The organism is Paenalcaligenes sp. DL 309, assembly GCF_057475285.1.
The window spans coordinates 1-56,855 of record NZ_JBYBKW010000006.1 but is presented as its reverse complement, the minus strand read 5'-3'; the positions used below and the strand labels follow the sequence as shown (position 1 = coordinate 56,855).

General features: G+C 44.6%; 60 protein-coding genes and 1 pseudogene (1 of these 61 running past the window's edge). 19 read left to right on the top strand and 42 right to left on the bottom strand.

All coding sequences use genetic code 11. The annotated features are described in order from the left end of the window. Both AC2UZJ_RS09160 and AC2UZJ_RS09155 read right to left on the bottom strand, forming a co-directional pair. Positions 1-1,009, bottom strand: the 5' portion of a protein-coding gene (locus tag AC2UZJ_RS09160; protein ID WP_486949851.1) for an ABCB family ABC transporter ATP-binding protein/permease. It extends 806 nt beyond the left edge of the window; the window shows 1,009 of its 1,815 coding nt (coding positions 1-1,009); its start codon is at positions 1,007-1,009; the stop codon falls past the left edge of the window. A 32-nt stretch (positions 1,010-1,041) separates the two neighbouring features. Then, a complete protein-coding gene (locus tag AC2UZJ_RS09155; protein ID WP_486949850.1) occupies positions 1,042-1,782 on the bottom strand; it encodes an RsiV family protein in 741 nt (246 codons plus the stop codon). 107 nt (positions 1,783-1,889) lie between these two features. Here AC2UZJ_RS09155 and arsC point away from each other — a divergent pair, with 107 nt between their 5' ends. After that, complete coding sequence (gene arsC / locus AC2UZJ_RS09150) at positions 1,890-2,228, top strand: arsenate reductase (glutaredoxin) (protein ID WP_486949849.1); 339 nt, start codon at positions 1,890-1,892, stop codon at positions 2,226-2,228. Positions 2,229-2,239: 11 nt separating this feature from the next. On the opposite strand, the gene AC2UZJ_RS09145 is transcribed toward arsC, so the two are convergent. The 3 genes from AC2UZJ_RS09145 to AC2UZJ_RS09135 are packed head-to-tail and all read right to left on the bottom strand — an operon-like array spanning position 2,240 to position 3,984. Continuing rightward, positions 2,240-2,824, bottom strand: a complete 585-nt coding sequence (locus AC2UZJ_RS09145; protein ID WP_486949848.1) for a YceI family protein — start codon at positions 2,822-2,824, stop codon at positions 2,240-2,242. 59 nt (positions 2,825-2,883) lie between these two features. Continuing rightward, a complete protein-coding gene (locus tag AC2UZJ_RS09140) occupies positions 2,884-3,435 on the bottom strand; it encodes a YceI family protein (RefSeq protein WP_486949847.1) in 552 nt (183 codons plus the stop codon). 27 nt (positions 3,436-3,462) lie between these two features. Continuing rightward, complete coding sequence (locus AC2UZJ_RS09135; RefSeq protein WP_486949846.1) at positions 3,463-3,984, bottom strand: cytochrome b; 522 nt, start codon at positions 3,982-3,984, stop codon at positions 3,463-3,465. A gap of 295 nt (positions 3,985-4,279) precedes the next feature. Between AC2UZJ_RS09135 and azu the strand changes: the two genes are divergently transcribed. After that, entirely contained in the window at positions 4,280-4,729 is a 450-nt protein-coding gene (gene azu, locus AC2UZJ_RS09130; protein ID WP_486949845.1) for an azurin, read from the top strand. Between the two features lie 93 nt (positions 4,730-4,822). On the opposite strand, the gene AC2UZJ_RS09125 is transcribed toward azu, so the two are convergent. After that, positions 4,823-5,806, bottom strand: coding sequence for a DNA-binding protein (locus tag AC2UZJ_RS09125; RefSeq protein WP_486949844.1), 984 nt, complete (start codon positions 5,804-5,806; stop codon positions 4,823-4,825). A 240-nt stretch (positions 5,807-6,046) separates the two neighbouring features. Between AC2UZJ_RS09125 and AC2UZJ_RS09120 the strand changes: the two genes are divergently transcribed. The 5 genes from AC2UZJ_RS09120 to modD all read left to right on the top strand — a co-directional run bounded on the left by AC2UZJ_RS09120 (position 6,047) and on the right by modD (position 9,218). Then, the gene (locus AC2UZJ_RS09120; RefSeq protein ID WP_486949843.1) at positions 6,047-7,225 is read left to right on the top strand and encodes a tyrosine-type recombinase/integrase; all 1,179 of its coding nucleotides are present in this window, start codon (positions 6,047-6,049) and stop codon (positions 7,223-7,225) included. Positions 7,226-7,343: 118 nt separating this feature from the next. After that, on the top strand, positions 7,344-7,550 hold the full coding sequence (locus AC2UZJ_RS09115; protein WP_486949842.1) for a hypothetical protein: 207 nt from the start codon (positions 7,344-7,346) through the stop codon (positions 7,548-7,550). A gap of 15 nt (positions 7,551-7,565) precedes the next feature. Next, positions 7,566-8,069, top strand: a complete 504-nt coding sequence (gene modA, locus AC2UZJ_RS09110) for a molybdate ABC transporter substrate-binding protein (RefSeq protein WP_486949841.1) — start codon at positions 7,566-7,568, stop codon at positions 8,067-8,069. Positions 8,070-8,100: 31 nt separating this feature from the next. Then, positions 8,101-8,367: a hypothetical protein gene (locus AC2UZJ_RS09105; RefSeq protein WP_486949840.1), complete on the top strand. Its 267-nt coding sequence runs from the start codon at positions 8,101-8,103 to the stop codon at positions 8,365-8,367. Then, positions 8,364-9,218 (top strand): ModD protein, encoded by an 855-nt coding sequence (gene modD, locus AC2UZJ_RS09100; protein WP_486949839.1) that lies wholly within the window; start codon positions 8,364-8,366, stop codon positions 9,216-9,218. The genes AC2UZJ_RS09105 and modD overlap by 4 nt, the downstream gene beginning before the upstream one ends. Positions 9,219-9,223: 5 nt before the next feature. Here modD and AC2UZJ_RS09095 read toward each other — a convergent pair whose 3' ends face one another. Beyond that, on the bottom strand, positions 9,224-9,559 hold the full coding sequence (locus AC2UZJ_RS09095) for a c-type cytochrome (RefSeq protein ID WP_486949838.1): 336 nt from the start codon (positions 9,557-9,559) through the stop codon (positions 9,224-9,226). A 78-nt stretch (positions 9,560-9,637) separates the two neighbouring features. On the opposite strand from AC2UZJ_RS09095, the gene AC2UZJ_RS09090 reads away from it, so the two are divergent. Continuing rightward, entirely contained in the window at positions 9,638-10,066 is a 429-nt protein-coding gene (locus AC2UZJ_RS09090; RefSeq protein ID WP_486949837.1) for a universal stress protein, read from the top strand. A 103-nt stretch (positions 10,067-10,169) separates the two neighbouring features. On the opposite strand, the gene fumC is transcribed toward AC2UZJ_RS09090, so the two are convergent. From fumC to AC2UZJ_RS09070, 4 genes are read right to left on the bottom strand one after another with little or no spacing between them, the layout of a single operon-like run. Further along, positions 10,170-11,573, bottom strand: a complete 1,404-nt coding sequence (gene fumC / locus AC2UZJ_RS09085; protein WP_486949836.1) for a class II fumarate hydratase — start codon at positions 11,571-11,573, stop codon at positions 10,170-10,172. 9 nt (positions 11,574-11,582) lie between these two features. Continuing rightward, positions 11,583-12,617: a type I glyceraldehyde-3-phosphate dehydrogenase gene (locus tag AC2UZJ_RS09080; protein ID WP_486949835.1), complete on the bottom strand. Its 1,035-nt coding sequence runs from the start codon at positions 12,615-12,617 to the stop codon at positions 11,583-11,585. Between the two features lie 35 nt (positions 12,618-12,652). Beyond that, positions 12,653-13,438 carry an SDR family oxidoreductase gene (locus AC2UZJ_RS09075; RefSeq protein WP_486949834.1) on the bottom strand — a complete coding sequence of 262 codons (786 nt, stop codon included), beginning with the start codon at positions 13,436-13,438 and terminating at the stop codon, positions 12,653-12,655. Then, entirely contained in the window at positions 13,435-14,385 is a 951-nt protein-coding gene (locus AC2UZJ_RS09070) for a D-2-hydroxyacid dehydrogenase (protein ID WP_486949833.1), read from the bottom strand. Before AC2UZJ_RS09070 ends, AC2UZJ_RS09075 begins: the two co-directional genes overlap by 4 nt. Before the next feature lie 96 nt (positions 14,386-14,481). Between AC2UZJ_RS09070 and AC2UZJ_RS09065 the strand changes: the two genes are divergently transcribed. Further along, on the top strand, positions 14,482-16,377 hold the full coding sequence (locus tag AC2UZJ_RS09065) for a S9 family peptidase (RefSeq protein WP_486949832.1): 1,896 nt from the start codon (positions 14,482-14,484) through the stop codon (positions 16,375-16,377). Next, positions 16,374-16,982 carry a glutathione S-transferase family protein gene (locus tag AC2UZJ_RS09060; protein ID WP_486949831.1) on the top strand — a complete coding sequence of 203 codons (609 nt, stop codon included), beginning with the start codon at positions 16,374-16,376 and terminating at the stop codon, positions 16,980-16,982. The genes AC2UZJ_RS09065 and AC2UZJ_RS09060 overlap by 4 nt, the downstream gene beginning before the upstream one ends. A gap of 16 nt (positions 16,983-16,998) precedes the next feature. Here AC2UZJ_RS09060 and AC2UZJ_RS09055 read toward each other — a convergent pair whose 3' ends face one another. The 6 genes and pseudogenes from AC2UZJ_RS09055 to proC all read right to left on the bottom strand — a co-directional run bounded on the left by AC2UZJ_RS09055 (position 16,999) and on the right by proC (position 22,093). Continuing rightward, positions 16,999-17,700: an ABC transporter ATP-binding protein gene (locus AC2UZJ_RS09055; protein ID WP_486949830.1), complete on the bottom strand. Its 702-nt coding sequence runs from the start codon at positions 17,698-17,700 to the stop codon at positions 16,999-17,001. Beyond that, entirely contained in the window at positions 17,701-18,468 is a 768-nt protein-coding gene (livG, locus tag AC2UZJ_RS09050; protein ID WP_486949829.1) for a high-affinity branched-chain amino acid ABC transporter ATP-binding protein LivG, read from the bottom strand. After that, complete coding sequence (gene livM, locus AC2UZJ_RS09045) at positions 18,465-19,691, bottom strand: high-affinity branched-chain amino acid ABC transporter permease LivM (RefSeq protein ID WP_486949828.1); 1,227 nt, start codon at positions 19,689-19,691, stop codon at positions 18,465-18,467. Before livM ends, livG begins: the two co-directional genes overlap by 4 nt. Continuing rightward, positions 19,691-20,619, bottom strand: a pseudogene (gene livH, locus AC2UZJ_RS09040) (high-affinity branched-chain amino acid ABC transporter permease LivH). Before livH ends, livM begins: the two are co-directional and overlap by 1 nt. Positions 20,620-20,684: 65 nt before the next feature. Next, on the bottom strand, positions 20,685-21,236 hold the full coding sequence (locus AC2UZJ_RS09035; protein WP_486949827.1) for a queuosine precursor transporter: 552 nt from the start codon (positions 21,234-21,236) through the stop codon (positions 20,685-20,687). Positions 21,237-21,247: 11 nt separating this feature from the next. Next, positions 21,248-22,093 (bottom strand): pyrroline-5-carboxylate reductase, encoded by an 846-nt coding sequence (proC, locus tag AC2UZJ_RS09030; RefSeq protein ID WP_486949826.1) that lies wholly within the window; start codon positions 22,091-22,093, stop codon positions 21,248-21,250. A gap of 74 nt (positions 22,094-22,167) precedes the next feature. Between proC and ugpB the strand changes: the two genes are divergently transcribed. The 4 genes from ugpB (at position 22,168) to AC2UZJ_RS09010 (ending at position 26,430) form a co-directional block, all read left to right on the top strand. Further along, a complete protein-coding gene (gene ugpB, locus AC2UZJ_RS09025) occupies positions 22,168-23,475 on the top strand; it encodes a sn-glycerol-3-phosphate ABC transporter substrate-binding protein UgpB (RefSeq protein ID WP_486949825.1) in 1,308 nt (435 codons plus the stop codon). A 102-nt stretch (positions 23,476-23,577) separates the two neighbouring features. Continuing rightward, entirely contained in the window at positions 23,578-24,459 is an 882-nt protein-coding gene (gene ugpA / locus AC2UZJ_RS09020; RefSeq protein WP_486949824.1) for a sn-glycerol-3-phosphate ABC transporter permease UgpA, read from the top strand. 12 nt (positions 24,460-24,471) lie between these two features. Continuing rightward, positions 24,472-25,317: a sn-glycerol-3-phosphate ABC transporter permease UgpE gene (ugpE, locus tag AC2UZJ_RS09015; RefSeq protein WP_486949823.1), complete on the top strand. Its 846-nt coding sequence runs from the start codon at positions 24,472-24,474 to the stop codon at positions 25,315-25,317. A 27-nt stretch (positions 25,318-25,344) separates the two neighbouring features. Beyond that, positions 25,345-26,430, top strand: a complete 1,086-nt coding sequence (locus AC2UZJ_RS09010) for a sn-glycerol-3-phosphate import ATP-binding protein UgpC (protein ID WP_486949822.1) — start codon at positions 25,345-25,347, stop codon at positions 26,428-26,430. A gap of 9 nt (positions 26,431-26,439) precedes the next feature. Here AC2UZJ_RS09010 and AC2UZJ_RS09005 read toward each other — a convergent pair whose 3' ends face one another. Genes AC2UZJ_RS09005 through mltG form a run of 5 tightly spaced genes read right to left on the bottom strand, consistent with a single transcriptional unit; the run spans position 26,440 to position 30,717 of the window. Continuing rightward, the gene (locus tag AC2UZJ_RS09005) at positions 26,440-27,258 is read right to left on the bottom strand and encodes an ankyrin repeat domain-containing protein (RefSeq protein ID WP_486949821.1); all 819 of its coding nucleotides are present in this window, start codon (positions 27,256-27,258) and stop codon (positions 26,440-26,442) included. Beyond that, positions 27,255-28,022 carry a TatD family hydrolase gene (locus AC2UZJ_RS09000; RefSeq protein WP_486949820.1) on the bottom strand — a complete coding sequence of 256 codons (768 nt, stop codon included), beginning with the start codon at positions 28,020-28,022 and terminating at the stop codon, positions 27,255-27,257. The genes AC2UZJ_RS09005 and AC2UZJ_RS09000 overlap by 4 nt, the downstream gene beginning before the upstream one ends. A 27-nt stretch (positions 28,023-28,049) precedes the next feature. Further along, entirely contained in the window at positions 28,050-29,081 is a 1,032-nt protein-coding gene (gene holB / locus AC2UZJ_RS08995; protein WP_486949819.1) for a DNA polymerase III subunit delta', read from the bottom strand. Beyond that, a complete protein-coding gene (tmk, locus tag AC2UZJ_RS08990; protein WP_486949818.1) occupies positions 29,066-29,704 on the bottom strand; it encodes a dTMP kinase in 639 nt (212 codons plus the stop codon). Before tmk ends, holB begins: the two co-directional genes overlap by 16 nt. Beyond that, positions 29,704-30,717, bottom strand: coding sequence for an endolytic transglycosylase MltG (gene mltG / locus AC2UZJ_RS08985; RefSeq protein WP_486949817.1), 1,014 nt, complete (start codon positions 30,715-30,717; stop codon positions 29,704-29,706). Before mltG ends, tmk begins: the two co-directional genes overlap by 1 nt. 80 nt (positions 30,718-30,797) lie before the next feature. Between mltG and ygfZ the strand changes: the two genes are divergently transcribed. After that, entirely contained in the window at positions 30,798-31,739 is a 942-nt protein-coding gene (ygfZ, locus tag AC2UZJ_RS08980) for a CAF17-like 4Fe-4S cluster assembly/insertion protein YgfZ (RefSeq protein ID WP_486949816.1), read from the top strand. A 5-nt stretch (positions 31,740-31,744) separates the two neighbouring features. Here the strand turns inward: ygfZ and AC2UZJ_RS08975 are convergent, their stop codons facing one another. Further along, complete coding sequence (locus tag AC2UZJ_RS08975) at positions 31,745-32,026, bottom strand: RnfH family protein (RefSeq protein ID WP_486949815.1); 282 nt, start codon at positions 32,024-32,026, stop codon at positions 31,745-31,747. A gap of 12 nt (positions 32,027-32,038) precedes the next feature. Beyond that, positions 32,039-32,476: a type II toxin-antitoxin system RatA family toxin gene (locus AC2UZJ_RS08970; protein ID WP_486949814.1), complete on the bottom strand. Its 438-nt coding sequence runs from the start codon at positions 32,474-32,476 to the stop codon at positions 32,039-32,041. A gap of 60 nt (positions 32,477-32,536) precedes the next feature. Here AC2UZJ_RS08970 and smpB point away from each other — a divergent pair, with 60 nt between their 5' ends. Next, complete coding sequence (smpB, locus tag AC2UZJ_RS08965; protein ID WP_486949813.1) at positions 32,537-33,001, top strand: SsrA-binding protein SmpB; 465 nt, start codon at positions 32,537-32,539, stop codon at positions 32,999-33,001. A gap of 16 nt (positions 33,002-33,017) precedes the next feature. Here the strand turns inward: smpB and AC2UZJ_RS08960 are convergent, their stop codons facing one another. Together AC2UZJ_RS08960 and ppsA are read right to left on the bottom strand one after the other, a co-directional pair. Continuing rightward, positions 33,018-34,325, bottom strand: a complete 1,308-nt coding sequence (locus AC2UZJ_RS08960) for an NAD(P)/FAD-dependent oxidoreductase (protein ID WP_486949812.1) — start codon at positions 34,323-34,325, stop codon at positions 33,018-33,020. 88 nt (positions 34,326-34,413) lie between these two features. Then, a complete protein-coding gene (gene ppsA, locus AC2UZJ_RS08955) occupies positions 34,414-36,783 on the bottom strand; it encodes a phosphoenolpyruvate synthase (RefSeq protein WP_486949811.1) in 2,370 nt (789 codons plus the stop codon). A 155-nt stretch (positions 36,784-36,938) separates the two neighbouring features. Here ppsA and ppsR point away from each other — a divergent pair, with 155 nt between their 5' ends. Further along, positions 36,939-37,772, top strand: a complete 834-nt coding sequence (gene ppsR, locus AC2UZJ_RS08950) for a posphoenolpyruvate synthetase regulatory kinase/phosphorylase PpsR (protein ID WP_486949810.1) — start codon at positions 36,939-36,941, stop codon at positions 37,770-37,772. Between the two features lie 9 nt (positions 37,773-37,781). Here the strand turns inward: ppsR and AC2UZJ_RS08945 are convergent, their stop codons facing one another. The 16 genes from AC2UZJ_RS08945 to rpsB form a co-directional block, all read right to left on the bottom strand. Further along, positions 37,782-38,570: a TrmH family RNA methyltransferase gene (locus AC2UZJ_RS08945; RefSeq protein ID WP_486949809.1), complete on the bottom strand. Its 789-nt coding sequence runs from the start codon at positions 38,568-38,570 to the stop codon at positions 37,782-37,784. Beyond that, positions 38,557-39,177 (bottom strand): ribonuclease HII, encoded by a 621-nt coding sequence (rnhB, locus tag AC2UZJ_RS08940; protein WP_486949808.1) that lies wholly within the window; start codon positions 39,175-39,177, stop codon positions 38,557-38,559. Before rnhB ends, AC2UZJ_RS08945 begins: the two co-directional genes overlap by 14 nt. Then, positions 39,171-40,340 carry a lipid-A-disaccharide synthase gene (gene lpxB, locus AC2UZJ_RS08935; protein WP_486949807.1) on the bottom strand — a complete coding sequence of 390 codons (1,170 nt, stop codon included), beginning with the start codon at positions 40,338-40,340 and terminating at the stop codon, positions 39,171-39,173. The genes rnhB and lpxB overlap by 7 nt, the downstream gene beginning before the upstream one ends. Next, positions 40,337-41,125 (bottom strand): acyl-ACP--UDP-N-acetylglucosamine O-acyltransferase, encoded by a 789-nt coding sequence (lpxA, locus tag AC2UZJ_RS08930; RefSeq protein WP_486949806.1) that lies wholly within the window; start codon positions 41,123-41,125, stop codon positions 40,337-40,339. The genes lpxB and lpxA overlap by 4 nt, the downstream gene beginning before the upstream one ends. Beyond that, positions 41,126-41,578: a 3-hydroxyacyl-ACP dehydratase FabZ gene (gene fabZ, locus AC2UZJ_RS08925; protein ID WP_486949805.1), complete on the bottom strand. Its 453-nt coding sequence runs from the start codon at positions 41,576-41,578 to the stop codon at positions 41,126-41,128. It lies immediately after the preceding gene. Positions 41,579-41,591: 13 nt separating this feature from the next. Next, positions 41,592-42,701, bottom strand: coding sequence for a UDP-3-O-(3-hydroxymyristoyl)glucosamine N-acyltransferase (gene lpxD, locus AC2UZJ_RS08920; RefSeq protein ID WP_486949804.1), 1,110 nt, complete (start codon positions 42,699-42,701; stop codon positions 41,592-41,594). A gap of 2 nt (positions 42,702-42,703) precedes the next feature. Further along, positions 42,704-43,255 carry an OmpH/Skp family outer membrane protein gene (locus AC2UZJ_RS08915; RefSeq protein WP_486949803.1) on the bottom strand — a complete coding sequence of 184 codons (552 nt, stop codon included), beginning with the start codon at positions 43,253-43,255 and terminating at the stop codon, positions 42,704-42,706. Between the two features lie 44 nt (positions 43,256-43,299). After that, on the bottom strand, positions 43,300-45,639 hold the full coding sequence (gene bamA / locus AC2UZJ_RS08910; protein ID WP_486949802.1) for an outer membrane protein assembly factor BamA: 2,340 nt from the start codon (positions 45,637-45,639) through the stop codon (positions 43,300-43,302). Between the two features lie 54 nt (positions 45,640-45,693). After that, positions 45,694-47,028 carry an RIP metalloprotease RseP gene (rseP, locus tag AC2UZJ_RS08905; protein ID WP_486949801.1) on the bottom strand — a complete coding sequence of 445 codons (1,335 nt, stop codon included), beginning with the start codon at positions 47,026-47,028 and terminating at the stop codon, positions 45,694-45,696. A gap of 15 nt (positions 47,029-47,043) precedes the next feature. Continuing rightward, positions 47,044-48,249 (bottom strand): 1-deoxy-D-xylulose-5-phosphate reductoisomerase, encoded by a 1,206-nt coding sequence (ispC, locus tag AC2UZJ_RS08900; RefSeq protein ID WP_486949800.1) that lies wholly within the window; start codon positions 48,247-48,249, stop codon positions 47,044-47,046. Next, positions 48,246-49,133, bottom strand: coding sequence for a phosphatidate cytidylyltransferase (locus tag AC2UZJ_RS08895; RefSeq protein ID WP_486949799.1), 888 nt, complete (start codon positions 49,131-49,133; stop codon positions 48,246-48,248). Before AC2UZJ_RS08895 ends, ispC begins: the two co-directional genes overlap by 4 nt. Before the next feature lie 11 nt (positions 49,134-49,144). Beyond that, positions 49,145-49,891, bottom strand: a complete 747-nt coding sequence (gene uppS / locus AC2UZJ_RS08890; RefSeq protein ID WP_486949798.1) for a polyprenyl diphosphate synthase — start codon at positions 49,889-49,891, stop codon at positions 49,145-49,147. 18 nt (positions 49,892-49,909) lie between these two features. Beyond that, positions 49,910-50,470 (bottom strand): ribosome recycling factor, encoded by a 561-nt coding sequence (gene frr, locus AC2UZJ_RS08885; protein ID WP_486949797.1) that lies wholly within the window; start codon positions 50,468-50,470, stop codon positions 49,910-49,912. Between the two features lie 15 nt (positions 50,471-50,485). After that, on the bottom strand, positions 50,486-51,202 hold the full coding sequence (gene pyrH / locus AC2UZJ_RS08880; protein WP_486949796.1) for a UMP kinase: 717 nt from the start codon (positions 51,200-51,202) through the stop codon (positions 50,486-50,488). A 105-nt stretch (positions 51,203-51,307) separates the two neighbouring features. Next, complete coding sequence (gene tsf, locus AC2UZJ_RS08875; protein ID WP_486949795.1) at positions 51,308-52,180, bottom strand: translation elongation factor Ts; 873 nt, start codon at positions 52,178-52,180, stop codon at positions 51,308-51,310. Between the two features lie 87 nt (positions 52,181-52,267). Then, entirely contained in the window at positions 52,268-53,059 is a 792-nt protein-coding gene (gene rpsB, locus AC2UZJ_RS08870; protein WP_486949794.1) for a 30S ribosomal protein S2, read from the bottom strand. A 230-nt stretch (positions 53,060-53,289) separates the two neighbouring features. Here rpsB and map point away from each other — a divergent pair, with 230 nt between their 5' ends. Further along, a complete protein-coding gene (gene map, locus AC2UZJ_RS08865; protein ID WP_486949793.1) occupies positions 53,290-54,102 on the top strand; it encodes a type I methionyl aminopeptidase in 813 nt (270 codons plus the stop codon). An 8-nt stretch (positions 54,103-54,110) separates the two neighbouring features. Further along, the gene (locus tag AC2UZJ_RS08860; protein ID WP_486949792.1) at positions 54,111-56,675 is read left to right on the top strand and encodes a [protein-PII] uridylyltransferase; all 2,565 of its coding nucleotides are present in this window, start codon (positions 54,111-54,113) and stop codon (positions 56,673-56,675) included. The last annotated feature ends 180 nt before the right edge of the window (positions 56,676-56,855 follow it).

Sequence of the window (56,855 nt, the reverse complement as noted above, 5' to 3'; positions counted from 1 at the left end):
TATCGTGTAATAGACCAAAAAGACGTTCAACATTTACTAATGATTGACGAATTTCTCTATAAACAAAGCCCAAGGCGTTCAAAGGCACAAATAGCTGAATAAGATAAGCGTTAATCATGGTGAAATCACCTAAAGTGATTTCACCAATTACGACTTCACGTACTGCCATACCCATGATGACAATAAGTGAAACACCAATAATAAATGCTTGACCTGTATTGAGTGCAGCCATAGAAAGCCGATTTTTAAGTCTAGCTTGCTCCCATAACGCTAAGCCTTCATCGTATTGATCTGCTTCAAAACGTTCATTGTTAAAGTATTTTACGGTTTCATAATTCAGTAAACTATCGAGAGCACGAGAGTTCGATTGATTATCATGCGCATTTGCTTCACGCACAAAAGCGGTACGCCATTCAGTAACACGTATAGAAAAAATCACATACACCACAATGGCTATCAAAATAGCCAGCATGTAACTAGCATTAAAAGCCACCAATAAAATAACCGATACCATGATTATTTCTAGCAAGGTGGGCACAATATTAAACAAGGTGAAACGCAACAGAAAACTAATACCTGTGGTACCTCGCTCTATGTCTCGTGCTAAGCCACCGGTTTTACGATCAAGGTGAAAAGCTAACTCACGCTTATGCAGATGTTGAAATACTCGCAATGACACACGTCGCATGGCTCGCTCAGCCACACGAGCAAAAATAGCATCACGCAACTCATTAAATAATGTGCTACCAAAGCGTAGCCCACCGTAAAGTAACACAAGTGCAAGAGGTATCCATAACACCATTTCTACACCACGCTGTTGATCTAGATAATCAATAATGTATTTGAGCGCAATGGGGGTGGATACTGTGGCAACTTTAGCAAAAATGAGCATGGTCACAGCTAAAATTACGCGACCACGATATTCAACCAAATAGGGCCACAAACCGGCAATAATTTTCCAATTATATTTATGCGAGCTTGAGTAATTATTGTCACGAAAATGACGCACAGAAGATTCCTTGATTAATTATTATGTATACTTTATTTTGGCAAAAACCGAAGCTCTAATACGTCTTGTAATTGTGGGTAAGGAATGAGCAGTTCAGGTTGTCCAGAGGAGTAGGGTGCAATTTCGTAAGAGTTATATTTCACCAATACGCCCGCATCAGTTAAACCTATATTTTCACTAGGTTGAAATGGCCAAACTCGTTGATATTGGTCTGGACTTTGTTCGCCTAGATCTTGTTTTTGTAACCATTGTTGGTAGGCTTGTTGTAAACGTTTATTAAAGGCTTGAGTTTGTCTTGATTTAATAATATCAGTGAAGTGCAACGGTTTTTTTTGTTTATTATCCCAATTAATAAGCTGAATTTGACTAGATCCGTGAGCGGCACCCGTGCTGTAGTGAAAAAAACCTAACTCTACTACTGTTAAATCTTTGTTTCTATAGCGTGGCTTAGCATAGATAATAGCTTCATCGCGTGGACCAGCAAGTTGCCAATAGTTTTTGGTAAAGTCTTCCACGTTTGCATAGCTTGATGAGTTCTCGTTATTAAGTTGAGCCATTTGAGCTAGTTGTTGATCCACATAATCAGTTAGTGGCTTATTACCTGGAAAAATTAATGAGTCCACCTGTAAAGTTGGGCACTCGCCTTTACAGCCCGGCTTTACTTTTTGTTCAGCTAAAGGCTGTGTAAATACGCCTTCTTTACGGGTAATATCAGCGGTTTTTGTAGGTATGATTGAAACTTGTTGAGAGGGACTAGCGCATGCTGTGAGCAATATTGCGCAGCTAACAATCAGGCTAAAACATGTTGTTGATGATTTTGGTGCATAATAGATGGACATTATTTTTTACCCTTATTGTTGTATTTGTATATATAGAAGCTATGACTAAAATTTATCATAACCCCCGTTGCAGTAAGTCACGTGCTGCCCTAGCGTTACTACAAGAGCGTAATTTAAATCCAGAAGTTATTGAATACCTTAAAACACCACTCACCGTCGAGCAACTCGAAACCTTGATTGCTAAGTCAGATTTATCGGTACGCGAATCCATGCGCACAAATGAGGCCATCTATAAAGAGCTAAACTTGGCTGAGGCCAACGATGATCAATTAATAGCAGCTATGGCAGCGCATCCTATCTTATTAAATAGACCTTTTGTAGAAACGGAAAAAGGGGCACGACTTGCGCGCCCCTTAGAAGCTATAGAAGATATTCTGTAGCTACTAGCTAATTAATCAGCAGCAATGCCTTCGAATGAAAGTGTTAAAGTAACTTCATCGCTAACAGCAGGTGCAAATTTATCCGCATTAAAATCTGAGCGTTTGATATCTACTTTAGCGTTAGCACCCATGGCTGGCTTTTTAAGCATAGGGTGGGGCATCGCATTAAAGTGAAGGATTTCTAAAGTGACAGGCTTGGTGATACCTTTAATCGTTAAATCCCCTTCTACTGCTGTAGGTGTGTTTTCTTCAAAGACCACTTTTGTGGATTTGAATGTGGCAGTAGGGAATTGAGCAGTATCTAGGAAATCCTCACCTTGAATATGTCCGTTAAACGCTTCATGACCTGTATTAACGGATGTAGTGTCTATAGTAATATCGACTTCACCTGTTTTGGCTTCTAAGTCTAATACAACTGTACCGCTTGCCTTTTCAAAGGTGTTGAGTTGCTGACTTAATCCCATGTGATTATATGAAAAATCAGCAAAAGTATGTGAGTCATCTACCGTGTAAGTAACGGGTTCGGCCATTAAAGGCGCGCTCATTAAAGCAGTTACAGCACTGGCTAAAGCTAAACGATGAAATGTTTTTTTCATAAAAAATCCTAATTCCTAATTGTTATTTAGTTTGATTAAATTTAAATTAATAAACGTAATTATTCGGTAGCAACGAGTGTAAAATCAACGCGAATATCATTCGCAACTATATCAAACGTAGACCATGCGCCTTCACCTATGGCGTAATCGCCTCGTAATAGTGAGAAGCTGCCGGTAAACGTGACCATGTCATCAGCTTCAATTACAGTAGCAGGAAATTGAATCTCTTGCTCATGTCCTTTTATACTTAAAAGACCTGTAACTTCAAAGCTATCATCTGATTTCTTTTCAATTTTTGTAGTGTTAAATGTGGCATCAGGGTACTCACTGGCGTTAAACCATTCTGCCTTTACTATTTCGCTATCGGCCTCTTCAGAACCTGTGTCTGCGCTTTCCATCTTAACATCAACGCTAGCTTGCGCTTTTTCTGGCTGTGCAGAGTCAAAGTTTATCTGACCATCAATGTCGGTAAACGCACCTGACATATTGACTCCCATTTGTTCGTAATGAAATTCAATTTGGCTTTTTTCATTGTCAATGGTGGTGTAAGTAGCGGCAGAAATGGCAAGTGGAAATGCGAATAAAGCGGCGGACAATGTGCGTAAAATCATAAGTTAATCCTAGTTTTTAATTTTGCGTTATTTTATGCGAGCAAGTAGATTATCTTTATCAATAAACTGGTGCTTAAGAGCAGCTAAAATATGCCCTATCACTGTAATAATAAAAGCTACATTTAAATAAGTATGTGTGGCTGCAAGCACATCTGCTACTGCTTTGTCTTTAGGTATAAGATCAGGCAAAGGAAACACACCAAACCAAACTGTTTGAAAGCCCATCGCTGAGCTCATCAACCAACCCGATAAGGGGACAGCAAACATAAAGATGTACAGTAAATAATGACCTAAATGCGCTAAGATAGTATCTATTTTTCTCATGGAAACCGGTAAAGCAGGTGGGCGATGCGTCAGGCGCCATAATAACCTAGCTACAGCGAAGAGAAATAAAGTCACTCCTGCCCATTTATGCCAAGAATAAACTTGCAGTTTAGTGGGGGAAAAAGGGAGACCTGTCATATAAAAGCCTAAAAAGAACATAGCAATAAAACCTACTGCCATGATCCAATGCAATCCAATTGCTGTACGTGTATAACGTATTGTCATATTTTTATGTATTTTCTTTATTTGTTTGAGACTAAGAGTATACTGTACTTCTTTTGTAGGAGCTGTAAAAGGGGCATTTAGGCAATTGACTGTTGCTTGTTTAGCAACAATATATTTGATAGGGTGATTCATGTCACCCAAACAGGAGTGCTCAATTAGCTATCAAAGCATCTAATCCATTAAGCTATGACTATGATAGAATCGTTTACAGAATTTCACATATAGCCCTATACAGTTTTGGTACTTTTTTTATGATAGTACTGAGCTTGTCTTTTTATTGATCAGGAGATCGTATATGTTAAAAAAACTCACTTTTGCAGCTGCTTTAGCTATTGCTAGTGTACCTGCCGCCATGGCAGCCGAGTGCACCTTCGAGTTAGAAGGTAACGATGCTATGCAATTCAATACTAAAGAAATTGTAGTAGATAAAAGCTGTGAAGAATTTACTATCAACCTACAGCACACAGGTTCCTTGCCTGTTGCTAGTATGGGTCATAACGTAGTTATCTCTAAAAAAGCAGATGAGCAAGCCGTTGCTAACGATGGTATTGCAGCTGGTTTAGATAACCAATACGTAAAACCCGATGATGAGCGTGTGGTAGCCTATTCAGATGTAGTGGGTGGCGGTGAAAGCACCTCGGTAACTTTTAACGTGGCTGACCTCGAAGATGGTGAAGATTACGCATTCTTTTGCTCCTTCCCTGGCCACCTTGCGCTCATGAAGGGTGATTTAAAAGTACAGTAATTTTTACTCGTTACTCGTTACTCGTTAAAAGCTAAGAGCTAAGAGTTAGAATTTAAAAGCTCTGAGCCATATAAAGCAGCAATAGATTCATTTCTATTGCTGCTTTTTTATGCGTATTTGAGATAAGCGGCTAGGTGTGCGTTTCTTTTTACGAGTAGGGACTTTCAGTTTCTGTAGTTGTTGCAAGAGAATACGTAATTCTTGGTTTTGCTGTTCTGTTTGTTTGTGCTGTAGAGCAGCATCTTCAAATTGTATCTCTAAATAACGTTGTTTTTGCTGCAGAGCGATATGATTTTGTTGCTCATCTTGCAACTGTTGTAGCAGCAGTTGGCTTTTTTGTTTTTGTTCATTAATTTTAGATTGTTGTTGCTTGTTTGTTTTAACGGCCTCCTGTCGCACACGTTCTATTTCCAAGCGAGCATATTTCTCCATATCTGCAGCGCGTTGTTCACTAAGCAGGATTTGCTCTTTTTGAGCGAGTAAAACGTTTTCATATTGCTGTTGCTGTGTTTCTTTTTGCTCGAGTAGATTTTGTGATTTCTGCTCTTGAGATACCACCTGCAGCTGTAAACGTTGCGCTGTTTTTTCTAAATCTTCGATTGTTTCATCTTGCTTTTGCAATTGTTGTTGTGCAGTGAGCAGGGCGTTTTGCAATTTTTTAGACTCTTCTAATGCCGTTTCCTGTGCTTTTTCCGCTAAAGCAATTTTCATGTAAATCGCTTGATTGTTTTTCTCAGTGACCTGCAGTGCTTGCGCTAAACCTTCTTCCCATAACTGCGCCATTAATGAACCTGCGCTTTGTTTGAGACTAGGCGGTATATCGGCTTGTTCCATACGAACTTGACTGCGTTCGCGTAGCTCTTGCCAAAATAAACGCAACGCTTCGGCTGGCGCACTCATGCTGCCTTTGCGTACCAGTTGATACATGCGATTAGTAGTGGGTGTGCTGTTGTATTGAAAAAATAATAAAGCCGCAACGGCTTTGTATAAATCTAAAGTGTTAGGGTGCTGGCTACGTAATTGTTCAACGGCCAGATGTAATTGTGATTCGGTTAAAGGGGTAGCAGATTGAGTCATGATAGAAATCCAAATGTACGTTATTCCACATAATACTGAATCAAAGCAATAAAGTCTATTTTATTACGTAATACGTAAAATAATTAAAGATCCACTTGTTTAGTTTGACATTATCACCATAATGTCAAGTTTATGTATAATGAACTTTTAATCAAAAAATGAAATTCAGTAAATAATAAATAAATTGTTATATCGTTATAATGACTAACAGCTACTACCATATTTTTTAGGTATCTCTTCATGACACAACTGGTTCCTGCCGCTTTAGAATTTTATGCGCCAATTTCTACTAATATAGACGGCTCTTTAGGTACTAATCGGGCCCATAAACCATCCACCCTATTGCAAGCTGATAATGATTTAGAAGCTATTAAGGCTTGGTTAGCCCAATACTTAGAAAGCCCTAATACCTTTAATAGCTATAGAAAAGAATCAGAACGATTATTACTCTGGGCAAACTTAGAAGCTGGTAAAGCTATTTCTTCCTTAACTCATGAAGATTTATTACGTTTTCAGCACTTCCTACAAAACCCACAACCTGCAGAGCGCTGGATTTTAAAAAATGGCTCTAAGGTTTCGCGCGCGCACGCTGATTGGCGGCCCTTTGTAGGCCCTTTATCTGCTAGTAGCACGCGCCAAGCTTTGACCGTATTAAATAGTCTATTTAATTGGCTGGTTTCAGCGGGTTATTTGGCCGCTAATCCTTTGGCTATATTACGCGGTACACGTGTAACAGCCCCCAAACGCATGCAACGTTACTTAGATATGGACCTATGGGAACAGGTTAAGACCTGTATTGCTCAACTTCCTCAAGAGTCAGACAGAGAGTTAGAGCATTACTACCGCTATAGATGGCTGTTTTCATTATTGTATTTATGTGGTTTGCGGGTATCAGAACTAAGCCAAAATCGCATGGGGTCTTTATTTGCGCGTAGAGATAAGCATGGCGTAATGCGCTGGTGGATGGATATTTTAGGTAAAGGGCAAAAAATGCGTACCGTGCCGGTAACATCTGAGCTTATGGAAGAACTGGCCACGTATCGCACCTTTAAAGGCTTAAGCCCTTATCCCACGGCCGATGATGACTTACCGCTTATATTGCCTATAGGTTCTATACAACCCAAACCTTTAACTCGTGCGGCTATTCATCTAATTGTAAAACGCATTTTTACTGATACCGCTGCCCGTCTACGTGCTCAAGGCCCCGAGTTTGAGACTGAAGCCCAGCATGTGGAGCAAGCTTCCACTCACTGGATGCGTCACACCGCTGGTACCCATATGTTAGAGCAAGACATAGACTTGCTGCATGTACGCGATACCTTAGGCCACGATTCCATTAATACCACTAACCGTTACTTACACACCGCCGATGATGCTCGTCATGATGCCACCGAGGATAAGCATAAAATAAAGTGGTAATTTTCTAGCTATTCATTGTAAAAATCGCTACACTTAGCTCTTATATCGCTATATATATACTTTAGTATATAACGATAGGCAACGAAACTATTAAAAATGAAAAAAGGGGGGAACCACGATGAAAAATAAATTACGTACATTGACTTTAACTGCACTATCCACCTTACTCATCTCTCCTGCGTTTGCAGCGGATATAACGGTAGCTACCGCCGCAGGTTACAGAAAGCCTATGAACGAAATTTATACCGCTTTTACTGAAGCCACAGGTATAAGAATAGAAAGTGCCTTTGGCAATATTAAACAAATTGAAGCCCAAGCCAGATAAAACCCCGATATTCAAATGCTCATTGGAGACTGGGACTTTATTAAACCCATGGGCTTTTCTGAAAGCCATCAACAATTAGGACAGGGAAAATTAATTTTAGTAGGGCCTAAAGGGAGCACGCTAACAAGCCTAGATAACTTAAAAGCCGAAAATATTCAACGAATTGCTATAGGCGATCGTAAAAGTACGATTTACGGCAAAGCGGCCATTGAATGCTTAACGGCTCATAAAATGCTAGAAAACCTTGATGCCAAACTTATGCAAGTTTCTACCCTGCCCCAAGTCAGCACCTATGTAATAACAAATGAGGTGGATGCGGGTTTTATAAATCTCAGCGAAGCCATGGCCCATGCGGATAAATTTTCAACACCTATTGAAATGCCGCAGTCCTGCTACCGCCCTATTGATTTAAGTATAGTTGCTATAGATGGTAGAGAAAGCGTGGAAGGTAAAGCACTACTTGCGTTTTTAGCGGCAGATAGCACGAAAGAAATATTGAAACGTCATGGTTTAAACTAATCAAAATCAACTAAGTAATCATTATAAATCAATGAGTTGCGGATACTCTCCTGTTATTCTCAGTGCAGAAATACTGTTTCCGCCTATCGTGTTTACCACTACAGGACTAACTATTGCGGCTTTTGTGGCAGGCTTACCCTTAATGGTGAAGCCAGTTCAAACTGCATTTGCGGAAGTACCTAAGCGCTTACACCAAGTGATGGATGGGCAGTTCGACTGCGCAAATGAGTTGTCCTTATTACTTGCTCTCTTTGCAGGGCTTTCTTTTTACGTATTACGACGGTATGGTGCCTTATGAATTCTGTTTTTTTTGATCACGCAACTATAGATGGCTGGATAAATGAAGATGCAGCTCTCTTAGATCTAACCAGCCACATGTTAGACATAGGCAGCCCTACTGCAACCATTAATTTTGTGATTCGACATGATGGCATAGCCGCTTGTACAGAAGAAGTACAACGTATCCTTGAACACTGCGGCGCACAAAGTGATTTGTGCATACCTTCAGGCTCAATAGTAAAAGCAGGAGACATTTTAGTTTCAGGCCAAGGCCCTGCACAGGTAATATTACGCGCTTGGAAAGTAGGTCAAAACCTTTTAGAGTATGCCTGTGGTGTAGCACGCCTTTGCGGAAAGATGAAAACAATTATCAGTCATTATAATCCAAAAATGGCGCTCTTAACCACTCGAAAGCACGCTCCAGGCTTACGTGGTATTGCCCTAAAAGCGACGCTTAGTGCGGGTGCACTGCCCCACCGTTTAGGCTTGAGCGAAACGATTCTTGTTTTTCCGCAGCATATCGCCCTTCTAGGTGGATGGGATAAGTTAAAAATTAAGCTTCAAGAAAAACAGTCAGGCTTTGTAGAGAAGAAGATAGTTATAGAAGTAGACACTTTAGAGCAAGCCTATTTAGCTATTGAGGCGGGCGCAGAGGTCTTACAGTTTGATAAAGTAGCACCAGAAAATCTGCAGCTGTGGGTGCCACAATTACGCAAAGACTGGCCGCAAGGCGTGTTTTTAGCTGCAGGCGGCATTAAGTTAAAGAATATTGAGCAGTATGCAAAAACACCGGTAGATGGCTTGGTAACAAGTGCCTTGCATTATGCAGCGCCGGCCGATATTGGCGTCAATATACAGCCAGCAAACTAAAACTATTAATTAGGCGCACCTGCCATTAACCAATCCACAACAATAGTAAGATCTTCGTCATTGATACCGCTATTAGGAGGCATAGGTATTGAACCCCATACACCACTGCTACCATTTTTAATATGGTTAGCGAGTAATTCAGCATTGGCTGGATCGTCTTTATATTTCTCTGCCACTTCTTTGTAGCTAGGTCCTACCACTTTATGATCTACCTGATGACAGGCCAAACAAGTATTTGATTGTAAAATGGGGCTAACCTCTTTATAGGTAGGGCTATCTGCTAGTGCTATGTTTGCACCAAAAATTAGCGGCAAACATAACGCTACGTATTTAACCTTCATATTATTCTCCAAAAATGACATACTGTATAGAACAGCGCCTTATATTATCGCATTTTAAAATTAAAAAGAGGTTAATTTATGCAAAACATTTTAGTACCTATTGATGGCTCTGATGCGGCTTTACGTGCTTTAAAAGAAGCCATCAAAATGGCTCAACAACAAAAAGAAACCTGCACATTGCATGTACTTAATGTGCAACCTCCCATTGTTTCTAATAATGCAGCCCGCTTTTTTACTGCTGATGTATTAAAAGCCTATTACGACGATGCAGGTAAAGAAGCTTTAACCAATGCTAAAACGCTATTAGCCACTCTAGATATACCCAATAAGATACATATTGAGGTTGGTCCAGTCATCGATACTATTACGGAATATGTAGATAAGTATAACTGTGACCATTTAGTAATGGGTACGCGCGGTTTAGGCGCAGTACCCGGTTTATTATTAGGATCCGTGGCGACTAAAGTATTGAATGCCGTAGCTATACCTGTAACCTTAATTAAATAAGCTCTTCATTCTCCATTTAAATTCTCCATCTAAAATCCTTTTTTTAATTGGAGATGAAAAAGCCCCAACGCCCTCGCAAGGGCGTTATTGATTGACTTCCTAATTAGGCTTTAGTGTTGTCTGTCATAGCAAGTGGATTAATCCACTCATCGTATTGTTCTGCAGTAACATAGCCTAACTCTACGGCTGCATCTTTAAGATTAAGCTGCTTTTTATGAGCTAATTTTGCAATGGCGGCGGCCTTATCGTAGCCAATATGACGGTTTAACGCCGTAACCAGCATTAAGTTTTGATTTAAGAAATAATCAATTTTCTCTTTATCTGGCGTAATACCTACAGCACAATGCTTATTAAACGCCTCACAAGCATCACCCAACAGCTGAATACTTTCTAAAACGTTGTGGACCATCACAGGTTTATACACGTTTAGCTGAAAATTCCCTTGATTACCTGCAAAGGCCACGGCTGTATCATTACCAAAGACCTGCACACACACCATAGTCAGCGCTTCGGCTTGGGTAGGATTTACTTTACCCGGCATAATTGATGATCCTGGCTCGTTTTCGGGGATATGTATCTCACCAATGCCACAACGCGGACCACTTGCTAGCCAGCGCACATCATTGGCCATTTTGAATAAAGCACCCGCTAAAGTACGTAAAGCGGCTGAGAAATTAACTAAGGCATCATGTGCGGATAAAGCGAAGAATTTATTTTCTGCGCTTTTAAAAGGTAATTCAGTATGTTTAGCAATATACGCCGCTGTTTTGTCACCAAACTCTGGGTGGGCATTTAAACCTGTACCCACGGCAGTACCACCAATAGCTAAATCGTAAATGCCGTGCAACTGATGCTCTACATTATCGAGTGCAAAATCAATCTGTGCTACCCAGCTACCTATTTCCTGCCCTAATGTAATGGGGGTGGCATCTTGTAAATGGGTGCGGCCTGTTTTAACAATATCCGTATATTGTTTAGATAAATCTGCCAATACATCCCGCAAGGCTTTGACCTTAGGCAGAAGTTGACGATGGGTAGCGAGTGCTACTGCTATGTGCATAGCAGTAGGAAACGTATCATTCGAAGACTGGCCACGGTTTACGTGATCATTGGGATGGACTGGCGTTTTAGAGCCCATTTCACCACCAGCGATTTCTATAGCACGGTTAGAAATCACTTCGTTACTGTTCATGTTGCTTTGCGTACCAGAGCCGGTTTGAAACACCACTAAGGGAAATTCAGCATTTAAGTTACCCGAAATCACTTCATCTGCAGCTTGGGTAATAAGAGTAGCGACCTCTGCAGGAATTTGTTCTAAATCATGATTTGCCTGGGCTGCGGATTTTTTTAGTATACCTAAGGCCTCAATCATCACCGGAGTGAGTTTAAAACGATCTACACCTATAGGGAAATTATCAATAGAACGCTGTGTTTGAGCTCCCCAGTAATGGTTAGCAAGAACCTGTATTTCACCCATGGAATCGGATTCTATACGTTTTTTTTGCATTGAAAACTCCTAATTTTGTGAAGAAAATCGTTTAGCCCAAAGTTGGCTAATATCAATCATACGGTTAGCAAACCCCCATTCATTATCAAACCAAACGAATAAATTCACTAAACCGTCAGCATTCGTGCTCGTTTGGCTTCCATCAATAATGGCAGAGCGTGCATCATGATTAAAATCAATAGAGGCATGGGGGCGGTCTGAATAAGCCAAAATATCAGGGTGACGCTGGGCAGCCTGAATAAATAAATTGTTAACTTCCTCTTTGCAAGTTGGTCTACGTAAGCGCACCATCAAATCTATAGCTGACACATTTAATATAGGTACACGAATCGCCTTGGCTTGGACCTTACCGTGTAACTGGGGTAATAACCGCTCTACTCCTCGTGCTAATCCTGTAGCTACGGGCACCATAGATTGCATAGCAGAACGAGTGCGACGTAAATCATTATGATGATAACCATCAATCATGGGCTGATCATTCATAACAGAATGCAAGGTGGTCAATAAAGTATAATTTACCCCATAAGCGGCATCAAGCTCAGCCAGTACTGGAATAATGGCATTGGTAGTACAAGACGCATTAGAAACTATTTTTTGTTTACCATTCAGTGCATCATCATTAATACCTAATACTACGGTGTAATCCACTTCTGCGGCATTATCTGTAGGCTGAGAAACTAAGACCCGTGGGCAGCCCGCATCTATAAATTGCTGCAAAGAAGTACGAGTGCTGTAAGCTCCTGAACATTCTAATAATATATCTATACTCAAGGCTGCCCAATCTACAGCAGTTGCCTTTTTTTCATGGAATACATGAATGGTATGACTGTTTATTAATAAGCTATTTTCTGTACGCCCTACTTTGCCTGAAAATACGCCATGCGTAGAATCAAACTCTGTTAGATAAGCCATAGTTTCTAGATCAGCTGGTTCATTAATAGCCACTATTTGTAATTGTTGATCTAAATGACGCTCATAAATGGCGCGTAATACACAGCGGCCAATGCGGCCATAACCATTGATAGCTATACGTACAGGTTGCATAAGATAAATATGATTTGTTGTTTTAAATTTTTTTATTAAAAGGTAATAGAAAAACCACCATCTACCACCATAACATGTCCATTTACATAGGATGCGGCTTCAGAAGCTAGAAAGACCGCTGCACCGGTAATTTCATGAGGTTTAGCCCAACGTTGTAATGGATTGCGGCCTAATACTGCCGGCCCTTTATTAGGATCATTAGCTAATTTTACATTTGATTCGGTAGCAAAGGTCCCGGGCGCTATACCGTTACTAGTAATACCGTAAGGACCAAACTCTACAGCTAAAGCCCTTACCATCCCTTCTATACCTTGTTTAGCAATGGGATAAATGCCATCACCAGGGCGTGCAATACGCCCTGCGATGGAAGATAAACTAATAATACGCCCGGCGATGTTTGCTTGTTGCATTTTCATAGCAGCTAAGCGAGATATCTGTATGGTGGCGGTTAAGTTTGTAGATATATGCTCTGTAATTTCTGTAGGACTACTGGCAGCTATACTTTTACGCAAACGTTGTCCTACGCAGTTTACTTGTATACTTGGCACCTCTATATTTTTACATAATATATTATAATTATGCGCATATTTTTCTTGCTGACTTATGTCTTGGGCAAAAACCTCAGCTTGGTACCCTGCTGCTATTAGTTCCCGTTGCATTATTTGAAGTTTAGCTTTATTACGCCCATTAAGAATAACCATGGCTCCACTAGCTGCATACGCCCAAGCAATGGCATTACCCAAACCTTGGGCAGCGCCCGTTATCAGTGCTATTTGCCCGTCTAATCGAAAATTAGGTGTGTGTTGTGTTGACGTGTTCATACGATATTCACTGCCTTCCCTTCTACAAAGGCAGTGATGTTATTAATAAGCTGATCGGCTAAGAACTGCATGGCCTCAATGGAGGACCAAGCCACATGCGGTGTGAGTATGAAGTCATCACGCTGCAGTATTTGCATAAAAGGATGATTTTTGGGTGGAGGTTCAGGGCTGCAGACATCTATACCTGCCCCACGTATCTGCCCCTGCTCTAAGGCTTGTACTAAAGCAATAGGATCAATTAATTCACCACGCGCTGTATTAATCACTAAAGGTTTTTTTTGCATTTGAGAAAACTCAGGTGCGCCTAGTAAATGCTTATTATCTGTAGTTAAGGGACAGTGCAAAGAAATAATATCACTTTGAGCCAAAAACTGTGAAAAAGGTACTTTCCCTTTCTTGGCCGTGGATTCACCTTTGCGCCCAGCAAAAATCACTTTCATGCCCAAACATTGCGCCAGTAACTCTACTGCAGAACCTAAGGTACCCGCCCCCACTAGGCCTAACGTCGACCCTTTGAGGTCACGAATGGGATAATCAAAGTAACTAAACATGCCGCTTTCTTGCCAACGCCCAGCAGCCACAGAACGATGATAAGGCATAATTTGACGTTGTAAAGCAAATATAAGTGCCAGTGCGTGCTCCGGGACCGTAGTTTCGGCATAATTTGGAATATTGCAAACCGTAATACCTAGTGCTTTACAAGCGGCCATATCAATATGATTAACTCCTGTAGCGGGAACCGCGATTAATTTAAGCTTAGGCAACTGTTTTAAGGTGGCAGCATCTATAGGGACTTTATTGCTAATAAGGATTTCAGCCTGTGCTGCACGTTCTACTATCTGCGCTGCTGTGCTATGCGCATAACTTTGCCATTGATGGGTAAAAGGCAAAGGCTTTAATTGCACCTCTGCTGATAAAGTCTGACTATCAACAAAAACAATGTTCATGGGGCGTGAATTTTTCTAATTAACGTTTATGATAGAGGATTGAACCTACGGTTCCATTTCCACTACCCACTATCGTAACGTATTTAGGATTAAAGTATGAGTTTTAGTTTGGCTGCTCAGCAAAGCACACCCGCCCCCCTCTACGAGTTACGGGATTTTTTCAAAAATCCCGAACGCAGTGGTTATGCTCTCTCCGATGATGGCTCTATGCTTGGTTTTTTACAGCCGGTAGACGTAGGCCAAAGCACACGATTAAATATATTTGTACAAGCCCTTGATAAAGGCAAACCCATTGGTAAACCACGCCAACTCACACATGAAACCGATAGGGACGTAGACGGTTTTTTTTGGAAAGGCCCTAATACAGTAGTTTATGCTAAAGATGTGAATGGTGATGAAAACTATCATGTACTGGCGGTAGATGCACAGAGCGCTAAGGTTAAAGACCTAACTCCTTTTGAAAATATGCGAGCCGGCATTCAAGATGACCTAGAAGATGACCCCGATCATTTACTCATCGCTCATAACGCTCGTAATCCAGAAGCTTTTGATGTCTATAGAGTCAACATTCATACCGGTGAACAAGAACAGGTAGCAGAGAACCCTGGCAATATCATTGGCTGGCAAACAGATCACAACGGCAAAGTGCGTCTAGCCATTGCCAGTGATGGTCTACATACGGCAGTTTTATACCGAGCCACCGAAAACGATGAATTTACCGTGATTATTCAAACGGATTTTCGTACAGATGTAAATCCACAGTTTTTCGATAAAGAAAACCAAAAGTTTTACGCCTTAAGTAACCGAGGCCGTGACACGGCTGCCTTAGTGCTGATAGATCCTACTCAGCCTGAAGATGAGCAGCTCATCTTTGATAATGCAAAATATGATTTACTAGGGGCAGGCTACTCTAAGCTTAGACATGTATTAACTGCCGCATTTTTTGAAAGTGATAAATTACATTTTCATTTTTTTGATGAAATCAGCGCTATCAGGCACCAACGCCTTAAAGACTTACTACCGGGTTACGAAACCAGCTTGCAAAGTGCCACCCGCGATGAAAAAACCTTTATTGTAGCGGCTTACAGTGATCGCACCCAAGGGCATCGCTTCATTTATCACGATGAAACTCAACAACTACACCACTTAAGTGAAATTAATCCGTCACTGAACCCTGCTCATATGGCCACCATGAAACCCATACGTTATACCGCACGTGATGGTTTAGAAATTCAAGGTTATTTGACCTTGCCGATAGGTGTAGAAGCCCGCGACTTACCTGTGGTCGTGAACCCCCATGGTGGTCCGTGGGCTAGAGACAGCTGGGGCTTTAACCCAGAAGTGCAGTTTTTAGCGAACCGGGGTTATGCCGTATTGCAGGTGAACTTTCGTGGTTCTACCGGCTATGGACGCCAGTTTTGGGAAGCCAGCTTCGGCCAATGGGGTTTAGCTATGCAAGATGACATCAGTGATGGAGTGGCTTGGTTACTTAAGCAACGCATAGCAGACCCCAATAAACTGGCAATTTATGGAGGGAGTTATGGGGGCTATGCTGCGCTCATGGCATTATGTAAAACACCCGATGTGTATGCAGCCGGTATTGATTACGTGGGCGTATCTAACTTACTCACCTTTATGAATACCATCCCCCCTTACTGGCGCCCCCTACTTGAAAAAATGTATGCCATGGTAGGCCATCCAGAGAAAGATGCGGAACGCTTAGAAGCCACTTCCCCCGCGCTCAATGCGCAGCACATCAAAACCCCACTCTTTATCGCTCAAGGAGCTCAAGACCCACGCGTTAATAAAGCCGAAAGTGATCAAATGGTAAATGCACTTAAAGCTCGTAATGTAGAAGTGGAATACATGGTGAAAGACAATGAAGGCCATGGCTTTCATAATGAAGAAAACAAATTTGAATTCTATGAGCGCATGGAGCAGTTTTTAGCTTTACATTTACAGCCTAAGCCTAGAAAGGATACACACAAATGAAACTCTATTACCTACAAGGCGCATGCTCTTTGGCAGTTCATATCGTCTTAGAGTGGTGTGCACAGCCCTATGAGGCCGTTGCTGTCAGCGGTAAAGCGCTTAAAGAGCCAAATTTTTTAGCGTTAAACCCGTTAGGCTCAGCACCTGTACTTATAGATAGTGGTATACCCTTAACCCAAAGCAGCGCTATTTTGCAGTATTTAGGAGAAAAATACCCAGACTCTCAATTATTAGGAGAGGGGTTACTAGAAAGAACCGAAACCCGACGTTGGTTAGGCCTCATCAATGCTGATATACACCCTTTATACAATATTATTTTTGGTGTAAGGCAGTACAGTAATGACGAAAACTGCCACACTGGATTAAAACACAGTGCTGCTGAGCGCATTAAAAAAATGTATGCGGTCGTAGATAAACAGCTACAAGGTAAGACGTACCTGACGGGTAAGCGATCTATTGCCGATGCTTTTTTATTTGTGACCTTATTATGGGCACCGGTGGCTAAGATAGATCTCACGGCTTTTCCTGCTTTACAGCAGTTTTTTGAGCATATGCAACAAGACAAAGGAGTACAAACTGCCTTGCAGGCGGAAGGACTCAATTAAAAGTACAGTTTTTGTACTAAGAGCCTAAATACGCCTTGCGCACGGCATCGTTACTTAATAAATTAGCGCCGGTATCTGTCATCACCACCTTGCCGGTCTCTAATACATAAGCACGATCTGCCACCTGCAAGGCTTTATTCGCATTTTGCTCTACTAAAAACACCGTCACACCTTCGTCACGAATGGTTTTAATGATTTCAAAAATCTGTGCAATAATTAATGGCGCCAAACCTAAAGTGGGTTCATCTAATAATAATAAGCGGGGTTTGGTCATTAAAGCGCGGCCAATCGCTAGCATTTGCTGCTCACCCCCAGACATGGTGCCTGCACGTTGATGCATACGCTCTTTAAGACGAGGAAATAGCTCATACACATGCTCTTCGCCTGCTGCTACCTCAGTTTTAGATAAAAAGAAGCCCCCCATTTTGAGATTCTCTGATACGCTCAAATCGGGAAAAACGCGACGCCCCTCTGGAGATAAGGCAATACCATTACGCATAATGAGATGCGTAGGCAGATTAGTGATGTCTTCACCCTCAAACACAATGGAGCCAGCTGTAGCACGTGGTGATCCACACACCGTCATTAACAAGGTGGTTTTACCCGCGCCATTAGCACCAATCAAGGTCACTATCTCACCTTTATTTACCTTAACACTAACCTTATCTAAGGCCTGAATAGCCCCGTAGTGAGTACTAATATTTGTGAGCTCTAACACCTATTCTTCTCCTAAGTAGGCTTTGATGACACGGGGATCATTTTGAATCTCAGCCGGCAAGCCTTGGGCGATGGGTTTACCGTACTCCATCACTAAAATCTCATCAGAAATCCCCATGACTAAACTCATATCGTGCTCAATAAGTAAAACTGCCACGCCCATTTCTGTGCGCAACATATTGATTAAGGTTTGCAAATCACGTTTTTCTTGAGGATTAAGACCGGCAGCCGGCTCATCGAGCATCAGCAAACGCGGTTTCGTGATCATGCAACGCGCAATTTCTAAACGGCGCTGATGACCATAAGCTAAATTACCCGCTTCACGGTTCGCGTAAGGGCGCAGTTCCATAAAATCCAACCATTTCACTGCCTCTACCTGTGCGGATTCCTCAGAACGTTTATAAGCCGGGGTTTTAAATAAACCCGCTAATAAGCCCGTATTAATATTTTTATGCTGAGCCACTAAGAGGTTTTCTAACACCGTAAGCTGCTTAAACAAGCGTACATTTTGAAAAGTTCGCACTAAACCCATCTGCGCCACTCGATGACTAGGCATACGATGAATGGGCTTATCCTCTAATAAAATCTGCCCGGAACTGGGTTTATAAAAGCCACTGATACAATTAAACACTGTGGTTTTACCGGCGCCATTCGGCCCTATCACACCAAACACCTGATGCGGCTTTACCGTTAGACTTACCTTGTCTACGGCTAATAGACCTCCAAAGCGCATACATAAATCAGTCACTGTTAATATAGGCTGGCTCATGTTTTCAGCTCCACCTGCTGGCGTTTAGCAGGTAATAGACCTTGCGGGCGCCACGCCATCATCACCACCATAACTAAACCAAAGATCAACATTCTGTATTCAGCAAAGTGACGAGCCACTTCTGGCACTACGGTTAATAGCACCGCCGCTAAGACCACTCCTAGCTGAGACCCCATACCACCTAAGACCACGATGGCTAAAATTAAGGCAGACTCAATAAAGGTAAACGATTCCGGATTAACCAGCCCTTGGCGTGCGGCAAAAAATGCGCCCCCGAAGCCAGCAAAAGCCGCGCCGATGGTAAAAGCAGACAGTTTAATCCCTCGAGGATTTAAGCCTAAAGAGCGACAAGCAATCTCGTCTTCACGTAAGGCTTCCCAAGCACGTCCTACCGGCATACGCATAAGCCGATTGGAAACAAATAAAGTGATTAAGGCCAAAGTCAAAGCCAACAAATAAAGATAGATCACCACATCTACACTATCAAACTTCCATCCCATCATTTGGTGAAAGGTTTGTTCGCCCTCTGGGGCTCTACGCCCCATGGTGTATCCAAACAAAGTCGGTTTTGGAATACCCGATATCCCATCTGGCCCACCCGTAATTGGATAAAGGTTAATGAGTAAGAGGCGAATAATCTCTCCAAAACCCAGGGTAACAATAGCGAGATAATCACCACGTAAGCGCAACACAGGGTAGCCCAACAAGTAGCCAAATATAGCGCCCACCATGCCCGCTGCAGGCAACGAGCCCCAAAACCCCCACCCCGCCCAATGATAGAGCAAGGCATAGGTGTACGCGCCTACCGCATAAAAACCGACAAAACCTAGGTCTAAGAGACCCGCAAAGCCCACTACAATATTTAGCCCTAAGCCCAACATGACGTAAATCAAGACCAAAGTGGCAATATCTATTTGTGAGCGACCAGAGAAAAAGGGCCAGATTAAGGCAATGGCCACAAGTAACACCATCAACGCTTGGCGTGTTTTTGGTTTTATTCTAGGTAAGCTCACACTTTGCTGACGTTTTGCCATCAGCCCAAGTAATTGAGGGCGGATTAACTGAAACACAAACACCATGCCCATGCCCCAGAAAATAGCAGGCCAATCAGACTGTAAGGTGGTTTCCATCCCTACACGTAAAATCTGAAAACCAAAAATGGGAGCAATGATAATGCCTGCTAATAAGGCAGCAAAAAACGCCGGTCGAATTTGTTTGGTCATTAGACTTTTTCCACTTCCGGTTTACCCAAGAGCCCCGTAGGACGGAACAGCAAAATCAACACCAATAACGCAAAGGCCACTATGTCTTTGTACTGTGAAGAGATGTACGCCGCCGCAAGGGTTTCGGCTAAACCTAACAGCACACCACCCAGCATGGCCCCTGGAATGCTCCCAATACCCCCTAATACAGCAGCTGTAAACGCTTTGATGCCAGCACAATGAAACCAATGAAAGGATTGAGTTTACCAATCGCTAAGGCGATGAGCACACCCCCTACCGCAGCCAGCATGGCTCCAATCACAAAAGTAAATGAAATAATGCGCCCGGTATCAATGCCAAGTAAGTTTGCCATGCCTAAATCTTGAGAACAGGCTCGGGAGGCTCTGCCTATGCGCGAATACTTAATAAACAAACTAAGTGCCACCATTAAAATAACAGTAGTGACAATGATAAGAATACGAGCGTACGGGGCATTAAAGACAAAGCTTTCACCGATCTGCAGCTGTAAGGTACCTGTTACTAGATTCGGCACAGCCATATCACGGGCGCCCTGACCTAAAGCCACCCAGTTTTGCAAAAAGATAGACATCCCAATAGCGGAAATAAGCGGCACCAAACGCGGACTACCACGCAACGGAGCATAAGCCACCTTTTCAACGGCAAAACCATAAGCGGCAGTAATTGCAGCCGCCACCACCAACATAACCAACACAATCAAAATCACAGGTAAACCTGAGCTGACACCTATGGCAGATAAAGTCACTAAACCTGCATAGGCACCGATCATATAAATCTCACCATGAGCAAAATTAATCATGCCTATAATGCCATACACCATGGTGTAACCAATGGCTATTAACGCATAAATAGCGCCCAGCGATAAGCCGTTAAATAGCTGCTGCACAAGGGGAGGAAGCAAGTCAGACATGATGGGTATCCCTAAAGGCGATATAAAAAATACTGATTATATGTCATAGATGTTACTGATTCTATCTACGAGTCGGCGCTAGGTTTGGCTAAATTCCACATTAAAGCCCTAAAAGGGGCCAGCATAAAAGTATTGAGAACGAGTTTTACCGCTAAATCACCTAAAAGCAGCGTGTGCCACGGCATGGCTGTGCCCATAAACGCCACACTAAAAAATACAAAAGTATCTAGAGTGGCCCCCGCTATGCCCCCGATTAATGGAGCTTGCCACCACAGTCGGTGCCTTAAACGGTCAAAAATATAAATATCACACAATTGTGCTATGAGAAAAGCCAGTCCTGAGGCAGCGGCAATACGCGGCGTGGCGACAAACATAGAAATAACTAAGGCGGCTACAAAACCCCAATATGCCACGTGTCGGGCTGCTCGGGGACCAAAACGTCTATTAAGCACATCCGCCACTAAAAACGCCACAGGATAGCTTAAAGCCCCCCAAGTAAGCCAATTATTAATGGGGTATTGCACCATCACATTAGAGGCCACGACCACTATAATCATGGCACTAATAGCGATTAGCCCGTGAGAAGGCTTCATGGGATCAAAACGCACGGTATTCATTGATTTATCTATCACTTAGAAAAGCGTATGGCCAACTCGGCGGCACGCGCTTTGGCTGCGGTCATGGCTTGTTGCACAATCGCACCGAAATGTTGTTGATTAAATACGTCCAGCGCGGCTGCCGTCGTACCGCCCTCAGAGGTCACATTCGCACGCAACTCCGATAACGCCAGCGGGGATAAAGCTGCGAGCTCAGTGGCACCACTTACAGTCGCTAAAGCCAACTTACGTGATTGCTCTACGCTTAACCCGAGCTCTACTCCCCCTTCGATCAACGCTTCTAAAAACAAGAACACATAAGCAGGGCCACTACCCGATAAGGCCGTCACCGCATCAATGGCGTGATCGTCTTCCACCCACACGTACTCTCCTACGGTTTTAAAAAGCATTTCTGCAATGCTCTTATCATCTGCGGCCACCTCGCTAAGCGCCATTAAGCCAGTAGCGCCACAGCCTATAAAGGCAGGTGTATTAGGCATGCAGCGTATTATACGTTTATGGGGCGTACCATTTGCACCACCTAGCCAGTTTGCAATGTCTTCGGCAGCAATACCAGCTGCCACACTAATAACAAGGGTGTCAGGCTGTAAAAAGGGGGCGCATTGTTTCACCACGGCTTTCATTTGCTGCGGCTTAACCGCAAAAACCCAAATACGTTGCTGCGCTAAACTCTCATTAACTTGCTGAGCCGTTAAGGTGCCTTGTTGCTGCCAACGCGCCCGCACATCTTCATTCGGGTCGATGACTAGCACATCTTGTGCAGCGCAGCGTTTGCCAATTAAACCCGCCGACAACGCCGAAGCCATATTGCCGCCGCCTATAAACGCAATTTTTATGGTATGTTTTTTATTAATCATGATGCTATTGTAATCCTATTGTCACTATTAACTGTTAATGTTGTAGCACTTACTCACTCTCAAGGAGAATACGAATGCGAACTACTAAATTTACCCTATCTTTGGCCACCCTGCTTGCCATGATGGGCTCGGCGCATGCTGCGACTGATATCCAGTTTTGGCATTCCATGGAAGGCGCGTTAGGTGAACGGGTCAACGAACTGGCTGAGGGCTTTAACCAAAGTCAATCTGACTATGTCATAAAACCAAGTTACAAAGGTAATTACAGCGAATCCATGAATGCTGGTATTGCGGCTTTTCGTGCCGGTAGTGCGCCCGATATTTTACAAGTATTTGAGGTGGGTACGGCCACCATGATGAATGCCAAAGGCGCCATTCAACCTGTTCAAGAAATGGCAGAAAAAGTAGGAGAACCCATTGATGCCGATTTATTTTTAGGAGCTGTGGGAGGATACTATGCTGATAGCGATGGCAAACTTGTTTCTATGCCCTTTAACAGCTCAACTGCTGTTTTATACTACAACAAAGACGCCTTTGAAAAGGCCGGCTTAGATCCAGAAACGCCTCCTAAAACCTGGGAAGAGATGGCTGCCGCTTCTAAAAAACTCCGTGATGCCGGTTACGAGTGCGGCTACACCACCACCTGGCCCTCTTGGATTCTATTAGAAAACTTTGCCGCTTGGCATAATGTACCTTTTGCTAGCGAAGACAACGGTTTTGGAGGGGTAAAAGCACGTTTGGAAATTAATAAACCGTTATTTGTAGAACATCTCACGTTCCTAAGTGATATGGCTAAAGAAGGCACCTTTACCTATGGCGGTCGTGGTGATACCGCCAGCGCCCTTTTCATCTCCGGTAAATGCGCTCTATTTACGGGCTCCAGTGGCAATCGCGCGAATATTCAAAAATCCGGTAACTTTAATTTTGGTACTAGCACCTTACCCTATTACGCCAATGTTAAAGATGCACCACAAAACTCGGTGATTGGTGGTGCATCTTTGTGGGTATTTGTCAATGATTCTGATGATAAATACAAAGGCATTGCACAGTTTTTCAATTATTTATCTAGTCCAGAACAAGCCGCCACTTGGCATCAGGCCACGGGGTATGTGCCAGTGACTAAAGCCGGTTACAAGCTAACGGAAGAGTCGGGTTTTTATGATGAAAACGTAGGTGCCGATGTGGCGGTTAAACAATTAGACGCCGACACCACCGAGAACTCCCGTGGTATACGTTTGGGCTACCTACCCCAAATCCGTGATATAGAAGACGGGGAAATGGAAAAAATCTTCGCCGGTAAAGTCACTCCTGAAGAAGGCTTAGACACCATGGTAAAGCGTGGCAACGAACTGTTAGAGCGCTTTGAGAAAAGTGTAAAATAAACACGAACGGTTACGAGTCGCGTACAATCCTTACCGGAACAGCACGCTTTTGGCTACTGCTCCGGTCTTTTTACCTTCCTTATTCATTTCTCTACGGTTCTTATGGAAAAGCGCGTCGTTTTTAATCATAAAACCTTGCCTTACTTACTGCTTGCTCCCCAGCTTCTTGTAACGGTGATTTTCTTCTTTTTACCGGCTGGCCAAGCTCTGTGGCAATCGTTTCACTTAGATGATCCTTTTGGGCTTAGCTCAAGTTTTGTGGGCCTAGATAATTTCAAAGAACTGTTCTCACAACCAGCATATTTAGAATCCTTTAAGATTACGGCCATTTTTTCACTGTGGGTTGCCTTAGCGGGTTTAGCGGTGTCTTTATTTTTTGCTGTATTAGCAAATCGTGTGATTCGAGCCGCCGCCTTTTATAAAACCATGTTGATTTGGCCGTATGCGGTAGCTACCGCTGTGGCTGGTGTGCTGTGGCTTTTTATGTTTTCGCCTTCTGTGGGAATTATTGCCGTCTTTTTAATAGAAATTGGTATTGCATGGAATCCACGCCTCAATGCCGATGACGCTATGATGCTAGTAGTAATGGCGTCTGTATGGAAACAAATTTCCTATAATTTCCTCTTTTTTTTAGCTGGGTTACAAGCCATTCCTCGCTCATTAATTGAAGCCGCTGCCATTGATGGTGCCGGCCCCATACGCCGTTTTTGGTCTATAGTCTTCCCCTTACTCTCTCCCACTACTTTTTTCCTCTTAGTGGTGAATGTCATCTATGCCTTTTTTGATACCTTTGCCATTATTGATATTATGACGCAAGGCGGGCCGGGAGAAAGCACGGCCACCTTGGTTTATAAAGTCTATAACGTGGCGTTCCGCGGCTTGGATCTAGGAGCATCTGCTGCACAATCTGTAATATTAATGCTGATTGTAATCGCACTCACGGTGGTGCAATTCCGTTATATAGATAGACGAGTCAACTATTAGTAAAGGTTATATATGATTGAACGGCGTCCTCTGCTCGATTTTTTTAGTCATTTCATTTTGCTGCTAGGGGTAGCAGTTATTGCTTTCCCTTTATATATGACCTTTGTGGCCTCTACCCAAACGGCTGCCGAGGTAGCGCAGGCCCCTATGTCTCTCATGCCCGGCAGCCATTTTTGGGAAAATTACCAACACGCTCTTTTTGGGGAACCCGGCAGTGGCACGCCTCCCGTAGCACGTATGCTGTGGGTTAGTACTTTGATGGCTCTTATTATTGCCATCGGTAAAATTATTATTTCCATGCTGTCAGCCTTTGCCGTGGTGTATTTTCGGTTTCCGCTGCGCATGGTGTTTTTTTGGATGATTTTTGTCACCCTGATGCTGCCGGTAGAGGTACGCATTGCTCCTACCTTTAAAGTAGTGGCGGATTTGGGCATGTTAAATAGTTATGCGGGCTTAACGCTACCGCTCATTGCCTCTGCTACTGCTACCTTTTTATTTAGGCAGTTCTTTTTAACTATCCCGGATGAGCTCGTGGAAGCGTCAAGGATGGATGGGGCTGGTCCGATGCGCTTTTTTAAAGACGTACTGCTGCCCTTATCAAAAACCAGTATTGCCGCTCTGTTTGTGATTCAATTTATTTATGGCTGGAATCAATACCTCTGGCCCCTTATTATATCTACCGAAGAAAACATGTATCCTATTGTAATCGGTATCAAACGTCTGATCTCTGGCGGTGATAGTGTGACCGAATGGAACATTGTAATGGCCACTGCGATGCTTGCCATGATTCCACCGGCTTTGGTGGTCCTGCTCATGCAAAAATGGTTCGTCAAAGGTTTGGTTGACTCAGAAAAATAAAACCCGTAACTAACAGGATTCAACACGATGGCAAGTTTAACGTTTCACAACGTCACTAAAATTTACCCCGGTAATGTAGAAGTTATTCACGGCATTACTATGCAAGTACAAGATGGCGAGTTTGTCGTCATTGTAGGCCCCTCAGGTTGTGGAAAATCTACCCTGATGCGCATGGTGGCAGGCTTAGAAAGTATTACCTCAGGCACTATTGAAATTGATGGCAAAGTAGTAAATACATTAGAACCCGCTGAACGTGATATTGCTATGGTATTTCAAAACTATGCTCTTTATCCGCATATGAGTGTGTATGAAAACATGGCTTATGGCTTAAAGATTCGCAAACACAGTAAAGATGAAATACGAGAACGCGTTAATGTGGCAGCACAAATTTTAGAGTTAGGTCAGCTATTAGACCGACGCCCCCGGCAACTCTCCGGTGGGCAACGCCAGCGCGTGGCCATGGGGCGTGCTATTGTGCGTGAGCCCAAGGTATTTTTGTTTGATGAACCCTTATCAAACTTAGACGCTAAGCTTCGCGTACAAATGCGTTTAGAAATTCAACGCTTGCACCAACGCTTAAAAACCACCAGTCTTTATGTAACGCACGATCAAGTCGAAGCCATGACATTGGCACAACGGATGATAGTGATGAACCAAGGCATCGCTGAGCAAGTGGGCACCCCCATGGAGGTTTTTGACAAACCCGCTACTACCTTTGTCGCTAGCTTTATAGGCTCGCCCCCTATGAACCTGATTCCAGTACGTATTGATCATCAAGGCATGGTCTATGATGAGCGTAATCTCGCTTTACATCTACCTAACCATTTAATTCCAAACTCACTGTATGGCCAAGAACTCATCCTTGGCATACGTCCAGAGCATATAGAATTGCATAGCAATGGCATCACCATTGAGATTGAAATGATAGAGATACTCGGTTCCGAGCAACTCATACATGGCCGTCACGGTGATGCTATTGTGGTGGCGCGCACACCTACAGAACTCACACGTGCCAACCCCTTAACTATAGGCGACACCATACAAGTGGGCCTAAATGAAGACTATAGGTTGCACTGGTTTGATGCTAAAACCAAAAAACGCGTGGAGATATAAACTACGGGTCTACTCCACTGGCTCATCAAAGCGTTTTAAATCAAAGTATTGTGATGAGCCCGCTTTGATCTCATTTGCACTCTCTATAGCGCTAGGCGTTTGATCCATCACCTCATCAATTAAAATAGCTTCGACTTTGCCTTGGTTTTGCGTGCGTTGCTGCTCATAAGCGGCCGCCACCTCTCGTAAGCGTTCAGCGAGTCTAGGTTCTTTATTGGATTCAGCCCAATCTGCAGCTGACAATTTCGCTACGTTTAACGTGGTGGGGTCTGCGCCCTGAGCCAAAAGCAAATTAACCATCTTAGTGCTGCCTGAGCGTGCTGCCATCATCAACGGTGTGGTGCCATCCGGAGCAGGGGCATTAATCAACGCGCCTTTGGCTATTAACATCTCAGCCATGGGCACTTGGCCTTTAGAGGCCGCATAATGCAGCGGCGACCACCCTAAACGATTCACCTTCGCCCCTTGAGCAATGAGCTCTTGAGCGCGCTCCATCTCCCCTAATATGGCTAAGTACATTAAAGGGGTTTCATCCATGCCATTAGCCTCATTGGGATCAAAGGCACGATGTTGCTTTAATAAATCATATACCCGCCAGGCTTCATTTTGAATGGCCCACATAATGGCCAGTTGTTTTTCGCGGCTTTGGATATTGGGATCCACACCCTGGGCTAAGTATTGGGTTACGGAGCTGGTTTTATTATTGCGTACATCTAACCAAAACTCATCATCCACGGCATAGCTAGTACCTATCACACTTAAACTCAGCCCGGCCACTGCAAGCCATTGCTTTAGGTTTAGCATTTTCAGCGTTTTTCTTTTCATCATTGTCCTTTTGCAAATAGCGTGTAAAAGTTCTGGGTGGTTTGCTCGGCAATTTCTGCTGCACGTAATCCACGCAATTGCGCAATATGTTCCGCCACATGTACCACCAAACTAGGATTATTCATTTTACCCCTATAAGGCACCGGCGCCAGATAAGGCGAGTCCGTTTCAATTAATAAACGATCTAAAGGCACTTTTGTGGCCACCTCATGCACAGCCTGTGCATTTTTAAAGGTCACAATGCCCGATAATGAAATATAAAAACCCAGATCTAAGGCTTTTTTGGCCTCATCCCAATTTTCACTAAAGCAATGCATCACACCGCCCGTCTGCCCCGCATCCATCTCTTTCATAATGGCGTAGGTGTCATCAATCGCACTACGGGTATGAATAATACTAGGCAACCCGGTGTCACGACTGACTTCTAAATGCAAAGCAAAGCGCTCACGTTGCCAATTTAAGGGTTCTTCTAGGCGATAATAATCTAAGCCCGTCTCCCCTATAGCGATCACTTTTTCATGCTGGGCACGTTCCACCAGCTCAACGTAAGTGGGTTCTGGTACCTCGTTGTAGCCCGGATGCACTCCCACAGAGGCGTAAAATTCCGGATGCTGCTCGACTAGTGCAATTAGACGTGACCAGTCTTCAAGACAAACGCTCACCACTAAGGCTTTGGTGACTTGGTTATGCTGCATACTTTGCAAGACCTCAGGCAGCTTCTCTGCTAACTGGGGGAAATCAACGTGACAATGCGAGTCTATATACATAATAAATACGAAGTAATAATTTAAAGCTTAAAGTTGTGCTATACGTTCTAAAGCGGTATGCACTAATAATTTAGCATTTAGGGGGTGGTCGGCATGGCGTTTTTGCGCTGTTAACCACTTCCATTGCCGCTGTAAAGCCTGTGCATGAGTACGCGCTGCAATGGGTTGCAATAAAGACGCTAAGGACGGGTAATAACGTGGCGCTAAGTGGGCTTGGCTTAATTGTAAATCCACATATAATCGTTGCAATACATCTAACCATGCGGCCGTGGTTTGCGCTTCCAGCTGGGGCGCAAAACGGAGGATGGCGCGTTGCCGACCTTGGGCCCACTGTGCACATAAAGGTTCTAACCACGTCGGATAAGGTTGCTCCTGGTTTTGAGCAGCCTTATAAGCCGCAACCGGTGCCCCACCCACTGCTGCTAACCACTCATACGGATCTCCCTCTATTTGTTCTTTTAACCAACCCACACTTTGCTGCTCATCTGGCGTAGCTAAAGCTAAACGTCTACAACGTGAAATAATGGTGGGTAATAAACGTTCGTATTGATCCGCAACCAGCAATAACACCGTGTTCTGTGGCGGCTCTTCCAGCACTTTTAATAAAGCATTGGCAGAAATCACATTAAGCCGTTCTGCGGGATAAATAATCGCCACCCTATACCCACCGCGGTGTGTGGCGGTATTAAACCACGTATGTAACTCACGCAACTGCTCTACCCGTATTTCTTTCGATGGGTTTTTAGCACGGCTGGCATTAAGACTCTCTGGTTGCTCTAAGGCGGTGAGGGCATCAGGCCGCAGTAAACGTAAATCGGGATGATTACCACTCAACAACCATTGACACGATGCACAATGCTCACAAGCCACCTGGGCTTGTGGTTGCTCACAAAGCAAGGCAGCCGCCCCCGCTTTGGCAAATTGCACCTTACCAATGCCCGCTAAGCCGTGTATAAGCCACGCATGGGAGAAACGTTCCCGTTGACTCAACCACTGCTGGGCTTGCGCTTGCTGCCACGGGTAAAACCGCACGGCACTTCTAGTTAGCTCTGCTGCCATTGGGCCACCAATTGATGTAATTGTTGTTGTAGCTGCGCTTGAATAGCTACGATGGTTTGACTGCTATCTACGGTGACAAAGCGCTGTGGCTGTGTTTGCGCACGCTGTTGATAAAACTGCTGCGTACGCACGAAAAACGCTTCTTGCTCTTGCTCAAAGCGATCTAAAACCCGACTACGTTGCAAACGTTGCATAGCCATAACTAAAGGCAAATCAAAAAACCACGTACGATCTGGCCACAGCTCTGCATGCACCCACTGCTCTAACACCTCTATCGCAGCAGCACCTAACTGACGCCCCCCGCCTTGATAGGCAAAGGTGGCATCAGAAAATCGATCGCACAGTACCCATTTACCTGCAGCCAAAGCGGGGGCGATTACCTGCTCTATGTGTTCATTGCGCGCGGCCACCATCAGTAACGTTTCGGTTTTTACGCTCATGGGTTGATGCAACAACACTTCTCTTAAACTTTCTCCCAACTCGGTGCCACCCGGTTCACGCGTGACGACCACATCTACGCCTTGCTGCTGAAGCTCCTGCGTTATAAAAGGGATATGAGTGCTCTTACCCGCACCATCTACTCCTTCCAAACTTAAAAACAACCCTCTTTTTACTATTGCCATTATTTATTTAAAATATATTTACGAACCGCTTTATTGTGATCGTTTAGGTTTTTAGAAAACTCACTGGTACCATCGCCCCGCGAGACAAAATACAAGTAATCGTGCTTTTCTGGGTGCAAGGTAGCTAAAAGCGCGGCTTTACCTGGGCTAGCAATGGGAGTAGGTGGTAGGCCTGCTCTAGTATACGTATTCCATGGGGTATCTGTCTGTAAGTCCCGTTTACGAATACGCCCCTCATAGGCTTCACCCATACCATAAATGACGGTAGGATCAGTTTGCAACAGCATGCCACGTCGCAAGCGATTAATAAACACACCCGCCACTCGCTCACGGTCTGCGCTATGACCCGTTTCTTTTTCCACAATAGAAGCCAGAATAAGGGCTTCATAAGGATCTTGAAGTGGTAAGTCGGGATCGCGTTCGGCCCAAAGTTTAGCTAAAAGTTCACGTTGAGCCTGATACGCTCGGCGTAAGATATCGAAGTCTGTGGTGCCAGGCACAAACACATAGGTATCCGGATAGAATAAACCTTCAGGATTTAAGCGCGTCTGGCTTTCTCCCAATTGAGCCAATAAGGCCTTATCGGCTTCGGGCGTTTGCGCTAAGGTTTGTTTAACGTTAGCATCGGCCGCTAACTGTTGGCGCATACGTTTATAATCCCAACCTTCCACAAAGGTGAGACGAGTTTGCATCATGTCACCTTCGGCCATGCGCGCTAATAAACGCCAAAGTGTATCGCCCTGCACTGCCTCATAAGCACCTGCTTGCAATAGCTTGTCTTTTTCAGTAAGACGTGCCAGCAGTACAAATTGCTTTTCATCAATGGCTATACCTGCCTCCCGCATAGTACGAGCAATGGCGCGGGGGCCTGCTCCTGCTTCTACAATATAATCCACCTGAGGGCCTTTCATGGGTACTACCCGTTCCATTACCCACCACCAAGCACCATAGGCCACACCCGCCATTAAAACCAGTAATACAGCAAGGCTAATTAGAATACGTTTTTTTGTCATGATATGCTTATTGATTCATCTAAGATAGTTATTATAGTGAATAGATATAACTTTTCAGTGCAACCTAACAAATGGACATCATGACCTTTACCTCAGATCAATTATGTGCTCTCGATGAGATGGCCGTACTACATATACGCGGGGCCGATGCCCGTTCATTTATGCAAAGCCAACTCACCAATGGCGTAGAAGACTTAAGCACTGCTCAAGCCATTTTGGCTGGTTTTTGTCAAATCAAAGGACGCTTACAAGCCAATATGCTGGTATGGGTAGACCCAAGTAATGAGCAAAATCTCTATGCCTTATTACATCGCTCTATCGCCGAGGCCTTTCGTAAACGTATTTCTATGTTTGTACTGCGAGCTAAAGCTGAGTTAGTGCTCAGTGAAGCCCGTGTATATGGCGTATTTAACGCCACCACAGAGGCCTTTACTTTGCCCACCACCCATTACAGCGTCTCTCATAGTACCGAGAGCAACCGCACCTTAATCAGCGCACCTAATGCCACAGATACCTTGCCCGCTCGCGCGTGGCTGATTGTTTACGATGCCGCCTTAGAGGCGGAGCCCGCCGTGTCTGCGCAGCAATGGCAAGCCGCTGACATACAAGCCGGCCTGCCTTGGATTCAAGAGGCCAGTTATGAACTCTTTCTACCTCAAGACGTGAACCTAGACATTATTGGTGGTGTAAGCTTCAATAAAGGCTGTTTTCCTGGCCAAGAAGTGGTGGCACGCTTACACTACCGTACCACTGCTAGACGCCGTGCGGCTCTAGGCGCTATTACGACAGACACACCCTTAGATATAGCGGTGGGTAATGATATCTTTGAGGCCAGCCAACCTGACAGGCCTTTTGGACGCGTTATTAACAGTGCTTATGATGCAAAATCCCAGCAACAGGTGCTCTTAATGGAGGTCATCATTGCAGACATAGCGCAAAAAACGCTGCATGCGCTAGATGCACAAGGGCCAGAAATTACCTTGCAAGAGCTACCTTTTAGTTGGGAAATAGCGAAGTACTAATTCGTTTAGTTTTTTCGTTGAGCTTTATGGTTAGCTCGCCGACGGCGCGATTCCATAGGATCAAAGACTAACGGCCTATACACCTCTAATCTATCGCCATCAGCTAATAGCGTATCGGCAGCACAACGCTCTCCAAAAATCCCATAAGGCATGTCTTTGGTTTCAGGATGATCTTCATAAAGGGTACTTTGCGCCAGAGCTTGCGCTGCCGTGCTGCCTTCGGGCAGGGTAAGAAGCTGCTGCCAAATGCAGTTTTTTGCCGCAAACAGCAATTCAATTGTTATCATAGGTAATTAGGCTCAGTCATTGTCATAGATATCATGGGCGCGGCGCGTAAACGAGTCAATAAAACTATTGGCCACCCGGTTAAAAATAGGCCCTACCACCATTTCAAGTGCGCGGCTTGAAAACTCGTACTCCATGACAAAATCCACCTTACAGCCATCTTCACCTAAAGAGGTGAAGTGCCAGTCACCTTTTAAATCTGAAAAAGGGCCATCTACAAGCTGCAGACGAATATGGTGAGGGTAATCGTGGGTATTTTGGGTGGTAAACGTTTGTTTAATGCCGGCAATGCTAATAGTTACAGAGGCCTTCATACCCTCTTCGGTGACATCATATTCATTAGCACCGCCACACCAAGGCATAAATTCCGGATAACGGGCAACACTGGCTACCAGGTCAAACATCTGGGCAGAAGAAAAAGGAACTAAGACGGATCGTTTTACAGTAGGCATCGATTTGGTTTAGTAGATAAAATAAATAGATTGATTTTACCTAAGATAGGTGATGAATTCATGAGTATTGTTCAAAATCGTAAAGCACGTCACGAATATTTCATAGAAGAACGCTATGAGGCGGGCTTAGTGCTGCAAGGCTGGGAAGTGAAAGCCATACGCAGTGGTCATGTACAGTTAGCAGAAAGCTATGTGGTTATACGCGATGGTGAAATTTGGGTCATAGGCATGCATATTAGCCCTTTAGCCACTACCTCTACGCATATTGTGCCTGATGCCACGCGTACACGTAAATTGCTGCTTAAGGCCGATGAAATCAGCAAGTTAATTGGGCGTGTAGAGCAACGCGGTTATACCATTGTGCCCTTAAACCTACATTACTCGCGTGGCCGCATCAAAATGGAAATAGGGGTGGGTAAAGGGAAAAAACACCATGACAAACGCGATACCTCTAGAGACCGTGACTGGCAGCGCGAGCAAGAGCGCTTGCTAAAACACGACACCAGTCGTCGTGGTGACCATTAATGGCTTTGTGAAGCAGCTAATGCAATTTTATGCGCGGGGCGGAACGTTTTAATAACAGCCGCCCCAAGGCTAAACTACAGGTACGTAATACACCCAGTACAGCGGCATGGTGCATTAAATGCAAACTCATGTACATAGTGCGCGCGACTAAACCTTCCACAAACCAGCTTTTACCAGACAGCACCCCCATGAGATTTCCTACGCCTTTAGTATGACCAACTGCCACTAAGGAACCATAATCTTTATATTTAAAAGGTTTGGCTTGGTAACTGGGATCTTTAATTTTTTGACTAAACATCTTATACAAATAATTGGCCTGTTGATGCGCCACTTGAGCTCTGGCCGGCAGGGTTTGTTCTTCTCCTAACCAGGGCGCCTCTGCACAATCCCCTAGAGCATAAATATGCGGGGCTTTAGTTTCTAAACGCTCATTGACCACGAGTTGATTAATCTGGTTGGTCTCTAAGCCCAGGGTAGTCAAAAACAAGGGAGCTTGAATACCTGCAGCCCACACACATAAATCAGCTGCATAGGACTCCCCATGCTGATCAATGATTTGCGTAGCTTGCACTTTAGTAACCCGCACATTCGTGCATACTTTAATATCACGGCTAAGCAATAATTTTGTAGCGCGTGCAGAAAGCTCAGAAGGCAACGCCACCAATATACGGTCTGCCCCTTCCACTAAGGTAATTGATAAATCCCGCGATGGCGTAAGGGTGTGTGCACCATAAAAATGCAAACTACTAATGGCTTCGGTTAATTCCGCAGCTAACTCCACACCCGTTGCGCCCCCTCCTACTATCACTATATTTAAGGGATCAGATTTCTCTTTACTAAGCAAATCCCCTTCGTGCTGCATCACAGCATGCAAAAGTTTCAAGCGAAAATGCTCCGCTTGCGGAGTAGCATCTAGGGTGATCGCGTGTTCTGCTGCGCCGGGCGTATTAAAAAAGTTTGACTTGCTGCCCACCGCAATCACTAAGGAACCATAATCAATCACACGTTGAGGAAATAGTTGCTGTCCGGCTGAATTATGTGCAGCAGCGATATGCACTTGCTTGGCTTCTTGGTCTACTCCTTCAAGGGCTCCCAAAATGAAGGTGAAATTACAATCACGCGCTAACATGAAATAAGACAAACCTTCACGATTAATATCTAAGGTACCTGCTGCCACTTCATGTAAAGAAGGCTTCCAAATATGATCTGTGCTTTGATCTACTAAATACACCTTACTTGGACCATGTTTACGGCCTAATTTAGCAGCTAACTCTAAGCCACCGGCGCCCCCACCTGCAATGACTATTGGCGTGATCGTTTTCATATTGCTATCCTAAAAAAAATGCCACTTCAACCAGAAGTGGCATTTGTTAGACTTAAGCTAAAAAAAGTTAATAGATTAGATTAATAAATTACTCTTTTTCACCTAAGCGCTTCCAAGTGTCTACCACCGTATCTGGGTTAAGTGAAAGAGACATAATACCTTCATCACGTAACCACTCCGCTAAATCGGGATGATCGCTAGGACCTTGACCACATATACCTACGTATTTACCCGCTTTAACACACGCTTGAATAGCGCGGCTCAACATAAACTTCACTGCTGGATCACGCTCATCGAAATCATCTGCCAGCAACTCCATACCCGAGTCACGGTCTAGACCCAAGGTAAGTTGTGTTAAGTCATTGGAACCTATAGAGAAGCCATCAAAGCGCTCTAAGAACTCTTCCGCTAAAATGGCATTGGAAGGCACCTCACACATCATAATGACACGTAAGCCATTTTTGCCACGTTCTAAGCCATTTTCAGCTAATAATTCTATAACTTTATCAGCTTGCTCTAAGGTACGCACAAACGGAATCATGATTTCTACGTTAGTGAGACCCATTTCATCGCGTACCTTTTTCAAGGCCTCACATTCCATGCGGAAACATTCCCGGAATTCTTCAGAAATATAACGCGCTGCGCCACGGAAACCTAACATGGGATTTTCTTCCTCTGGCTCATAACGTGACCCTCCTACCAGCTTGCGGTACTCATTGGACTTAAAGTCTGACATACGCACAATAACTGTCTTAGGATAAAAAGCCGCGGCTAAGGTAGCAACCCCTTCTGCTAGCTTTTCGACGAAGAATGCGCGTGGGCTTGCATAACCACGTGCTGCTGATTCCACCGCTTTTTTCAAGCCAGCATCTACATTTGGGTAATCCAATACCGCTTTAGGGTGAATGGCGATGTTGTTATTAATAATAAACTCTAACCGTGCCAAACCCACACCATCATTGGGTGTTTGCGCAAAATCAAAGGCTAATTGAGGATTCCCTACGTTCATCATGATTTTCATGTCGATGTCGGGCATTTCTCCCCAGCTTACTTCTTCAATTTCTGTTTCTAGTAAACCATCGTAAATGCGCCCCTCATCGCCTTCAGCACAAGATACCGTCACCTCTTGGCCTTCAGTGAGCACATCGGTAGCATCACCACAACCCACTACAGCAGGAATCCCTAACTCACGGGCAATAATCGCCGCGTGACAAGTACGACCACCTCGGTTTGTCACAATCGCAGAAGCTAATTTCATCACAGGCTCCCAGTTGGGATCTGTCATATCAGTAACCAGCACATCACCAGCTTGTACATGATGCATTTCGCTCGCATCGCCTACTAAACGGACTTTACCAGAACCGATTTTCTGGCCAATAGCACGGCCAGTGGCTAAGACTTCACCCGTGGCTTTAAGACGGTAACGCTCTTGAGCATCCGTATTACCTAGCTGGGATTTCACCGTTTCAGGGCGCGCCTGCAAAATATAAATCTTACCATCTATGCCATCTCTACCCCACTCTATATCCATAGGGCGCTGATAGTGCTCTTCAATGGTCATGGCATAACGTGAAAGTTCGATCACCTCATCATCAGACAAGGAATAACGATTACGCTCAGACACAGGCACATCTACGATACGTACGGGCTCGCCACTTTCTCGTGCCTCATCAAACTCCATACGCAATAGCTTGGAACCAATGCGACGGCTAATAATAGCATCGTGGCCGGCGGCTAAAGAGGGCTTAAATACATAAAACTCATCGGGGTTTACAGCACCTTGCACTACGGTTTCACCTAAGCCATAGGCGGAGGTAATAAAGACTACATCTTTAAAACCAGATTCCGTATCTATAGTAAACATCACACCCGAGCTGCCCTTATCAGAGCGCACCATGCGTTGTATACCCGCTGAAATGGCCACCTCCTCGTGGGCAAACCCCTTATGCACACGGTAAGAAATAGCACGATCATTATAAAGAGAGGCAAAAACCCAATGGATTTTATCGAGCACATCATCAATGCCGACTACGTTGAGATAGCTTTCTTGCTGGCCGGCAAAAGACGCATCAGGCAGATCTTCAGCAGTGGCTGAAGAACGCACCGCGAAAGACCCTTTACCATCCGCATCTAATTTGGCGAAATGATCACGTATTTCTTGCTCCAGCTGGACAGGAAAAGGCGTGTCAATAATCCACTGGCGGATTTCCTTACCAGCAGCAGCCAAAGCGCGCACATCATCTAGATCTAGAGCAGATAAGCGTTCTTCGATGCGTTTATCTAGATTATCAGCACGTAAAAACTCCCTAAAGGCTTCTGCCGTGGTGGCAAAACCACCCGGTACGCGTACTCCAGCACCCGCTAATTGGCTAATCATCTCACCTAAAGAGGCGTTTTTACCACCTACCGTTTCGACGTCTGTCATACGCAACGTCTCAAAGGGTAATACATAAGACATAAAAGTCACCTTAAAAAAGTAAAAGCAAGTTTGTGTAATACATTAAGCTAAGAGTTAATTAGCAATGCATTAGGCAAACTCGCCTTGCGCACCTTACAATAGATCCAGCCTTTGAGATTGTACCGTTTATCGACTTTTTGTGTAGCATTAAAAATATGACAACATCCTCTACTGAACGTACTGTGTTTGTGGTTTCAGACAGCACAGGCATTACCGCCGAAACCTTTAGCCATTCGGTGTTATCCCAATTTGAGCAATTTGCTTTTCAAGCTGTACGCGTGCCTTTTATTGATACCATTGAAAAAGCACAAGATGTGGTAACTCGTATCAACACCTGCTTTAAGGAGTCTGGCGAGAAACCCCTCGTATTTAGTACGCTTGTAGACCCAAAAATGGCTAAGCTCATCGGTTCATCCAATTGCATTTTCATGGATTTGTTCGGTGGTTTTGTACGTCATATAGAGCGCGCTTTAGGAGTTAAATCAGACCGTTCAGTAGGCCGATCACACAGCAATGTGATGTCTAAGCAATACAGCAATCGCATTGATGCCATTAATTTTAGCTTGGCATATGATGATGGCCAATTAATCAATGGTTTAGAACGCGCTGATGTGATTTTAATTGGTGTATCTCGTTGTGGTAAAACTCCAACAAGTTTGTATTTAGCCATGCAATATGGTGTAAAAGCGGCTAACTACCCGTTAATTCCTGATGATTTCGAGCGCGGCGCTCTGCCCGCTTCTTTGGTTCCTTATAGAAAAAAAATATTTGGTCTTTCTATACATCCAGAACGTTTATCTGAAGTACGAAATGAGCGTCGTCCAGAGAGTAAATATGCTTCTCTCAAACAATGCATTAATGAAGTCTCTGAAGCTGAGCGTTTGATGCGCTTAGAAGGCATTTCTTGGCTCTCCACCACCACAAAATCCATTGAGGAAATATCTACAAAAATACTGGATGAAGTGGGGTTGAATAAACGCATCTACTAGGCATTCGCTCTATAACGTCTGCGCTAAGCGCTGGCGGCGCTGCTCAAACAAGCACACCGCCGCAGCTACAGCTACATTTAATGATTCCACCTTAGACTCTTGGGGTATATATACGCGCTGCGTAGCTGCCCCTAATAACTCCGCCGACACCCCTTGGCCTTCATTACCAAACACCCACGCTACCTGTGACTCAATTCGTAAAGTATACAGCGATTCGGCTTGCTCTAAGGCGGTGGCATAAAGTGGAATATTTAAACGCTGTATAAAGGCATACGCTGGCACTTGCTCGTGAATTTGAATAGCAAAATGCGCCCCTTGTGCGCTACGTAAAACTTTTTGCGACCACGCCCAAGCGCAGCCTGGCGACAAATAGGCCTGCTTAATACCGGCTGCAGCCATAGTGCGCAATAAAGTGCCTACATTCCCTGGGTCTTGAATACGATCCAAATACATGCAGTTTTGATCAATGCGTGCATGGTGATCATATTGGGGCGCCTGCACTAAAAACCCTACGCCCTGCCCTTGTTCAACTTGTGATAGTTGCCGCATTAAGGACGAAGTTAGGCCTAAGCAATGTGACATGGGTAACTGTGCAGCAATAGCTTGTAGCTCAGGGTTTGCCGTAAAACGTTGAGCATCAAAAAACGCCATCTCTATGTTATAACCGGCTTCTAACCACGCTTGAGTCAAATGAATGCCTTCTAGCCAAATCAACGGCGGACTCCCCACTTTACGACCTTGCGCTATACGTAAAGCTTGTTTAAACGTGGGGTTATCTTTGGATTCAATGTGTTTCATGATGTGTTTCTGTCTCAGTAGGCAACAATTTTTTTACCGGCGCAAAACTACGCCTATGTTCGGGACAAGGGCCATGTTTTTGAAGTAATTGCATATGCAGCTTGGTGCCATAACCTTTGTGCTGAGCAAAAGCATATTGGGGATAGTGTTCGTGCATCACCATACACGCTGCATCACGCGCGGTTTTTGCTAAGATTGAGGCAGCAGAAATAGCGGGCACCAAATCATCGCCTTTAATCACGGCCTGTGCAGGTGCTGTTAAGTTTGATGGTAATCTATTGCCATCAATTAAAATAAATTGAGGTGCTTGAGGCAACTGAGCACAGGCACGCTGCATAGCAAGCATAGTGGCATGTAATATATTGAGCTCATCAATCTCGGCGGTACTTGCGCTGGCTATACACCAAGCTAAGGCATCAGTTTTAATACGCTGGGCCAAAGCTTCACGACGTTTAGCCGTTAATTTTTTGGAATCAGCCAGCTCAACAATGGGCTTTTTAGGGTCAAGAATCACGGCTGCTGCAAAAACAGGTCCGGCTAAAGGCCCCCTGCCCGCTTCATCTACACCAGCTAATAACGGGTATTTATTGATCAGTTCGGTTAGCATAAATCTAAAATAACCTCTGCTGCCAGCTTGGGAGTATCTAAGCGTAAACTGTGATGCAAATCCACAAAACGTTGTTTCACACTCGCCGCCCAACTGCTATCAAATAACGCTCTCTCAGTGGCTTTGGCTAATTTCTCGGGGGTGGCGTCTTCTTGGAGCAACTCGGGCACAATAAACTCTTGGGCTAAAATATTAGGTAAGCCTACCCAAGGCGTGGTGGGCTTATCTTGACCTGATTGCCAGGCCATGAGCTTTTGCATTAAAGGCGATAACACGTAAGAAATCACCATAGGGCGCTTAAAGAGCATGCCTTCCAAAGTAGCCGTACCGCTTGCTACTAATAAAGCATCTGCTGCCTCCATCACATCCCATGCTGCAGGCCGCGTACTATCAGGTGTTTGATGAGACCGTATAATATGTAAGTTTTGAATAGGATATTGCTGCAAAACCACCGTAAACTCCGCCTCCCGTTTACTATTGACTAAAGGCACCACTACGTGTAATTGTGGATGGGTTTGCTGCAATTTTTGTACGGTTTGTAAAAACCGTGGACTCAACAGTTTCATTTCTGCGCTGCGGCTACCCGGCAGTAAAGCCAACACGTTGGCATCAGTAGCCAACCCTAAACGCGCTCGCGCTGCTGCTCTGTCTGGCTCTAAAGGGATATTTTGTGCTAATGGATGTCCCACACAAGTTACGGGCACCCCTTCCTTTTCGTAAATATCTACTTCAAAAGGAAAGAGCACTAACATATGAGATACTGCTTGACGTATTTTATGGATGCGCTCATAACGCCACGCCCAAATAGAAGGACTTACAAACTGCACCGTGGGTACACCACGTTTATGCAGTTGACGCTCTATGCGTAAATTAAAGTCCGGTGCGTCAATGCCTACAAATACATCGGGAGCATCTTGATCCCACCGCCGCAAACTGCCGTAATAGGTTTGCAAAATAGCCGGCAAGCTTTTGATGGCATCGGCATAACCAAACACACTAAGTCTATCCATGGGATACCAGGTCTCTAGGCCCGCCTGCTGCATTTGCGGGCCACCAATACCAGTAAAACGGGTATCTGAACACTGACTACGAATGCCGTGTATGATTCGCCCCGCTAGCAGATCACCCGACGGTTCACCCGCCACCATGCCTACGTGAATCATGGGCGTACAATACCGCGGGTGGATTGAGTTAAAAAATCAATTAGCAGCGCTACAGCGGCTTTTTCTTCAGCCGTATCACCTAAAGCCTGCATCTGCTCAATGGCTTCATCAGTGGTTAATTTGCGTCTATATAAAAGGCGGTAAGCCTCTTTCAGACACCTCACACTGCCCTCACTGACGCCTCTGCGCTTTAAGCCTTCACCATTAATGCCGCTAGGCCGAAAGGGATCACCCGCGCCGATCACATAAGGGGGGATGTCTTGACGTATGGAACTAGTCCCGCCCACCATGGCATGCGCGCCAATGCGCACAAACTGATGCAAAGCCGATAATCCGCCTAGCACTACCCAATCGCCTATGTGTATATGCCCGGCTAACTGCACGCTATTAGCAATAATGGTGTGGCTACCAATTTGACAATCATGAGCTATGTGTACATAGGCCATAATCCAATTATCATCGGCAATACGCGTGATACCTACGTCTTGAATAGTGCCCGTATTAATGGTGACATATTCTCGCACCATATTACCGTTTCCTATTTCTAGACGTGTGGCTTCACCGGCGTATTTTTTATCTTGAGGCATACCCCCAATAGAGCAAAAACGATAAAAATGATTATTTTCACCAATGGTGGTATGGCCATCTATAACACAATGCTCACCCACTATGGTGCCCGCGCCTATACGTACGTGATCCCCAATAATACTGTAAGCCCCTACCTGTACATCATCGGCTAATACCGCCTGAGGTGAAATCAGGGCTGTAGGATGAATACGGCTCATTTATTTGTCCAACACGCGAATCGCACACATAATTTTAGCTTCGGCTACCACCTGACCATCCACCAAGGCTTTAGCCGTGTATTTACACATAGCTCGACTAATACGATCTGCCACCACCTCTAAACGAAGCTGGTCACCAGGTACTACCGGTTTACGAAAACGAGCGCCATCAACGCCAACTAAATAATAGGCTATTTCTTGACTAGCAGGATCAATATCATCATGGTCTTCAAAAGAAAACAAAGCCGCTGCTTGAGCTAAAGCTTCAATAATCAGCACACCAGGCATGACGGGATGATGCGGGAAATGGCCTGTAAAAAAAGGCTCATTCATGCTGACATTTTTAATGGCTACAATACTTTTTCCGGGAACCATTTCAACCACACGATCTACCAGCAACATCGGATAACGATGCGGCAAGCGCGTCATGATTTGTTGTATATCCAGCTCCATAGTTTTTACCTACTTATGATTTTGTAATTGATGCGTCTGAATGGCGCTCCAAGGCGCGCAGACGTTTACGTAATTGAGAAAGCTGTGAAATAACAGCTGCGTTGTATTGCCAGTCTTTATGCTCAGCGTAGGGATACACCCCACTGTAGCGCCCCGGCTTTTTAATAGATGAGGTTACCGCTGTACCCCCCGATATTTGTACATCATCGGTAATATGCAGATGGCCGGAAAACATTGCCGCGCCCCCTACTATACAGCGCGCTCCTATGTGAGTAGAACCTGCAATGCCTACACACCCCGCAATGGCGGTATGCTCACCTATATGACAATTATGACCCACCATAACCTGATTATCGATTTTGACACCGTCAGCAATCACCGTGGCATCCAATGCACCACAGTCTATGGTAGTATTGGCTCCTATTTCTACATCAGCGCCTATTTCTACTGTGCCCAGTTGGGCTATTTTTGCCCAACCACCTGCCGGATGTGGTGCAAAGCCAAAGCCATCTGCACCAATTACGCAGCCACTATGCAAAATAGCTCTATCACCCACTGTCACTTGATGATAGAGCGTAACATTCGCGTGTAACAAGACATTTTGGCCTATAACCGTATTTGCCCCTACCACCGAGCCCGCACCAATGCGCGTGCCCGTACCAATGCAAACACCCGCCTCGATAATTGCATGAGGCCCAATGTGTACATCGGTAGCCAATGTAGCAGTAGGATCAATGACAGCCGTGCTATGTATACCTCGATTTAAGGCCTCTACACGATGCTGGTCAAACCACTGCGCTAATAAGGCATAAACTAAATAAGGTTGCTCGTATAAGGCAATCGCAAATTCATAGGTAATTTTATCCTTAGCTTGCAGATTTTCATAGTCAGCAGGGGCCATCACTACCACAGCGGCTTTACACGCTAAGAGCTGATCTTGCAACTGCGGATTCGATAAGAAACTCAGCTCAGTACCACCTGCTTGTTGCAGTGATCCTATACCTTGAATTTTAAGCTCAGCAGCTGTTGCACTCACTAACTCCACCTCTACGCCTTGTTCGGCTAAAAAAGATAAAAGCTGTCTTAGTGAAGGCGCCTGCTCAGCAGTAAGCAAAACCGGCATAATTAATTACCTAACGCTTTAAGAACCTCGTCGGTAATGTCTACTCTTGGACTTACGGTAACAGCATCCTGAATGATGAGGTCATAGCCTTGGGTGTCTGCAATGCGCTGTATAGCTGCATCGGCCTTTTCAACAATGCTGGAAAACTCTTCATTACGACGACGGTTAAAGTCTTCTTGAAACTCACGACGCTTACGCTGTAAATCAGAATCCAAGTCCGCTAATTGACGTTGACGTTTAATACGATCAGCTTCGGATAAGGCAGGCGCATCTTTATCAAACTTTTGTGCATCATTACGTAATTTATTTGCTAAGTTTTGCAGCTCATCATCACGTTTTTTAAACTCGGAATCAATTTTAGTTTGTGCTGCTTTTGCAGGCTGAGAGTCACGTAAAATACGCTCTGTGCTGACAAAACCAATTTTAGTCTGGGCTTGTACTACGGGTGTTGCGGCTAAAGAAACACCCAAAGCGGCTGCCATAATCAAAGCACGATTGCCACGGCCGATCTGGTTAGTTAATTGAGTAAGTTTTAATGCGAATTTAGACTTCATGAAAATCCACCTTGCGAATAATACTGCTATAAAATAAAAAAGGATTAGAATCCGGCACCAATCTGGAACTGGAAGGCTTGCTTATCATCACCTCGCTTAGCGTTTAAGGCTCTACCATAAGAAAGCTCTAAGGGACCCATGGGTGATTGCCAAGAGAAGCCCACACCCGCTGAATACTTCCAACCACATGGATCAGCAGCCAAATCCCCGGCTTTACCCTTAGGACAACCTCCACTTTGGTTATCTACGCGACCTACATCACTGAAGACAAACCAGCGCAGAGTGCGATCTCTTGTGGCTCCAGGAAAGGGTAGATAAAGCTGTACATTACCTACAATACGACGTGAGCCACCCAAGAAGTCACCCGTTAAACTATCCCGTGGACCTAAAGAAGCCCCCTCATAACCACGTACGGAACCTATACCCCCGGCATACACTGTTTTAATAACTGGAAAAGATTTATCGCCATAACCTTTACCCCAATCCATTAAACCATTTAACGCCAAGGTGTAATTTGAACCTAACGGTAAGTAATATTGCTGCTGGGCACTAAGCATATAATAGCGCAAATCTAAGGTGGAGAAATCTCCAGACAAACGTGTATAGCCACCGCGAGTAGGAGCAAGAGCACTGTCTCGCGTGTCTTTATCCCAGCCCAAATTAAAGATTAACGCGTTTGAACCTTTACCAAACTCTCTTACGAACTCTTGATACGCCAAAGGTGTGTATTGGGGACTGAGTTTATCTAAGCGGTTGTGTTCAAAACTCGCTCCCATATAAACCCGATCGCTTTCTGAAATAGGCACACCAAAGTTTAATCCTGCACCAATAGCGGTTACTTCATAATCCCCTTCTGAGTAACTGTTGTCATACGGAGTGGTACGACGATAATATAAGGAGGTGGTTTTACTAATACCACTATGAGTCCAGTACGGATCCGTGTGGGCTAATACCGCTGTACGGTTTGATTTACTGGTATTTAACTGTAAGGAAAGGCTATTACCGCTACCAAAGATGTTTTCTTGACTAATTCCACCAGAGAGCATTAGCTTATCGGTAGAACCATAGCCAACACCCAGATTAATCACACCGGTAGGTTTTTCTTTAACATCTATCAATACATCCACTTGATCTGCCGTACCGGGTACCGGCTCAGTGCTCACATCAATTTCAGTGAAAAACCCAAGACGATCTATACGATCACGGGAAGTTGCAATGTCTTCAGCATCATACCAAGCGGCTTCTTGTTGGCGCATTTCACGGCGCACCACTTCATCTCTTGTGCGTACATTACCGCCAATCTCAATACGACGCACGTACACACGGCGTCCTGGGTCCACATAAAACGTCAAATCTGCAGTTTTATTTTCCCTATCAATTACGGGGTTAGGGTTAACATTCGCAAACGCATACCCCAACTCACCTAAGTAATTAATGATGTTATCTACCGTGTTATTTGTTTTTTCTGCCGAAAAAACCTCCCCGGGCTTTACAGTAACTAAAGGCGCAATCTGTTCATCTAAGGCCAGCAAGTTGCCACCTAAATTTACCTCGCCAATACGGTAAAGATCTCCCTCATCTATGGTTAGCGTCACAAATATATCTTGACGATCAGGAGAAATAGAAACTTGTGGTGGTTCAATTTGTACTTCTAAATAACCGCGATCTAAATAATAAGAACGAAGACGTTCTACATCACCCTCAAGCTTTTCTCTGGCGTATTTGTTTGTGCCGGTATACCACGTCATTAATCCAGAGGTGGTGAGTTGCATCTCATCGAGCAAGGTGCTGGTTTTGATGTTTTCATTACCAACAATATTAATTTCTTTAATTTTTGCTAAATCACCTTCAAACACATCAAAGCTGATTCCTACGCGATTACGTGGCAAAGGCGTAATAATAGGGCTAATTTCAACCCCATACTTACCTTTAGCTAAGTATTGCTGCTTGAGCTCGAACTCCGCACGCTCAAGCATGGAGCGATCAAAAACTCGCCCTTCGGAAAAACCCACTTGAGACAACGATTTAATAATGTTTTTAGCATCAAACTCACGCATGCCATTAAAGCTAACTGAAGCGATAGTAGGGCGTTCTTGCACCGTGATAACTAATACATTGCCTTCAGTATCAATTTTTACATCGTTAAAGTAGCCACTGGAATATAAACGCTGTATAGACTCACTGGCTTTCGCGTCGTCAAAGGTTTCACCCACTTTTACAGGTAAAAAACCAAACACCGCACCTGGGTCTATGCGTTGAATGCCATTAACTTGTATATCTTGGACCACAAAAGGAGTGAAAGCATACGCTAATGGTGCTAACAATGCGGCTAGCCCAGCAGATACCGCTCGTAAAGCAAACGGTTTTTTTTGATTAAGTGACATCCTTGATGGTCCCTGCATAGTCAAAGAGGTTGATAGTAAAAAACATAAGCGTAGTTAGTTTAGTAACCGGCTAAAGTCATTGAAAAATGCCAGCATAGTTAATGCCGCTAGTATACCTAAACCAATGCGCTGGCCTATTAATTTTGCCGCCTCTGATACCGGGCGGCCGGTGACGGCTTCGATTGCATAATACAGCAAATGCCCACCATCAAGCATAGGAATAGGCAAAAGATTTAATAATCCAATACTAACGCTAATTAAAGCCAAAAAATTGATATAAGCGCTTAAACCTATACGTGCACTCTGGCCAGCATAGTCAGCAATGGACACCGGACCACTGATGTTTTTAACTGAAACATCACCAGTAACCATGCGCCCTATCATTTTCAAAGAGAGCCAAAAGGTATCTAGCGTACGAGTAAATCCATGTTGTACGCTATCTATGGGCCCATAGCGAACATTAACCATTTCAATATTAGCACCTAATAACAGACCAATACGACCTATTTCATGCCCTTTTTCATCTAAATGGGCATCAATAGTAACAGGTAAATTTTGAGTTTGACCATTGCGCTCTATGGTTAATTGTATGGTTTGGTGAGCGCGTGGTTTAATTTCTTCTACAAACTGCACTGCATTTTGGATGGGTTGGTTATTAATTGCAAGCAAAATATCGCCCGCTTGTAATCCCGCTTGCTCTCCCGCCCCCCCTGTTAATGCCTCACGAACAGCCGGCTGGGGCAAAGCAAGAGCAAGACCTGTGCTTTGTAAAGGGTCCACCCCATCCACATCCAACGAACTGGGGTTTAGCCAAAGGGTACGCTCTGCGGGTACTCCTCCTACACGCTGTACACTTAATATTACCTCGCCCCCTGTATGCAGACGGTCTAGTAACTCCCAACGCATTTGTACCCAAGATTTCACTACTTTATGATTTACCGCCACCACTGTATCGCCTGCCTCTACGCCAGCTTTCGCTGCGGCGGTGGCGGCTTTAGGTTGGCTTAAAATTGCAGCAGGCTCTTGAGTGCCTACTACACCAACTAAAGCATACAACACTATGGCTAATAATAAATTTGCCACGGGTCCAGCTACCGTAATAGCGGCTCGTTGGCCTAAGGTTTTACTTTCAAAAGCGGTGTTTTTAAGGTGTACAGGTGCATCATCAGGCACCTCACTACGCATCATTACGTAACCACCTAAAGGTAAAGCCGATAAAGCCCATTCACAGCCCCGCTTATCAGTACGCTTATACAGCACCTTCCCAAAGCCAATAGAAAAACGTTCTATGTATACCCCACAACGACGGGCTACCCAATAATGGCCAAGCTCATGGATGGTCACTAGCAGGCCAATTGCCACAGCAAAGGAAAGTAAGGTAAGCAGCATAAAAAAGCGTTTTGATTAAGAAGTAATGGCTAGAGAATGAGCGTATTGCTCGGCTAACCGACGTGATTGATAGTTTAAATCTAAAACGGCATCAAGACTATTAAGCGTGTGCGTTTGTTTTTCAATTTGTTCTATACAATGCGCAATCACAGCGGCGATATCGGTATAACGTATTTTTTGCTGGAGAAAACATTCCACCGCAATCTCATTTGCCGCATTAAGCGCTACACAGGCCGCCTGAGAGCTATTTAAAGCATCGAAAGCTAATTGCAAGCAAGGAAAACGTTTGAAGTCTGGTGGTGTAAAATCTAAGCGTCCTAGCTGCATTAAATCCATTAAACCCACACCACTGCGGATACGTTCAGGAAAACCTAAACCGTATGCTATAGGCGTACGCATATCTGGCTGACCTAATTGTGCCAACACTGAACCATCCGTGTATTCCACCATGGAATGCACAATGCTTTGAGGGTGTACCACCACTTGAATTTTATCGGCAGGCATGGCAAATAACCAATGCGCCTCAATGATCTCTAAGCCTTTATTTGCCATGGTGGCCGAATCAACGGAAATTTTACGCCCCATAGACCAATTAGGGTGACTACAAGCTTGCGCAGGTGTAACCAAGTGCAAAGAAGCGGGGTCGGCTTCGCGAAAGGGACCGCCTGAAGCTGTTAGCACCAAACGTTGTATAGAAGGATGGGGCGTTGTGGGAGCACTTAGCTGGGCTGCAGCAGGTAAGCACTGATACATGGCATTGTGTTCACTGTCAATGGGCAAAAGTTCTGCCCCATGATCACGCACCGCTTGCATAAATACACTACCCGCCGCCACTAAGGCTTCTTTATTTGCTAATAAAATGCGTTTCCCCGCTTGGGCGGCGGCTAAGGCTGGCTCCAAGCAAGCAATCCCCACTATAGCAGCCATCACAGTGCTCACTGCAGGGTCACTTGCCGTTTGCCTTAGGCCTTCAGCACCCAGGCGTATTTCCGGTAAAGGTTTGGAGCTATGCCAAGCAGTTTTAAATGCCTTAACGGCGTTATCATCAGGTACCACCACGACTTGTGCCTGACTTTGCTGCGCTTGCTGCGCAAGCTCGGTCATACGACTAAAAGCAGAGAGCGCATACACCCTCATCGTATCAGGATTGCGTGCAATCACATCTAAGGTACTTATACCAATAGAACCAGTGGAACCAAGAATACAAACGGATTGAATCATAAAGCACCTGCACTTGTACTACCGGTCAGTAAAGCATTTAACCACGGCCCCGCCATAAAAGCGGCCAACGGCGCAACCGGAATGAGAGCATCAATGCGGTCTAAGACGCCACCATGACCCGGTAGCAGTTGACTGGAGTCTTTATACCCCGCCCTACGTTTTAGCAAGGATTCAAATAAATCTCCTACTACCGAAAACACCGCCAGAATTACGGCAAAAATGATAGCACCGAACCAAGACCAGTTTTTAACGAGTTCAGCACCAAACGACCCCGACCACTGCGCACTAAGAATTACCCAAATCACTACGCCCAGTACTCCGCCTCCTAAACCTGCCCAAGTCTTACCGGGGCTCACACGTGGGGCTAATTTACGTTTACCCAAGGCTTTACCAGTAAAATAGGCAGCGATATCGGCCACCCACACAACAATGAGTAATGACAATAAATACCATGCCCCGCGGTATAACCACATGTCTACTAAAGCCGCCCATGCCACAGCAATAGTGGCTAACCCAAATAAAGACAGCGCTATACGACTTTGACGTTTTTCGGTTTGCGCTAAGGCTAGCATCACCCCTACCCCTATTACCCAGTAAGCCAATACCACAGGGGCTATGAGCACAAACCAAGAGCTATGCATTAAACCCGCTTGAGCACTATTAATCCATTGGCTTGCATAAAAAAACGTGCCGGCAGCAAAAGCCACAGCAAGAATTAAAGAAAGAGGCGTCTTATCACTATAGCTAAGGCGCAACCATTCCCAAACCGCACAGCTAGCCAACACGCATAAAATAAGCACCAATGCCCAAGGCGTTGGTGCCATAATAGCGCCTAACAGCAGCGCAATTAAAATAACCGCTGTAATAACGCGTTGTTTTAACATAATTAACCTAATTAAAGCTGAGCACTTGTACGCCCAAACCGGCGCTCACGCTGACTATACCAATCAAAAGCCTCTTTGATGTGTTTTGCACCAAAATCTGGCCAATAGACATCGGTAAAATACAGTTCAGTATAAGCCAATTGCCAAATTAAAAAATTAGAAATGCGCTGTTCACCACCTGTACGTATAAATAAATCTGGTTCAGGCGCATACGCCATAGACAGATAGGCTGACAATGCCGCTTCATCAATAAGCTCGGGGGACTGCGCCAAATGGGGCTGATGCACTAATAGCTGTTTAGTGGCATTTAAAATATCCCACCGCCCACCGTAATTAGCGGCAATGGTCAGATGCAAACGCCTATTATGTGCGGTCTTTGCCTCTGCGGCTTGAATTAAATGACGTAACTTTTCATCAAAACGGCTTAAATCACCAATCACACGTAATCGTACGCCTTGTTTTTCTAATTTAACCACTTCTTTTTCTAAGGCCTGTACGAAAAGACGCATCAATAGCGACACCTCATCCGTAGGTCTACGCCAATTTTCTGAACTAAATGCAAATAACGTCAGGTATTGCACACCCGCCTGACCACAGCTTTCAACCACACTGCGCACGGAGCGTACACCCCGGGCATGCCCTGCTGTTCGTGGCAACATACGCCGGGTAGCCCAGCGACCATTACCATCCATAATAATAGCGAGGTGGCGCGGAACTGAGCTGTGTTCAGGGATGATTTGAGTAGAGCTTTGCAGCATCGCCACCACCTAACGACGTTAAACCGTCATAACCTCGGCTTCTTTTTCAGCAATAAGCTGATCCACCTCGGCCACAAACTTATCAGTTAACGCTTGGATTTCATCTTGAAAGCGACGATCATCATCTTCGGAAATCTCTTTATCTTTTAACAAACGCTTGGATGAATCATTGGCATCACGGCGTAAATTACGGATAGCGACCTTCGCATCCTCACCTTCACTGCGTACTATACGTGTTAAATCACGTCTACGCTCTTCGGTGAGCAAGGGCATAGGTACCCGAATAGACTCTCCCATTAAGATAGGGTTTAGACCTAAATCGGAATCACGAATGGCTTTATCTACTACAGGCGCCATGGGCTTTTCCCACACCTGTACATTCAAGGTACGTGCGTCAACCACTGTAATATTTGCTACCTGACCAACAGGAACCTCTGAGCCATAATACTCAACATTCACGTGATCCAAGATGCCAGGAGTAGCGCGGCCTGTGCGAATTTTAGCTAGACTTAAACCTAGTGATTCAATCGATTTTCTCATCCGATCTTCGGCTGATTTTTTAATCTCTGAAAGACTCATTGTTATTCCTATTTTTTAAACGTGCACTAATGTGCCTTCATCTTCACCACACACAGCGCGACGCAAAGCGCCTAGCTTGTTAATGGAGAAAACTTTAATGGGTAATTTTTGATCCCTACATAAGGCAAAAGCAGTGGCATCCATAATTTCTAAACGACGCACAATCGCCTCATCGAAACTAATGCGTGCATAACGAGTAGCACCTGGGTCTTTGTTTGGATCAGCACTGTAGATACCATCAACTTTAGTGGCTTTAAGTACTATTTCTACACCCATTTCTGCTCCTCGTAGTGCAGAAGCGGTATCAGTGGTAAAAAAGGGATTTCCGGTACCGGCTGCAAAAATCACTACCTTACCTTCTTCTAAATAACGTAAGGCTTTAGGGCGTATATAAGGCTCAACCACTTGCTCTATATTAAGAGCAGACTGTACGCGAGCATCTAAACCACGATTTTTGAGGGCATCTTGCAAAGCTAAGGCATTCATAACCGTTGCCATCATGCCCATATAATCGGCTGTGGCTCTATCCATACCCTGAGAGCCGGCAGCAATACCACGAAATATATTACCACCTCCAATCACAATTGCGACCTGAACACCGAGTTTAACGATGTCAGATATTTCTTCTGTCATACGCATGATGGTTTCGCGATTAATTCCAAAGGCATCATCGCCCATGAGCGCTTCGCCAGACAGTTTAAGCAAAATACGCTTATATAGAGGGGTGTCCATGACAGAATTTCCGAGAGTGAAAACAGTGATAGTGTAAAACAGAACGCAAGGCATTGCCTAGAGGACAATGCACCTGCGCTATGTTTAGATCAAGCAAATGAATAATTAAGCACCTGTTGCAGCAGCAACCTCAGCGGCAAAATCTTCATTACGACGCTCAATACCCTCACCCACTACATAAACGGTATAAGCGGCTACGGAAGCATCTTTTTCTTTGAGCATTTGCTCTACGCTTTGTTTATCGTTTTTAACGAACGGCTGAGACAGTAAGGTTACTTCTTTGAGGTATTTATTTACTGCACCCTCAACCATTTTCTCTACGATATTGTCAGGCTTGCCTGATTCTGCCGCTTTCTGTGCAGCCACTGAGCGCTCAGCTTCAATATCTGCTGCAGGTAAATCTTCCGCAGAAAGCGCTTTGGGCTTCATAGCTGCAACGTGCATGGCTACATCTTTACCCACTTCTTCGTCGCCAGCAAAATCCACTAATACGGCAATTTTACCCCCGTGTACATATTGCGCTAATTGGTTATCGGTGGCAAAACGCTGAAAACGGCGTACGCTGATATTTTCACCAATTTTACCCACTAAGGCGGTACGTACACTTTCTACGGTACCATCACGGAATGCTAATTCGCCTAAGGCCGCTACGTCGGCGGGGTTTTCTTCTGCCACTAGCTTAGCCACATCATCTACAAAAGCGATGAAATCATCGTTTTTAGCTACGAAGTCTGTCTCACAGTTAACTTCAACCACTGCGCCTGTTTTGGCATCTTCAGAAATGTGTACATTAACTAGGCCTTCAGCGGTAACGCGTGATGCTGCTTTGCTGGCATTGCTACCTAATTTAACGCGTAAGAGCTCTTCTGCACGCGCCATATCGCCATTGGCTTCAACCAAGGCTTTTTTACACTCCATCATGGGAGCGTCTGTTTTCTCACGCAATTCTTTAACCATCGATGCTGTAATTTGAGCCACAATTTTCTCCAAATAGGTAAAACACACCCCAGACGGTACGGATACTGTGCTGGGGTATGCAAATAATCTTATATAACTGTAGAGGTATTACTCTTTGCTAACTTGCTCAGCCGCTTCTACCTCTACTTCTGCTTCTACCTCAGCTTCAACTTCTACGTACTCTTCTTCGCCGCGAATCTCTTCAACTAAACCGCTAAGCGCTTGGTTACGGCCTTGTAAAATAGCATCGGCCATGCCACGAGCATATAAAGAAATCGCTTTTGCTGAGTCATCATTACCGGGAATGACCTTCTCAACGCCTTCAGGTGAGTGGTTTGTATCAACCACAGCCACCACAGGAATACCCAATGTTTTGGCTTCAGCGGCTGCAATTTTGTGGTAACCCACATCAATGATAAACAAAGCGTCCGGTAATTTAGGCATGTCTTTGATGCCACCAATAGAACGGTTTAACTTTTCCATTTCACGCTCGAAAAGTAGACCTTCTTTTTTGGTTAAGCCCTCAAAGAAAGCGCCGTCTTCCATCTGAGCTTCCATATCTTTAAGACGTTTAATAGAAGCACGAACGGTTTTGAAGTTGGTCATCATACCACCCAACCAACGGCTATCTACGTAAGGCATGCCGCAACGAGCTGCTTCTTCAGCAATAATTTCACGTGCAGCACGTTTGGTGCCAACAAATAACACGGTACCACCACGTGCGGCGATGTCGCTCAGGTATTTCTGTGCCTCTAGGAACTTTACTACCGTTTGCTCTAAATTAATAATATGAATACGGTTACGTTGGCCGAAAATGTATTGCTCCATTTTCGGGTTCCAGAAACGAGTTTGGTGGCCAAAGTGTACGCCGGCCTCTAGCATTTCACGCATTAAAGACATGAGTTTTCTCCAAGGGTTAGTTCTTGCAACTAGCCAGTATCCGGTAAGGATTACAGCTCTGCTGTAATGCCAGACACCCTGAGACGGCTAGCCGCGCGATTTACTTCTAAGTAATAATAAAGACAGCAGCGAGCCCACGTATTACACTAGTAATTGTTTGGACTAATCCATGCTTGGCTTTAGGTTAGCCCATGATTATATTACTCTTTCACTATTAAACTCAAGTTATTATGAGCATTCTTGTTACTGATCCCGTAGATTTAGAGAAAATGCGCGCTGCTTGTCAAGCAGCAGCACAGACTCTGGACTACCTTACCCCTTTTGTAAAAGCCGGTATTACTACCGCTGAAATAGACCAATTATGCAAGGATTACATCCGTGATGTGCTGCATGTGGAGTCTGCCACCGTAGGCTACGCGCCTCCAGGTCACCCGCCCTTCCCAGGCGCAGTATGTACCTCTGTAAACCATGTTATTTGCCACGGCATCCCTGGTGACAAAAAACTAAAAGACGGCGACATCATTAACCTTGATGTTACCGTGATCAAAGACGGATGGTTTGGTGACACAAGTCGTATGTTTTATGTGGGAGAACCGTCCATTCTAGCGCGACGTCTAACTGAAATTACCTACGAATGCATGTGGCTGGGCATAGATCAAGTCAAACCAGGTGCCACCTTAGGTGACATTGGCCATGCTATTCAGGTGCATGCTGAAAAAAACAATTACTCCGTAGTACGCGAATTTTGTGGCCACGGTATTGGTCAAGTTTTTCACCAAGAACCACAGGTCCTGCATTACGGCCAGCCCAATACCGGCATGAAGCTAGAAGCCGGCATGTTATTTACCATTGAACCTATGATTAATGCTGGCAAACGTCACTTAAAAGTACTACCAGACCAGTGGACAGTGGTGACACGCGATCGCAGCTTATCAGCTCAATGGGAGCACACTATTTTGGTCACTGACGATGGCTATGAAGTGCTCACGGTATCACCTGGCACGCCCCAGCCACCGGCTTTCATCACAGACCCCACCGCCTAACTATTACTATGGTCGCTTCGGACTTATTGTCGCTAAAACAGCGTCTACAACAGCAATACAAAAAAGCCATTGCTCACTTCAGACAACAACCAAAACCTGAGCATTTGTTACGGCGCCTTAGCACAGCCACAGACCATTGCTTGGCGCATTTAGTGGCACAAGTCCCTTTGCCCGCCCATGCCGCCGTAGTGGCTGTAGGTGGCTATGGCAGGCAAGAGTTATATCCACACTCTGATGTGGATGTGCTTATTTTGTTACAAAATATACCTAACGCTCAAGACACAGAGCGCATAGAAAACTATATTGCTGCCTTATGGGATGTGGGCCTTAAAGTGGCCAGCAGTGTACGTACGATTAAACAATGTTTAGAAGTGGCTAGCACAGACATTGCCACCCAAACCGCTCAACTAGAGGCACGGTTTATTACTGGTAACTCGTCCCTTTTCCACACTCTTACGCAAAAACTAAAACAACAAGTCAACATACATGATTTTTTTCAAGCCAAGCATGCAGAAATGCGACAGCGTCATACACGTTATCAAAACACGCCTTATGCCTTAGAGCCCAACTGTAAAGAATCACCTGGTGGACTAAGAGACCTTCAAGTTCTGCTTTGGTTAGCACAAGCCATGGGCTTAGGGGAAAGCTGGCAAGAAATCGCGCAAGCAGAGCTTTTAAGCCCTGCAGAGCTACGCGCAATTAAGCGTGCCAGCCAGGCCTTCATGCGTTTACGTATAGAACTCCATTTGCTTACAGGCCGTGCTGAAGACAGGTTGCTATTTGACTATCAACCTGAACTGGCTCTTATTTACGGTTTTGATACCAGTAATAAGCAACACGCCAGTGAGCAGCTGATGCAACGCTATTATTGGGCAGCACGCGTAGTCTACCAAATGAATACGCTCTTGATGCAAAGCTTAGAAGAAATGCTGTTTGCACCTACACCTGCTCTCTGTCAGCCTATTAATGATGATTTTGAAGTACGTAACCAACGTTTGCATTTACGTAAACCGCACACCTTAGAGGAAAACCCAGCATTAATACTACAAAGTTTTTTGTTATTACAACAACGTGCCGATCTGCACACGATGAGTGCCGCCACCTTGCGAGCTCTTTGGCACGCCAGACGTTTCATAGACCAGACATTTAGAGACAATCCCACGCACCAACAACTTTTTTTGCAAATACTACAACAACCTCGTGGCGTAGTGCATACCTTACGGCAAATGAATATGCTCAGCCTATTACCGCGTTATATTCCGACATTTAGGCATATTGTGGGCCAAATGCAGCATGACTTATTCCATATCTATACCGTAGATCAACACACCTTAATGGTAATTCGTAATTTGCGACGATTTACCCTAGCAGAGTATGCGGACGAACACCCTCTGGCCTCTCAACTTATGGATGACTTTGAGCGGCCTTGGGTGCTGTATATTGCAGCGTTATTTCATGATATTGCTAAAGGCCGCGGGGGTAATCACGCTGAGCTAGGCGCTCAAGACGCCCTTCTTTTTTGCCAACAGCATGCTATAGCTAAGACAGACACTGATTTGGTGGTTTTTTTAGTGGCTGATCACTTAAGTATGTCTACCGTGGCTCAAAAACGTGATATAAGCGATCCAGAAGTCATCAAAAACTTTATTGCTGAAGTGCGTAGTCCTCGCCACCTCTCAGCCTTATACTTACTTACCGTGGCCGATATAAAAGGCACAAACCCCACGATTTGGAATGCTTGGAAAGCAAAGTTACTTGCTAATCTTTATGAAGTCAGTCTACGAGCGCTCAAGGGAAATAACCCTGATTCCTCTGTACTGTTGGCGCAACGTAAAGCTACGGCACGTAGTCAGTTACTGGCACTTAATATCACTGAAGAAGACATAGATACCCTTTGGTCTGTACTAGATATTAGTTATTTTTTACGGCATGAAAGTGATGAAATCGTTTGGCATGGTAAAGCCTTACACAAAGCAATATTACATACTAAGCCTGTTATAGAGGTTCGCCCTGTGGGCCAAGGTGAAACCATACAACTCATGATCTACACGCCAGACAGAAATGATCTTTTTGTGCATATTTGTGCCTTCTTCGATTTACACCAATTAAGCACCCAAGACGCGCGCATTTATACCACCACACACGGCTGGGCCTTAAATAGTTTCGTGCTGCTTTTACCCAAACACCAACGCTATGACACCGACTACACGGATGCCCTGGCTCAATCTCTGGCTTACTTTATTCAAAACCCAACCGCTCCTAATGCGTGTGGAGAGCGTTATCAGGCGCAAACACGCTCTAGACGAGCTCGCGCATTTCCTTTGGTTCCCACTATAGATTTACACCCCATGAGTGAAGCCCATAAATGGAAATTATCGTTAATTTGCGCAGACCGTAAAGGTTTGCTTTTTAGTATTGCTAACGTTTTTGCCGCGCAACAAATTGATTTAAAATCAGCTAAAATAATGACCTTAGGTGAACGCGTAGAAGATACCTTTATCATTTATAGTGAGCACTTACATCACACCGCTTTTTTTAACCAATTCGAGCGCGCATTATATGCGGCGTTATAGCGCCTTGAAACGTGCCGAGGCACCATGGATTTCTCCTCTTTATTTTCTGATTTTAGCCGTAGTTTTTTATTTACCAAAATGCGCGGAAAGCCTCGTCGTTTAGGGCGAGGAAGAATAGCGCGGACGGCAACGCCGTCCTTTGATACTACGTTTGAGGCTACGGTGGCGTTTGCTGTTGCT

Bases quoted from the DNA above. Each gene is read 5' to 3' on its own strand.
- arsC (WP_486949849.1), top strand. From the start codon at position 1,890: ATGACTAAAATTTATCATAACCCCCGTTGCAGTAAGTCACGTGCTGCC.
- AC2UZJ_RS09145 (WP_486949848.1), bottom strand. From the start codon at position 2,824: ATGAAAAAAACATTTCATCGTTTAGCTTTAGCCAGTGCTGTAACTGCT.
- AC2UZJ_RS09140 (WP_486949847.1), bottom strand. From the start codon at position 3,435: ATGATTTTACGCACATTGTCCGCCGCTTTATTCGCATTTCCACTTGCC.
- AC2UZJ_RS09135 (WP_486949846.1), bottom strand. From the start codon at position 3,984: ATGACAATACGTTATACACGTACAGCAATTGGATTGCATTGGATCATG.
- azu (WP_486949845.1), top strand. From the start codon at position 4,280: ATGTTAAAAAAACTCACTTTTGCAGCTGCTTTAGCTATTGCTAGTGTA.
- AC2UZJ_RS09125 (WP_486949844.1), bottom strand. From the start codon at position 5,806: ATGACTCAATCTGCTACCCCTTTAACCGAATCACAATTACATCTGGCC.
- AC2UZJ_RS09120 (WP_486949843.1), top strand. From the start codon at position 6,047: ATGACACAACTGGTTCCTGCCGCTTTAGAATTTTATGCGCCAATTTCT.
- AC2UZJ_RS09115 (WP_486949842.1), top strand. From the start codon at position 7,344: ATGAAAAATAAATTACGTACATTGACTTTAACTGCACTATCCACCTTA.
- modA (WP_486949841.1), top strand. From the start codon at position 7,566: ATGCTCATTGGAGACTGGGACTTTATTAAACCCATGGGCTTTTCTGAA.
- AC2UZJ_RS09105 (WP_486949840.1), top strand. From the start codon at position 8,101: ATGAGTTGCGGATACTCTCCTGTTATTCTCAGTGCAGAAATACTGTTT.
- modD (WP_486949839.1), top strand. From the start codon at position 8,364: ATGAATTCTGTTTTTTTTGATCACGCAACTATAGATGGCTGGATAAAT.
- AC2UZJ_RS09095 (WP_486949838.1), bottom strand. From the start codon at position 9,559: ATGAAGGTTAAATACGTAGCGTTATGTTTGCCGCTAATTTTTGGTGCA.
- AC2UZJ_RS09090 (WP_486949837.1), top strand. From the start codon at position 9,638: ATGCAAAACATTTTAGTACCTATTGATGGCTCTGATGCGGCTTTACGT.
- fumC (WP_486949836.1), bottom strand. From the start codon at position 11,573: ATGCAAAAAAAACGTATAGAATCCGATTCCATGGGTGAAATACAGGTT.
- AC2UZJ_RS09080 (WP_486949835.1), bottom strand. From the start codon at position 12,617: ATGCAACCTGTACGTATAGCTATCAATGGTTATGGCCGCATTGGCCGC.
- AC2UZJ_RS09075 (WP_486949834.1), bottom strand. From the start codon at position 13,438: ATGAACACGTCAACACAACACACACCTAATTTTCGATTAGACGGGCAA.
- AC2UZJ_RS09070 (WP_486949833.1), bottom strand. From the start codon at position 14,385: ATGAACATTGTTTTTGTTGATAGTCAGACTTTATCAGCAGAGGTGCAA.
- AC2UZJ_RS09065 (WP_486949832.1), top strand. From the start codon at position 14,482: ATGAGTTTTAGTTTGGCTGCTCAGCAAAGCACACCCGCCCCCCTCTAC.
- AC2UZJ_RS09060 (WP_486949831.1), top strand. From the start codon at position 16,374: ATGAAACTCTATTACCTACAAGGCGCATGCTCTTTGGCAGTTCATATC.
- livG (WP_486949829.1), bottom strand. From the start codon at position 18,468: ATGAGCCAGCCTATATTAACAGTGACTGATTTATGTATGCGCTTTGGA.
- livM (WP_486949828.1), bottom strand. From the start codon at position 19,691: ATGACCAAACAAATTCGACCGGCGTTTTTTGCTGCCTTATTAGCAGGC.
- AC2UZJ_RS09035 (WP_486949827.1), bottom strand. From the start codon at position 21,236: ATGAATACCGTGCGTTTTGATCCCATGAAGCCTTCTCACGGGCTAATC.
- proC (WP_486949826.1), bottom strand. From the start codon at position 22,093: ATGATTAATAAAAAACATACCATAAAAATTGCGTTTATAGGCGGCGGC.
- ugpB (WP_486949825.1), top strand. From the start codon at position 22,168: ATGCGAACTACTAAATTTACCCTATCTTTGGCCACCCTGCTTGCCATG.
- ugpA (WP_486949824.1), top strand. From the start codon at position 23,578: ATGGAAAAGCGCGTCGTTTTTAATCATAAAACCTTGCCTTACTTACTG.
- ugpE (WP_486949823.1), top strand. From the start codon at position 24,472: ATGATTGAACGGCGTCCTCTGCTCGATTTTTTTAGTCATTTCATTTTG.
- AC2UZJ_RS09010 (WP_486949822.1), top strand. From the start codon at position 25,345: ATGGCAAGTTTAACGTTTCACAACGTCACTAAAATTTACCCCGGTAAT.
- AC2UZJ_RS09005 (WP_486949821.1), bottom strand. From the start codon at position 27,258: ATGATGAAAAGAAAAACGCTGAAAATGCTAAACCTAAAGCAATGGCTT.
- AC2UZJ_RS09000 (WP_486949820.1), bottom strand. From the start codon at position 28,022: ATGTATATAGACTCGCATTGTCACGTTGATTTCCCCCAGTTAGCAGAG.
- holB (WP_486949819.1), bottom strand. From the start codon at position 29,081: ATGGCAGCAGAGCTAACTAGAAGTGCCGTGCGGTTTTACCCGTGGCAG.
- tmk (WP_486949818.1), bottom strand. From the start codon at position 29,704: ATGGCAATAGTAAAAAGAGGGTTGTTTTTAAGTTTGGAAGGAGTAGAT.
- mltG (WP_486949817.1), bottom strand. From the start codon at position 30,717: ATGACAAAAAAACGTATTCTAATTAGCCTTGCTGTATTACTGGTTTTA.
- ygfZ (WP_486949816.1), top strand. From the start codon at position 30,798: ATGACCTTTACCTCAGATCAATTATGTGCTCTCGATGAGATGGCCGTA.
- AC2UZJ_RS08975 (WP_486949815.1), bottom strand. From the start codon at position 32,026: ATGATAACAATTGAATTGCTGTTTGCGGCAAAAAACTGCATTTGGCAG.
- AC2UZJ_RS08970 (WP_486949814.1), bottom strand. From the start codon at position 32,476: ATGCCTACTGTAAAACGATCCGTCTTAGTTCCTTTTTCTTCTGCCCAG.
- smpB (WP_486949813.1), top strand. From the start codon at position 32,537: ATGAGTATTGTTCAAAATCGTAAAGCACGTCACGAATATTTCATAGAA.
- AC2UZJ_RS08960 (WP_486949812.1), bottom strand. From the start codon at position 34,325: ATGAAAACGATCACGCCAATAGTCATTGCAGGTGGGGGCGCCGGTGGC.
- ppsA (WP_486949811.1), bottom strand. From the start codon at position 36,783: ATGTCTTATGTATTACCCTTTGAGACGTTGCGTATGACAGACGTCGAA.
- ppsR (WP_486949810.1), top strand. From the start codon at position 36,939: ATGACAACATCCTCTACTGAACGTACTGTGTTTGTGGTTTCAGACAGC.
- AC2UZJ_RS08945 (WP_486949809.1), bottom strand. From the start codon at position 38,570: ATGAAACACATTGAATCCAAAGATAACCCCACGTTTAAACAAGCTTTA.
- rnhB (WP_486949808.1), bottom strand. From the start codon at position 39,177: ATGCTAACCGAACTGATCAATAAATACCCGTTATTAGCTGGTGTAGAT.
- lpxB (WP_486949807.1), bottom strand. From the start codon at position 40,340: ATGATTCACGTAGGCATGGTGGCGGGTGAACCGTCGGGTGATCTGCTA.
- lpxA (WP_486949806.1), bottom strand. From the start codon at position 41,125: ATGAGCCGTATTCATCCTACAGCCCTGATTTCACCTCAGGCGGTATTA.
- fabZ (WP_486949805.1), bottom strand. From the start codon at position 41,578: ATGGAGCTGGATATACAACAAATCATGACGCGCTTGCCGCATCGTTAT.
- lpxD (WP_486949804.1), bottom strand. From the start codon at position 42,701: ATGCCGGTTTTGCTTACTGCTGAGCAGGCGCCTTCACTAAGACAGCTT.
- AC2UZJ_RS08915 (WP_486949803.1), bottom strand. From the start codon at position 43,255: ATGAAGTCTAAATTCGCATTAAAACTTACTCAATTAACTAACCAGATC.
- bamA (WP_486949802.1), bottom strand. From the start codon at position 45,639: ATGTCACTTAATCAAAAAAAACCGTTTGCTTTACGAGCGGTATCTGCT.
- rseP (WP_486949801.1), bottom strand. From the start codon at position 47,028: ATGCTGCTTACCTTACTTTCCTTTGCTGTGGCAATTGGCCTGCTAGTG.
- ispC (WP_486949800.1), bottom strand. From the start codon at position 48,249: ATGATTCAATCCGTTTGTATTCTTGGTTCCACTGGTTCTATTGGTATA.
- AC2UZJ_RS08895 (WP_486949799.1), bottom strand. From the start codon at position 49,133: ATGTTAAAACAACGCGTTATTACAGCGGTTATTTTAATTGCGCTGCTG.
- uppS (WP_486949798.1), bottom strand. From the start codon at position 49,891: ATGCTGCAAAGCTCTACTCAAATCATCCCTGAACACAGCTCAGTTCCG.
- frr (WP_486949797.1), bottom strand. From the start codon at position 50,470: ATGAGTCTTTCAGAGATTAAAAAATCAGCCGAAGATCGGATGAGAAAA.
- pyrH (WP_486949796.1), bottom strand. From the start codon at position 51,202: ATGGACACCCCTCTATATAAGCGTATTTTGCTTAAACTGTCTGGCGAA.
- rpsB (WP_486949794.1), bottom strand. From the start codon at position 53,059: ATGTCTTTAATGCGTGAAATGCTAGAGGCCGGCGTACACTTTGGCCAC.
- map (WP_486949793.1), top strand. From the start codon at position 53,290: ATGAGCATTCTTGTTACTGATCCCGTAGATTTAGAGAAAATGCGCGCT.
- AC2UZJ_RS08860 (WP_486949792.1), top strand. From the start codon at position 54,111: ATGGTCGCTTCGGACTTATTGTCGCTAAAACAGCGTCTACAACAGCAA.